The organism is Streptomyces sp. NPDC016562, from assembly GCF_043076955.1.
In the GTDB taxonomy this organism is placed as follows: Bacteria; Actinomycetota; Actinomycetes; order Streptomycetales; family Streptomycetaceae; genus Streptomyces.
Genome location: NZ_JBIBRZ010000006.1, coordinates 248,729 through 303,516, shown reverse-complemented (window position 1 = coordinate 303,516; position 54,788 = coordinate 248,729). Strand labels below are relative to the sequence as shown.

Sequence of the window (54,788 nt, the reverse complement as noted above, 5' to 3'; positions counted from 1 at the left end):
AGGCGTTCAGGTTGGTGTTGGGGCCCAGCAGGCGCAGGCCCGAGCGTGCAACGGCGGCGGAGAGCCGGGCCTGGGCGGCGGCGCCCGCGTCGCCGGTCTCGGCGAAGCCGGAGGCGAAGGCGACGGCGAACCTGACCTTGGTCTCGGCCAGTTCCTCGATGACGGGCAGCGGGTCGGCGACGAGGAGGACGGCGAGGTCCACCTGCTCGGGCAGGGCCGCGACCGTGGGCGCGCAGGGCAGCCCGAAGACGCTCTCGCGGGTGGGGTGCACGGGGTGGATCCGGGCGCCCACCCGCTCGGCCCAGGCGATGAGCTGGCGGGTGATGCCGGTGTTGGGCCTGCCCTCGGTGTCGGAGGCGCCGACGACGGCCACGGACTCGGGCCGGAAGAACCGGTCCAGGTCGGGCACGTCGGCGTGCAGCGGCCGTCCGCTGACGTCCAGGGCGACCGCGTCGTCGGCGGAGGGGGCCGCCGACGAGTGGACGGCGGTCCTGGGCGTCTCCCCGCAGGCCTCGACCCGTGCGCGGAAGTCGGTGGTGAGGGTGCCGTGAGTAGATCCAAGCATCGTTCCGCCCGCTCCTGCTCGATGAACCTCGATGGAACTCGATAACTGACGTGCTGTCAGATTACTGAACTGACGTGCCGTCAGGAACAGGGCTGCGCGGGAAAGCTGGCGGAGGCGCTGTGTGGATGTGGTGTGGGGGCGCGCTCGGGTGCGGGCGCGCGGAGGCTCCCTCAAGGAACGGTGCCAGAGCCGGCCGGGCGCGGCCAGGTGTCTTTCAGGCCTCCGGCAGCCGGGCCGCGATCGCCTTGGCGATCTTCTCCGCGTCCAGGGCCATCTCCCGGAACATCCCGCTGATGGGGTTGGTGAAGCCGGTGAAGTACAGGCCGGGGGCCTGCTCGGGGGTACGGGCGCCGTGCGTGCGTGGCCGGCCCCGCTCGTCGAGTACGCCCAGGTGTCCGACCAGGTCCTCCAGCGCGCGGCGGTAGCCGGTGGCCGCGATCACCGCGTCCGGGCTGATCCGCGAGCCGTCCGCGAGCACCACCTCGGCGCCGTCGAAGGCCTCGACGGCCGCCACCGGCTCGACCTTGCCGCTGCGGACGGCGTCGATCAGACCGACGTCCTGAACCGGGATCGCGCCCTCGGTGACCCTGCTGTACAGGCCGGTGGCGGGGCGCGGGAGCCCGTACGCCGACAGGTCCGGGACGGAGACCCGGGCGACGGCGACGCTCAGCCGGTCCACGAGCTTCACGGGCAGCCGGCGTACGAGGATCCCCGTGCGCTGGGCCGGCCAGCCGGCGGTGGAGCGGCGCACGAGGTGCGGGGCGGTGCGCACGGCGAGCCGCACCCGCGCGGCCCCGCCCTCGACGAGGTCGACGGCTATCTCGGCGCCGGTGTTGCCGACGCCGACGACGAGGACGTCCTGGCCGGCGTACGGCTGCGGGGCGCGGTAGTCGCGGGCGTGCAGCAGTGGCCGGGTGTAGGTCTCGCGGCCCGGCCAGTCGGGGAGGGCCGGGGTGTGGTTGTACCCGGTGGCGACGACGACGGCCGTGGCGTTCAGGACCCGCCCGCCGGTGGCGTGCAGGGTCCAGCCGCCCTCGGGCGCGGGCTCGACCCGGGTCACCTCGACGCCGGTGACCAGCTCCAGCTCGTGGTGCTCGGCGTACTTCTCCAGGTAGCGCACGACGTCGTCGCGGGAGACCCAGCGCCCGAAGCGGCGCGGCATGGCCAGGCCCGGGAGGGCGGAGAGGCGGCGGGTGGTGTGCAGGCGGAGCCGGTCGTAGTGGCGCCGCCAGGACGCGCCGACCGCGTCGGACTTTTCGACGACGACCGCGCGGACCCCGCGGGCGCGCAGCGCGGCGGCCGCGGCGAGGCCGCCGGGGCCGGCCCCGATGACGTACACGGGGCGGGGCTGGGTGGTCATGTCGGGGGGTGTGGGGACTCCGGGCATGAGGTGTGAGCGTATCGCCACGCTGGGTTGATGGGTCTCGGACGAGGAGGGAATCGATTGCGGATCGGTCACGACGGGGTTGGGAGGGGGTCGGGCGGGGGTCGTACCGGGCTCGGCGGGTGGGGGCCGGGGGCTTGCGCGATCGGCCGCCGTCCGCTGAACTGACGTTCCGTCAGATAAAGGTCGGAGCGATCGCGAGAGGGGTGGGGGCTGCCGATGCAGACCATCTGGCTCACCGGTGCCGAGTGGCTCGCCGTACTGCGCATAGGCCTCGGCCTGTGGTGGCTGGAGAGCTGGCGCCACAAGGACAAGAAGGGCTGGTTCGAACGCGGCACCGGCATCGCCTGGGCCGGCGCCGTCGCCGCCAAGCACCGCTGGACCTTCGTGCAGGGCGGCTTCGAGCTGGTCGTGAAACCCCGGCCCAAGCTGATCGCGTACGTCGTCGTCTACGCGGAACTCGCGCTCGGGCTGGGTCTCGTCCTGGGCTTCCTGACCCCGATCGCGCTGGTGGGCGGGCTGCTGCTGAACCTGCTCTACCTCGTGCTGATGATCCACGACTGGGCCGAGCAGGGCCAGAACGCGATGATGGCCCTCATCTCGCTCGTCGCGCTCTTCGCCATGGCCTGGCAGACCTGGTCCCTCGACGCGGCGACGGGACTGTTCCTGTGAGCGGCGTACGGTACGACCTCCCGGAGGCGGACGAGTTCACCCGCCCCTACTGGGACGCGGCGGCGCAGGGCCGCCTCCTGCTGAGGCGCTGCGCGGACTGCGGGCGGGCGCACCACTACCCGCGGGAGTTCTGCCCGGTGTGCTGGGCGGGGGAGGACCGGGTGGCGTGGGAGACGGCGAGCGGCCGGGCGACCCTCTACACCTGGTCGGTCATCCACCGCAACGACCTCCCGCCGTTCGGCGCGCGCGTCCCTTACACGGCGGCGGTCGTCGACCTGGCGGAGGGACCGCGGATGATGACCGAGGTGGTCGACTGCCCGGCGGCGGACCTGCGCATCGGCATGGCGCTCGCGGTCACCTTCCGCGAGACGGCGGGCGGGGTGTGGGTGGCGGTGTTCCGCCCGGCGACCCACTGACCCCGGCGGCCGATCCGGGCGCTCACTCCACCCCGAGGTCCTGGCGCATGGCGGCCCTCATGGCGCGCAGCTTGTCCCACAGCTCCTGCTGGGCGCGGACCGCGGACTCCATCGTCTCGCCCGGTCCCGGCTCGCCGCGCTCCAGGCGCTTGACCTGGCCGTACACCTCGCTCAGGGCCCGGTTGACGGTGCTCACCGGCCGCAGTACCTCCTCGGGGGCGGTCATCTGCGCCTCGGAGTACCGGTCGAGGTGGGCGCGGCGGACCTCTTCGAGGGTGAGGCGGTCCGCGTCCGTCACGCCGCGCTCGCGGATGACGTGCAGGTGGCGGCTCAGGGCCGTGGTGAACTGGCGGGCCTCCCGGTTCAGTTCCACGTAGCAGGTGCGGCGCAGCGAGAACTCCTCGCGGACCGCCTCGTGGCCGCGCACGAGCTCGATCTCCCGGCGCTTGACGCGCTCCGAGCCGCGCTGGGTGAGGATCGCACCCCCCAGCGTCCCCGCCACGCCCGCCACCGCGATGATCACCGAACTGAGCTCCACCGGCGCACTCTAAGGCCAGAGCAGCTCGCGGGTCCATGAGCCGTCGGCGGTGCGGCGGTAGCGCAGCCGGACGTGGCGGCGGGCCGGGTCGCCCTGGAAGAACTCCACCTCGGCGGGGTCCAGTACGTACCGGGTCCACGTCGGCGCCGGCGCGTCCGGCTCGGCGCCGGCCCGCTCCCAGGCGGCCGCCGAGGCCCGCGCCAGCTCCTCCGTGGAGCCGAGCACCTCGCTCTGGCGGCCCGTGAGCGCGGCCGCGAGCGCTCCCCGCGAGCGGACCGCCAGGTCCGCGCGGCTCTCCTGCGGGCCGCAGGCGCCCACCCGGCCCCGGATCCGCACCTGCCGGGCCACGGCCGGCCAGTAGAAGCCGAGCGCCGCCTGCGGCTGCGCGGCCAGCTGTACGCCCTTGGCGCTGGTGGCGTGCGAGGCGAAGTGCCAGCCCCGCGCGTCGGCGTCGTGCAGCATCAGCGTCCGTACGTCGGGCCGCCCCTCGGCGTCCACCGTGGCGAGGCTCATCGTGTGCGGCTCCGGCTGCCCCGCCCGTGCGGCGTGGACGAACCACTCCCGGAACAGCGCCAAGGGCTCGGCGGGAGCGTTCTCGGCGTCGAAGTCGGGGAGCGGGCCGTCCCACACGCGCAGGGAGTGCAAGGTGGCGTGGAACGCGTCGCTGGGGCTGCTGTCGGCGCTGGTCATGCCCCCATCGAACACCACCGGCCGTCGTGTGCGCCCCTCCCACCGCCCGCGCGTACGCTCACGCCCCCGGGCCCGCCCACAGGCCGTCCGCCGTGAGCCCCAGCAGGTCGATCGCGTTGCCGCGCACGATGCGCTCCACGACGTCCGGCGCCAGGTGGCCCATCTGGGCCTCGCCGACCTCGCGGGACTTGGGCCAGGTGGAGTCCGAGTGGGGGTAGTCCGTTTCGTAGAGGACGTTGGCGACGCCGATGGAGTCCAGGTTCTTCAGGCCGAAGGCGTCGTCGAAGAAGCAGCCGAAGACGTGCTCCGCGAAGAGCTCCGACGGCGGGCGCAGCACCTTGTCCGCGACGCCGCCCCAGCCGCGGTTCTCCTCCCAGACCACGTCCGCGCGCTCCAGGATGTACGGGATCCAGCCGATCTGGCCCTCCGCGTACATGATCTTCAGGCGGGGGAAGCGTTCGAACTTGCCGCTCATCAGCCAGTCGACCATCGAGAAGCAGCAGTTCGCGAAGGTGATGGTGGAGCCGACCGCCGGCGGGGCGTCCGCCGAGGTGGACGGCATGCGGGACGAGGAGCCGATGTGCATGGCGATGACCGTGCCGGTCTCGTCGCACGCCTCCAGGAAGGGGTCCCACTCGTCGGTGTGGACGGAGGGCAGGCCCAGGTGCGGGGGTATCTCGGAGAAGGCCACCGCGCGCACGCCGCGCGCCGCGTTGCGGCGGACCTCCGCCGCCGCCAGGCGGGCGTCCCAGAGCGGGATCAGGGTGAGGGGGATCAGCCGGCCGCCGGCGTCCGGGCCGCACCACTCCTCCACCATCCAGTCGTTGTAGGCCCGTACGCCGAGCAGGCCCAGCTCGCGGTCCTTGGCCTCGGTGAAGGTCTGGCCGCAGAAGCGGGGGAAGGTGGGGAAGCAGAGCGCCGACTGGACGTGGTTGACGTCCATGTCCGCGAGCCGGTCGGGAACCGAGAAGGACCCCGGGCGCATCTGCTCGTAGGTGATGACTTCCAGTTTGATCTCGTCGCGGTCGTATCCCACGGCCGTGTCGAGCCGGGTGAGGGGCCGGTGCAGGTCCTCGTACACCCACCAGTCGCCGATCGGGCCGTCGTCGCCCTTGGCCCCCATGACGGGGGCGAACTTGCCGCCGAGGAAGGTCATTTCCTTCAAGGGGGCGCGGACGACGCGGGGGCCGGTGTCGCGGTACTTGGACGGGAGGCGGTCCCGCCAGACGTGGGGGGGCTCCACCGTGTGGTCGTCCACCGAGATGATCTTCGGGAAGGTCTCCATGGCCCCTACGGTAGCGCTGAACTGACGAACCGTCAGCTAGTTGGACCGCGATCGGCCCGGGACGGGCTGACGTGTACGCGCAACACAGGGCAGACTGACCCTTACGACGACGGAAGGCAGGGTGACGACAGATGGACGGCGTACCGGCCATCCCGCAGCCGCCGATCGCGGCTACAGCCGCACCCGAAGCAGGTCCTGGGGCCGGTTGCGACGGGGCCGGCCGCATGCCGGGGCGCTCCCCGCAGGGCGCCGACCCCACCCCCGCCGCACCCTCCGCCCCCGCGCCCGGCACGCCTCACGGACCCACCCCCGCCGGTTGCGACGGGGTCGGGCGTGTGCCGGGGCGCTCCCCGCAGGGCGCCGAACGCACCACCGCCGCACCCCCCGACCCCTCGCCACGTTCGGCGCCCGAGGAGACGCCCCGGCGCGCGCCCGGCCCCGTCGCGACCCCGCCCGCACCCGGCGGAACCGCGCCCGCGCCTGGGGTCACGGCTGAGCACACCGCCGAGGTGCCCGCGTCGACGGAGTCGCGTTTCGCCGTGCTCGGGCCCGTGCGGGCTTGGCGGGGGGAGGAGTTGCTGGCCTCCGGTACGCCTCAGCAGCGGGCGCTGCTCGCGGTGCTGCTGCTGCGCGAGGGGCGGACCGCCACCGCGCCCGAGCTCATCGACGCCATCTGGGGCGAGGACCCGCCGCAGCAGGCGCTCGCCACCATCCGTACGTACGCCTCCCGCCTGCGCAAGGTCGTCGCCCCCGGGCTGCTCGTCACCGAGTCCGGCGGCTACGCCATCCGCCTGCGCTGCGCCGCCACCCTTGACCTCGGCGTCGCCCGCAGCCTCGCCGCCGACGCCGAAACGGCCCGCGCGGCCGGGGACCGCTCCCTCGCCCGTACGCTCCTGGCCCGCGCCCTCGACCTCTGGGACGGCGAGCCGCTCGCCGGCGTACCCGGCCCGCACGCCGAGACCGAGCGCACCCGGCTCGCCGAATGGCGCCTCCAGCTGCTGGAGACCCGCCTCGACCTCGACCTGGAGGTCGGCCACCACGCCGAGGCCGTCTCCGAGCTCACCGCCCTCACCGCCGCCCACCCGCTGCGCGAACGCCTGCGCGAGCTCCTCATGCTCGCCCTCTACCGCAGCGGCCGGCAGGCCGAGGCCCTCGCCGTCTACGCCGACACCCGCCGGCTCCTCGCCGACGAGCTCGGCGTCGACCCCCGCCCCGAGCTCGCCGCCCTCCAGCAGCGCATCCTGAACGCCGACGCGGACCTCGCCCGCGCGGAGGACCCGGCCCCCGCCGCAGCGGCCGTTCACGTGAGGCCCGCCCAATTGCCCGCCACCGTACCCGACTTCACGGGCCGCTCCAGCTTCGTCGACGAGCTCGGCACCATCCTGTCCGCGGGGGCCGCGGGCCAGGTCATGGCCGTCTCCGCGCTCGCCGGGATCGGCGGCGTCGGCAAGACCACCCTGGCCGTGCACGTCGCCCACGCCGCCCGCCCGCACTTCCCCGACGGCCAGCTCTACGTCGACCTCCAGGGCACCGAGGCCCGCCCCGCCGAACCGGAGGCCGTCCTCGGCTCCTTCCTGCGCGCGCTCGGCACCCCCGACACCGCCATCCCCGACTCCCCGGCCGACCGCGCCGCGCTCTACCGATCCACCCTCGACGGCCGCCGCGTCCTGGTCCTCCTCGACAACGCCCGTGACGCGGCCCAGGTCCGCCCGCTGCTGCCCGGCACCGCCGGCTGCGCCGCCCTCGTCACCAGCCGGGTGCGCATGGCGGGCCTCGCGGGAGCCCACCTCGTCGACCTCGACGTGATGAGCCCCGAGGAGGCCCTCCAGCTCTTCAGCCGCATCGTCGGCGAAGAGCGGGTGCGCGCCGAACGCCAGGCCGCCCTCGACGTCGTCGGCGCCTGCGGTTTCCTACCGCTCGCCATCCGCATCGCCGCGTCCCGCCTCGCCGCCCGCCGCACCTGGACGGTCTCCGTCCTCGCCGCGAAGCTCGCCGACGAGCGCCGCCGCCTCGACGAGCTCCAGGCCGGCGACCTCGCCGTCAAAGCCACCTTCGAGCTGGGCTACGGCCAGCTGGAGCCCGCCCAGCAGCGCGCGTTCCGCCTCCTCGGCCTCGCCGACGGCCCCGACATCTCGCTGTCCGCGGCAGCGGCCGTACTGGACCTGCCCGAGTACGACACCGAGGACCTCCTGGAGGCCCTGGTCGACTGCTCGCTCCTCGAATCCGCCGCGCCCGGCCGCTACCGCTTCCACGACCTCGTACGCCTCTACGCGCGTGCCTGCGCCGAGCGCGACGAGCAGCCGCCGAGCGGGCGCGAGGCGGCCCTGGACCGGCTCCTGGACTTCTACCTGGCCACCGCCTCCGGGGTCTACGCCCTGGAGCGCCCCGGCGACCGGCTGCCCGCGCACCTGTCCGACACCCACTACCCCGGGCTGGTCTTCGCCGACCCGCGCGCCGCGCTGGACTGGCTGTACGCCGAGGCCGACCCGCTGCTGGCGTGCGTACGGCAGGCCTCCGCGCGGCCGTGCGCCACGGCCGGTGACACGCCCGTGCTGCGCCGGGCCGTGGACCTGCTGTGGGCGGCCAAGGACCTGGCCGAGTCGGGGGCCAACTCCAAGCAGTACGAGTCGGCCGCCGTCGCCCTGCGCGACGCCGCCCAGGCCGCGCGGGACCCGTACGCCGAGGGCCGGGCCCGTACCACCCTCACCAACGTCCACCTGGTCGCGGGCCGGTTCGCCGAGGCCGACGACGAGGCCCGCCAGGCCACCGCGCTCGCCCGCGCCGCCGGAGACCCGCTGCCCAGCTGCTGGGCGCCCAACGACCGGGGGATCATCGCCCTGTACCAGGGCCGGCACGCGGACGGCGAGCGGTACCTGCTGGAGGCCATCAAGAACTTCCGCGCCGACGGCAACAACGTCGGCGAGGCCAGCGCCCTGTGCAACCTCTCGCGCATCCACGTGGAACTGGGCCGCCTCGCCAGCGCCATAGACCTCGCCCAGCAGGGCATCGCCATCTACGACCGGATGGGCCTGACCCTGCGCCTGGCCAACGGCCGCTACGCGCTGGGCATCGCGCTCACCCAGGCGGGCCGCTACGGCGAGGCCCTGACGCAGCTCACCGAGGCGCTCGCGCTGTTCCACGACAACCGTCAGCCGCTGTGGGAGGGCGTCACCCACTTCCGGCTCGCCGAGACCCACCTGGCGGCGCGCCGGCCCACCCTGGCCGCCTCGCACGCCGAGCAGGCCATCGCGCTGCGCGGCATCGGCGGGGAGTGGCGCCGGGCCACCGTGCTGACCGTGCTGGGCAAGGCGCTGCGGCGGCTGGGGCAGCGCGACCGGGCGCGGGCCTGCTGGCGGGACGCGGAGAGCGTGTTCGCGCAGCTGGGGTCGAGCGAACTGGCCGAGGTGCGCAACCTGCTGGCGTCGGAGCTCGCGGCCTGAGCCTGGCTGTGACCTGCGGTGACGGCCGATGAACGAGGCGTTCATCGTTCGTTTATCGCCCCCCGGCACGATAGGTACATCGACCCGGAGATCCGGGGGGAACCGGGTCGGTTGGAGGACTACCCGTTCGGCGATCCTCGGGGGAATCGCCGAACGGGGCCCACCCATCCATCAGGAGAACCGATGACGACGAACGAGAACACCTTGCCGACCGACGGTGACATCAAGCCGCTCGACAATCACGCCTCGGGCGTCGAAATCGAGACCCTGGACAACCACGCCTCGGGCATCGAGATCAAGCCGGTCGACCAGCCCGTCCCGGTCGACTCGCCGCTGCCGGGCGAGGAGATCCAGACGCTGGACAACCACGCGTCCTCTCCGCGCCCGTAAGACGCACCACCCCGTACGCACGGGGGATCCACGGGGGATCGGCGTACGGGGGAGCAACGGGGGAACGGCGGTCGCGGTGGCCCGGAGGGGGAGCCACCGCGACCGCCGTACGCGTGCGTCCGGGCGGGGGAGCGGCCGCGGCATAGGCTGGAGCCGTGTTCTCCTCCCACGGACCGAGCGTCCGCGAACTCCTCGTGCAGGGCCTGTCCTCGATCGAGCGGGGCTACGACCTGCTCGCGCCGAAGTTCGACCACACGCCCTTCCGCACCCCGGACCGCATGCTCGACGCCGTCGAGGAGGCCCTCGCCCAGCACGAGGGCGCCTTCGGCGCCGGGCTGGACGTCTGCTGCGGCACGGGGGCCGCGATCGGCATGCTGCGGCGGCTGTGCCGGGACCGCGTGACCGGGGTGGACCTCAGCGCGGGCATGCTCGCCGAGGCGGAGCGGGCGTACGGGCCCGGCTCCCCGCCCGTGGACTTCGTACGGGCCGACGCGCGGGCCCTGCCGCCCGCGCTCGCCGACACCTACGACCTGGCGGTCAGCTTCGGCGCCTTCGGCCACTTCCTGCCCTCCGAGCGCCCCGCGCTCTTCTCCGGGATCCACCGGTCCCTGCGCGCGGGCGGGGTCTTCGCCTTCCCGATCGGCGCCCCGATCCCCCCGAGCTCACCGGTGTGGTGGGTGGCGGCGGGCTTCGACGCGGTGATGCGGGTGCGCAACGCGGTGTGGCGGCCGCCCTTCGTCATGTACTACCGGACCTTCCCGTTCGGCGGGGTGCGCGAGGACCTCCGGGCGGCCGGGTTCACCGTGGAGACCGTGCCGCTGGAGCAGTTCGGGCGGCTGCCCGGCGGAGCTCCCCGGTGGCGGCTGGTCCTCGCCCGCCGTACCCGCTAACGCGTGCGCAGCTCGCGCTTGAGGACCTTGCCGCTCGCGTTGCGCGGCAGCTCGGTGACGAACTCGACCGTGCGCGGCACCTTGTAGTTGGCCATCTCCCGCCGCGACCAGGCGATCAGGTCGTCGGCGGTCAGCGTGGAGCCCGGGCGGCGGACCGCGTACGCCTTGCCGACCTCGCCCAGGCGCGGGTCCGGGACGCCGACGACGGCGACGTCGGCGACGTCGGGGTGCAGGCCGAGGAGTTGCTCGATCTCGGCGGGGTAGGCGTTGAAGCCGCCGACGATGAACATGTCCTTGATCCGGTCGGTGATGCGCAGATTGCCGCGCTCGTCCTTGAAGCCCACGTCCCCGGTGTGCAGCCAGCCGTCGGGGGTGATCGCCCTGGCGGTCTCCTCGGGGTCCTCGAAGTACCCCTGCATGACGTTGTAGCCGCGCACGACGATCTCGCCCGCCTGCCCGGCCGGCTGCGGCTGCCCGTGCGCGTCGACGATCAGCACCTCCGTGTCCGGGATCGCCCGTCCCGAGCTCTCCGAGACGGTCTCCGCCGGGTCGCCCCGCCGGCACATGGTGACGATGCCGCTGGACTCGGAGAGCCCGTACGCGGTCAGGACGGTGGCGATGCGCAGCTCTCCGCGCAGCCGTTCGACGAGCCGCAGCGGGACCACGGCCGCGCCGGTGACGACCAGGCGCAGGGCGGAGAGGTCGTGGTGGTCGCGCTGCGGGTGGTCGAGCAGGGACTGGTGCAGGGTGGGCGGCCCGGGGAGCACCGAGATCCGCTCCGCGGCGACGTTGGCGAGGACGGTGTCCACGTTGAAGACGGGCTGCGGCACCATCGTGGCCCCGCGCATGAGGCAGGCGATGATCCCGGCCTTGTAGCCGAAGGTGTGGAAGAAGGGGTTCACGATCAGGTAGCGGTCGCCCTCGCGCAGACCGGCGAGCTCGCACCACACGTCGTAGCAGCGAAGGGACTGGGCGTGGGTGATGACGGCGCCCTTGGGGCTGCCGGTGGTGCCGGAGGTGAAGATGATGTCGGAGGGGGCGTCCGAGGGGATGGACCGGGCGCGTTCGCGCACGGCCGCGGCCGGGACGCGGTCGCCGTCCGTCAGGAAGTCCTTCCAGGTGCGGAAGGACTCGGGGGCGTCGTCCGCGAGGACCACGACCTGCTCCAGGTGCGGCAGGCCGGGCAGCGGCCCCGCGCCGGGGCCGTCGCCCGCGGCGCGGCGCAGCGAGGCGACGTAGGAGGTGCCGAGGAAGGTGCCGGTGACGAAGAGCAGCCGGGCCCGGCTGCGTTCCAGGACGTACGCCGCCTCCGCGCCCTTGAAACGGGTGTTGAGGGGGACGAGGACGGCGCCCGCCGAGACGGCCCCGAGCGCGGAGACGATCCACTCCAGCGTGTTGGGGGCCCAGACGGCGACCCGGTCGCCGGGCTCGGTCCCGGCGGCGATGCAGGCGGCCGCGGCGCGCTCGACGCGCGCGCCGAGCTGCGCGTAGCTGATCCGTACGCGGCCGTCGACGACGGCCTCGCGGTCGGCGTACCGGGCGGCCGCCGCCTGGACGAGCCCGGCGATGGAGCCCCAGCGCAGGTCCGCGCGCAGGTCCTCGCCGAGGTCTTCGCGCACGGCCTCCCCGAGGTCTTCGCCAACGCCCACGCCGAGGCCCCCGCGCACGTCCCCGTCCACGTGCCGGCGCACGCCACGCACGCCGTCCCGCCCGTGTTCGCCCATGCGTGTCACCCTCCTGCTCACCCGGTAGCTGACTATCCGTCAGATTAGCTGTAGCCTTCGCGGCTGTCAGCACTGGCGCACCCCGGAGGTCGCGATGGCGGCAACACTCAAGGACGCTACGGCGATAGTCGGCATAGGACAGACGCCCTTCGCCAAACACCTGCCGCAGTCCGAGAAGGAACTGGCCTGCCGCGCCATCCTCGCGGCGCTCGCCGACGCGGGCATCGAGCCCTCCGAGGTCGACGCCTTCTCCTCCTACACGATGGAGGAGACCGACGAGGTCGAGGTCGCCAAGGCCATCGGCGCCGGGGACGTCACCTTCTTCTCCAAGATCGGCTACGGCGGCGGCGGTTCCTGCGCCACCGTCGGCCACCTCGCCGCCGCCATCGCCACCGGCCAGGCCACCGTCGGCGTCGCCTGGCGCTCCCGCAAGCGCGGCTCCGGCCCGCGCCCCTGGAAGAACACGGCCGTCCAGCTGCCCACCCCCGGCCAGTGGACCCGCCCGTTCGGCCTGCTGCGCCCCGCCGACGAGATCGGCATGCTGGCCCGGCGCTACATGCACGAGTACGGCGCCACCCGCGACCACCTCTTCAACGTGGCGATGGCCTGCCGCAACCGCGCCAACGCCAACCCGGCCGCGATGATGTACGAGCGCCCGCTCACCCGCGAGATGTACATGACCTCCCGCATGATCAGCGAGCCGCTCTGCCTCTTCGACAACTGCCTGGAGACCGACGGGGCGCTGGCCTGCGTGATCGTCTCCGCCGAGCGGGCCAGGGACTGCCGCCAGAAGCCCGTCTACGTGCACTCCGCCGCCCAGGGCCTGCCCGCCCAGCACCACGGCATGGTCAACTACTGGAACGACGACCCGCTGTCCGGCCCCGCCTGGACCGCCGCCCGCCACCTGTGGAAGCAGGCCGACTTCGGGCCGCAGGACGTGGACGTCGCCCAGATCTACGACGCGTTCACCCCGCTGATCCCGCTGTCGCTGGAGGGCTACGGCTTCTGCGGCCGCGGCGAGGGCGCCGCCTTCACCGAGGGCGGGGCCCTGGAGATGGGCGGCCGGCTCCCCATCAACACCGGGGGCGGCGGCCTGTCCGAGGCGTACGTGCACGGCTTCAACCTGATCAACGAGGGCGTCAAGCAGCTGCGGGGCATCTCCACCGCGCAGGTCCCGGACGCCGCCACCTGCCTGGTGACGGCGGGCGAGGGAGTCCCGACGTCCGCGATCCTGCTTCGAGCGTGAGGGGCCGACCATGACCGCACCTGCCACCGACGAACTGCTCCTGCCGGTCCCCGACGAGGACGGCGCCCCCTTCTGGGAGTACGCCGCCCGGGGCGAGCTGCGCATCCAGGCCTGCGCGGCGCCCGACTGCGGCCGTCTGCGCTTCCCGCCGCGCCCCTGCTGCCCGCACTGCCGGTCCTTCGACAGCACATGGCGCCGGATGAGCGGCCGGGGCCGCATCTGGTCCTACGTCAGACCGCACCCGCCGCTCCTGCCCGCCTACGCCGCGCAGGCCCCGTACAACGTGATCCTCGTGGAGCTCGCCGACGCCCCGCACATCCGGCTGGCCGGGAACCTGGTCACCCGCGCCGACGCCCCGCTCGACTCGGTGGACCCGGCCCGGCTGCGCATCGGCGCGCGCGTCCAGGTCGCCTTCACCTCGATCGGCGGTATGGCCGTGCCGCGCTGGATCCTGGAGAAGCCGTGACGCTGCGGGTGGAGCGGGACGAGGAGTCCGGGGTCGCGGTCGTCACCCTGGACCGGGAGGCCCGGCACAACGCCATCGACCTGGAGACGGCCGCCGAACTGGGCGTGGTGTGGCGGGAGTTCCGCTTCGACGAGGCGGTCCGGGCGGTCGTGCTCACCGGCTCCGGCGCGGCCGCGTTCTGCACGGGGATCGACCGGGGCGTGGAGGTGCCGCAGCCCGCGTCGCCGTACTCCGCCGACGATCCGCTGATCGCCATCGGCCCCAAGGCGGCCGACCTGTGGAAGCCGGTCGTCGCCGCCGTCAACGGCATGGCCTGCGGCGGGGCCTTCTACCTGCTCGGTGAGGCGGAGTTCCTCATCGCGTCCACCACGGCGACCTTCTTCGACCCGCACACCAGCTACGGCATGGTCAGCGCCTACGAGGCCGTCTACATGGCGCAGCGCATGCCCTTCGGCGAGGCCGCCCGGATGTCCCTGATGGGCACGGCCGAACGCCTCTCCGCGCGGCGGGCGTACGAGATCGGGCTCGTCTCGGAACTCACCGCCCCCGAGGAGCTGCTCCCGGCGGCCCTGCGCGCGGCCCGGACCCTGGCGGGCTTCCCCACGCAGGCCGTACAGGGAACCGTACGGGCCCTGTGGTCGGCCAAACAGGCCGCCCTCCAGCAGGCACTGGCCCAGGCTCCGGCCCTGATCGCCCTGGGAAACCTCCCCCCGGAGCGCCAGGCGGACCTCTTCACGAACAGGAGCCGCACCCAGCGGCCCCGGCTGCGCTGACCGTCAGTCGACCGTGCCGACCAGGCAGGTCTTCACCTCGGAGGCCTTGGCGGGCTTCGTCAGCGGCACGGTGACCGTCCGGGTCTCGCGCGCCTTGAGGGTGACCCGGACGGACCCGGTGTCGAGGCCGACGCCCTGGGCGTCCTGGAAGGTCACCGGGATCCGCACGGAGCGCTGCGTGTCCAGGTTGGAGCTGACCTGGAGGGTGGCCTCCGTCTTCCCCGCGCCGGCGCAGCCGATGACGATGACGTGCGCGGGCGGGGGCGTCCGGCTGGCGGAGGGCGTGGGGCTGTTGTTGCCGCTGCCATTGTGGCTCTTCTTCTTGTTCTTGCTCTTGGAGCTGGAGCACCCGCCCCCGCTGCTCTTGCTCTTGCCGCTGCTCCCGCTGCCGCTGCTGCTGCCGCCGGTCGACGAGAACCCGGTCAGTGCGAAGACGACGGTCACCAGCACCGCGGTCAGTCTGATGTGACGTGCAGCCACCATGGCCGAAGCTCCTCCCGTGGACACCGGCGGGCACGCTACCAGCCACCGCCACCGGTCGTACCCGTCCGGCGGCCTCCGGCATGCGGCCCGCGGGGCCCGGACGTAGCGTCGGGACCGCGACCGCTACCTCGGAGGACCGGACATGATCCGCAACGTCATCGGCTCGGTATTGGGTCTCATCGGAGCGGCGGCCGCCGTCTGGAGTCCCTTCCGCGACTGGTACGACGGCCGTCACGGACGCGACTACCGCGTCTACGAGCTCTTCACCGGCACCGGCATCACCGCGCACAAGTCCGCCCTGCTGGCCTCGCTCCTGCTGCCCTTCCTCGTCGCCGCCCTGCTCGCGCTGATCGCGATCGTGCTGCGCTCGCGGCTGCTCATGGCCGTGGCCGGGGTCGTCGTGCTCGCCTTCAGCGTGCTGTGGACGATCCGCCAGGGCCAGGCCGCCGAGGGCCTCGCCGTGGGCGTCGACGGCATGGGCCTCGGCGACGGAGTCGCCAACGCCTTCGGCGCGGGCGCCCTGCTCGTGCTGGCGGCGGCCGTCATGCGCGGCCGCCCCACCCGCCGCGTCCGGCCGCTGCCGCCGCACACCACCACGACGCCCCCGGAGGCCTACCCGCCGGCGGAGCGCCCCTGACCCGGCCGGGTCAGGGCCAGGGTCAAGGCCAGGGGCAGCGGCAGGGTCAGTACTGGCCGTCCAGGTCGGAGGCCGAGCCCGCGCGGAAGCAGGCGGAGACGACCTTGAACAGGAGCATCGACTGCCCGGTCTCCGTCTTCCTGCGACCCGTCACGTGCACGTCGAACTGCTCGGCCTTGTTCTCGGCGTAGATCTCCGGGTCCTGGGCCTGGCTGTTGGCCTTCCCGTCCTTGGTGATCTTCCAGCCGTTCTCGCCGAGGGCCTTGCGCAGGTTCTGCATGCCCTCCTCGACCTGCGCGTCGGAGATCTCGTACACCGACCAGGGGTGCTCGGTGGCGAAGAGGTCGTCCCCGTACTCGCTGCAGCGCGACACGCTCGGGCCGGGCTCGGTCACCTTGCCCTTGACGCCGGTCATCTCCAGCAGGCGGCTGGAGACCTGCTTCGTCTTCGTGCGCGCCGGCCCGGGATCCATCCTGACGGGCTCGTAGTTCAGTTCTTTCACGTTCGAACACCCCATAGACAGCACGGAAAGCGATCCGGCAAGGACGACGGCGAGAGCCTTGACCCGCAGAGATCCGGAGACCCGGCGGCCGGCGGCCCGGCCGCGGGTCTTCACGTCAGCCACGGGTGACCCTGTCGTAATGACCGGCGACGACGTTCGCCTGATTTTCAAGACTCTTCGAGTCCTTCCTCCAGTAGTCCCCGTGATCATTGGCGTCGTTTTCCATGATATGGGCCCCGAAATCCTCGTCGGAGGGCACGTTCGACCCCCACGCGTAACCGAAGGGCAGGAGCTCCTCGTACCAGTGGGCACCGCCGCCGAGCCCGGCCGCCTTGCCGCCGGCCGGCACCTGGTCCTTGGTGAAGCCGGCCGCCTCGGACCACACGTGGTCCGCGCCGACGTCCAGGTCCTTGGCGTGGCCCACCAGCATGCCGGGGCTGCCCACGGCGATGATGTCGTCGGTGCGCAGGTCGCCGGCGTTCGACGACGCACCCACGACCGTGCTGCCGTAGCTGTGGCCGATGAGGGTGGTGTGGCTCTTCTCGTCGCCGCCCTGGACCTGCTCCAGACCGGCCATGAAGTGGTTCAGGTCGGGGGCCGCCGTGTGGGCGTACTTCTCCTTCATGGCCTCGGGGACGATGCTCTGCGGGGCGTCGTAGCCGATCCAGGTGATGGTGGACACGTTCTCGCCGGGGACCTGGGCGTGGGTCTCCTTCCACAGCTTGGACATGTGGCCGATGTAGGTCTCGGACTTCGTGATGTCGGTGTACGTGCCGGGGACGAACACCGCCGTGTGGGCCGCCGTGTCCGGGTTGCCGTTGGCGACGATGGCGCGGCCGCCGCCCTTGGTGTCGAAGCCCAGCAGGTACGCCTCGGGCAGGCCGTCCGTGCCCGTGGCGTCGAACCGGGCCTGGATGGCGTTCATGCCCTTGAGGTTCTTGTCGAGGAAGGCCTTGTCATCGGCGTACTTGTCGTCCCACTGCGACCAGGCGGGGTTCAGGACGACCGCGGGGTAGTCCCTGCCCGAGGGGATGTACTTCTGCGGCTGCGGGGGGATCCCGTCCAGCCTGATCTGGAACTGCGCCTTGGTCTCCGCCAGTACGGTGCGGTTGGCCTCGTCGCGGACCACCGAGGGCAGCCCGTCCATCGCACCCACCTGCGCCCCGTTCAGGGACAGGTACGCGGACTGCTCGTCCGCGCTCAGGCCCTTCCACCAGTCGGCGTTCGCCTTCGGGTCGCCGTCCTTGGGCGGGGGCTTGATGTGGTCCAGGTAGTCCTTCGCGCCGCTGCGGACCTCGGACGTGTCGCTCTGCACGTCCGCCCAGTCCTTGTCGGAGACGACCAGGTCGTCGTCCGCCTTGAGCTTGCGCAGTTTGGGCGCCCACAGGGCGTCGGCCTCGGTCGCCTCGGCGACGGCCTGCGCGATGCGGTTGGCGATCTCCACCGCCTTGCCGAAGTTCGGATTGGGGTGGATGTTCGCCGCCTGCCGCTCCAGCGCGGCCGACAGGTCGTTGGCGTCCTTCGTGGGGTCGATGACGTTCCCCGAGGGCTTGCCCTTGGCGCTGCCGGTGACCGTGCCGCCCTCGGGCAGCTTCCCGTCCTTCTCCGTACCGCCGGGCGGGTAGGTCACCGAGCCGTCGGGCCCCACCCTGAACTTCTGGTGCTCCGCGTCCTCAAGGGCGTCCGCGAGCTTCTTCTTCGCCTCGGTCATCGCGGCCGCGAACGCCTTCAGCGAGGTCGCCGCCAGCCCGCATTCGACCTGCGTGTAGTGGAAGTTCTTCGCCAGTTCCCGGAGCGATCCCAGCGCCGCCTCCAGGGCGACGCCGTCGAGACCGGCCCGCAGGCGCGCCGATATCTGGCCCTCGGTGTCACCGTACGCGTGGTCCGCCATGTCGCTGACGGCCTTGAACCCGTCGGCGGCCTCGGTGAACTCGGACGGTTTCAGGGCCACGAGTGCTGCGTAGTCCATGGTTCAGGCTCACCGTCCCCCGCCGCTGCCGCCGGTGGCGGGCGTGTCCTTGTACTGGCCGTTGATCTGCGCGAAGCCGCCCTTGATGGCCTCGTCGTTGTCGTACTGGCCCTTGCCGGCCTTCTCCAGCGGCCCCTGGAGGGAGGTGCACTTGCCCGACAGGCTCTCCAGGTACGTCTTCCAGGACTGGTACAGCTCCTGGTGCGCGGTGGCGCTCTGGACGCCTTCGACCGCGGCGCCCTTCTGGCCGGTCTCCAGTGCGCCCAAGGCGCCCTTGATGCTCGTCGACAGGCCGCCGAGGTCCTGGCTCGCCCGGTTCCAGACGGCCCGGTCGGACGTCAGGTCGCCGTTGCCGCCGCCTCCGTCGGGCGCCGCCGCGGCGCTCGCGAGACGCATCTCCACGCCGCTCGCCGCCTGTTGTTTGAGCCCTGCCCACTCCGTGTCGAAGGTCGTCACGCCGCATCGCCCCCGTATTCGCGATTGCTCTGATCGAGGGTCATCCTACGAACACATCCGGACACGGCGGCGGCCCCGGCCCCCGGGAAGGGGGCGGGGCCGACCGGCCGTACTGGCGGGGGTGCGATCAGGCGGCGTCGACGACGCCCGAGGCCGCGATCTCGACCTTGCCCTTGGGGGCGCCGGACTGCGAGCCCAGGGCCTCGATCTGGTCGACGAGCTCCTGGCCCGAGACGACCTCGCCGAAGACGACGTGCTTGCCGTCGAGCCACGGGGTCAGGACGGTGGTGATGAAGAACTGCGAGCCGTTGGTGTTGCGGCCGGCGTTCGCCATCGACAGCAGGTACTTGCGGTCGTGCTTCAGCTGGAAGTTCTCGTCCTCGAAGTTCTCGCCGTAGATGCTCTTGCCGCCGGTGCCGTTGTGGTTGGTGAAGTCACCGCCCTGCAGCATGAACTGCGGGATGATGCGGTGGAAGCCGGAGCCCGCGTAGCCGTAGCCGTTCTGGCCGGTGCACAGCTCGCGGAAGTTGCGCGCGGTCTTCGGGACGACGTCGTCGAAGAGCTTGAACTCGATGCGGCCCGCGGGGGCACCGTTGATGGTGATGTCGAAGTAAACGTTGCTCATGGGGTCCATCCTGTCACTCCCGGTGCGGTTCCCCGCGCGGCGGGGCCGAAGCCCCGCCCGTATGCAGGTCAAGCGCTCGTACGGGTGCCCGTGCCCTTCGCCGCGTCCAGGGCGTACACGCAGCGGTCCTTGCTGCACGCGTACACCACGCCCGCCTCCGCCACCGGGGCGCCCGTGATCTCGCCGCCCGTGGCCAGCTTCCAGCGCAGTTGGCCGCCCGCCGCGTCCAGGGTGTAGAGGCAGTGGTCGGCCGAGCCGAAGTGCACCCGGCCGTCCGCGACCGCCGGCAGGCCGGTGATCTCGCCGCCCGCCGCGAAACGCCACTTCGGGGTGCCGGTGACCGCGTCCAGCGTGTAGAGCGCGCTGCCCGCGCCCAGGTGCACGTTGCCGCCCACGACCAGGACCGGGTCCGAGGACTGCCGGGCCTCCGTCGCGATCCGCCAGCGGTCGTGTCCGGTCGCCGCGTCCAGGGCGTAGACGGTGCCCAGGTAGTCCACGAGGTAGACCCCGCCGCCCGTGATGGCCGCGCCCGGTGCGAAGGCCGGCGGCGCGAGGAAGACCGCGGGGGCCTCGAAGTGCCAGCGGACCCGGCCCGAGGCCCGGTCGACCGACAGGACGCGGGTGCCGGCCGCGACGTAGACGTTGCCGTCCGGGGCCGGGGTGACCCGGACCGGGACGCCGCCGCAGGAGGCCGCGTCGCCGACCGGGTACGACCAGGACTCGCGGCCGCTGCGGGCGTCCAGGGCGCGCAGCCGCGCGTCCTGCCACACGTACACCGTGCCGTCGTGGAGGACCGGAGCGGCCTCCGGGGTCTCGAAGTCGCTCTGCGCGCCGGTCAGCTCCCACAGCTTCTGGCCGTTGGAGGCCTCCCAGCCCTGTACGCCGCCCCCGCGCGTGGCGGTGATCACCGTGCCGCGCTCGGCGCGCAGCGCGTACACCCAGGCGTCGGTGGACAGCCGCCACCGCTCGGAGCCGTCGCCCGCGTCGAGCGCGTACAGCGAGGGGCCGTCGGAGGCGTGGATCCGGCCGTCGGCGACCGCCATGGACCAGGCGACGTCGCGGGTCTTGAACTGGCGCCGGCCGCTCGCCACGTCCAAGGCGTGCACCTCGAAGGAGGTGACGTAGAGCAGGTTGCCGGCGACGGTCGGGGTGCCCCAGACCTCGTTCGACATGCGGAAGCGCCACGGGCGCCAGCGGCCGCTGTCGGGGGCCGGGGCGGGGCCCGGCACGGACCCGGGCGAGGACGCCGGAGCCGGTACGGACGCGGAGGACGCCGAGCCGCCCGGCGGGCGGACCCAGCCGGTCGCCGAGTCCGCGACGGAGGCGTGCGCCGCCGGAGCGGCGGCGCCCGCGCGCGGCCCGGGACCGATCGGCACCGGCGAGCCGCCGAGGCGGACGGGCTCGCCCGAGGGCACCGGGCTCATCGGCGGGTGGTGGGGGCGCTGCGGGACGGCCTGGCCGGTACGGGGATCCACCCACGGGTCGGCGCCGCCGCGCGGGCGGCGGTGCGTGACGGCAGCGGAGGCCCCGCCCGCCGAGCGCGGGCCCGGCTGCGGCGCGGGCGCGATCGCGGCGGCGGGCGTACGGTTGCCCGCGCGCCGGGCCTCGATCATCGCGACGGCCCGGCCCGGGAGCCACGCCGAGGCGGTACCGCTGTCGTCGCCGCCGTCGAACAGGTGCGGTGCGAGCTGCGCCTGGAGGTCGGCCGGGGTCGGACGCTGCGTGGCGTCCATCTGCATGCAGGAGTCGATCAGGGGACGGAGCTCGTCGGGCAGCCCCTCCAGGTTGGGGCCCTCGCGCAGCAGCATGAAGACCGTCTCCACCGGGTTCGCCCCGTGGTACGGCGGGTGCCCGGTGGCGGCGAAGACGAGCGTGGAGCCGAGCGAGAAGACGTCGCTCGCGCCCTTCACGCTGCGCGAGTCCTTCGCCTGCTCGGGCGACATGTAGGCGGGGGTGCCGACGGCGACGTTCGTCATGGTCAGCCGGGTGTTGGAGACCCCGCTCGCGATGCCGAAGTCGATCACGCGCGGCCCGTCCTCGACGACGAGGACGTTGGACGGCTTCAGGTCGCGGTGGACCAGGCCCGCCCCGTGGATGGACTGCAGGGCCTCGGCGATACCGGCCGCGAGCCACCGCACGGCCTGGGCGGGCATCGGCCCGCACTCGTTGACGATCTCCTCCAGGGAGGGCGCCGGGACGTACGCGGTCGCCAGCCACGGCACGGCCGCGCGCGGGTCGGCGTCGACCACGGCCGCGGTGTAGAAACCGGACACGGCGCGGGCCGCCTCCACCTCGCGGGTGAAGCGGACCCGGAACAGCTGGTCCTCGGCGAGCTCGGTGCGCACCGTCTTGATCGCGACCCGCCGTCCGGACGCGGACCGCGCGAGATAGACCAGCCCCATGCCGCCGGCGCCGAGCCGTCCCAGCACCTCGAAGGGGCCGATCCGTCTCGGGTCGTGCTGCGTCAGCTGCTCCACCACTCGCCTCCACACTCCCCGTACGGACCCACGCTCCGGGCCCGCTTCCACCGGTGCGGGGCCTGGCCCCGCGCAGCGTCTCACTCCGGGCGCCGCCCGGGTCGCGCACCCCGATTCTGTCAGGCCCGCGCCGGGTCCGGCCCCGGCGCGGCGAGCAGCGCCGTGTGATCTCTCCGGCACGGGGCCCGGGGGGCCGCCCGGGCAGCGGGGGCGCGTGCGGGCCCCGGCTAGGCGCCGGGCTTGGTCCGGGGCTCCGAGAGCAGCCCGAAGACCGCCCCCTGATTGTCGGCGACGACCGCGATCCGGCCGTAGGGGGTGTCGAAGGGATCGGCGGTGACCCGCCCGCCGAGGCGCTGCGCCATCGCGACGGACTGGTCGCAGTCCGGGACGGCGAAGTACACGAGGAAGTGCGCCGGCATGATCTCCGGGAAGGCGTCGGTGATCAGGCTGCGGCCCAGGACGGCCGTGTCCGTACCGGGCGCGGTGCCGGGCGGGGACCACAGGCGGTACTCCACGCCGGCGTCGTCCTGGTCCTGCGGGACGTAGCCGAAGACCTTGGCGTAGAAGACGTCGACGGCGTCGCGGGCCCGCGTGTAGACCTCGCTCCAGCAGTACGTGTACGGCTCCTGCTGGGCCTCGAAGCCGTGGTGGGTGCCGGGCTGCCAGAGGCCGAAGACGGCTCCGCCGGGGTCGGCGGCCATCGCGGCGGTCCCGTACGGGCCGACGGACATCGGGTCCATCACCATCTGGCCGCCGGCGGCGCGGATGCGCTGGGCGCAGGCGTAGGCGTCGGTGGTGTAGAGGTAGACGCCCCATACGGTGGGCATCCGGCCGTCGGGCTTGGGGGCGAGGGCGGCGACGTTGCGCCCGCGGCTGTAGGCCTGCGTGTAGTGGCCGTACTCGGCGCCCGCACTGTCGGCGAAGGTCCACCCGAAGAGCGCGCCGTAGAAACGCTTGCCCGCCTCGACGTCCGGGAGCGAGGCGTCCACCCAGCAGGGTGCGCCTTCCGCGAATGCGGCCATGGCCCGGTTCCTTCCGTTGTGCGGGGGTGTGTACCCTCCCACCTCTCCCAGCCATGATCTGCCCGAAAACTTGTCCACAGCCTGTTGATAAGACTATTCGGGGGATACCTCGCGGAACCGGGCGACACGCCCGAGCCGGGCACGGGGGCGCGGGTCGGTCCGGCGGCGGGCGGGCGGTGGGCGGGTCGCGTCCGAAATCGGCCCCCCGGGCCGCCCGCGACCGCCTTCCGCCCAGGCCAGGGGCCCCGTCACCCCATTTGCAGGCGGCCGAATAGCGCGCCGATCACCCCTCGGTAAGCTGACGGCATGACAGGACAAGTACGCACCGTCGACGGGCGTGTCGCCGGCCGGCGCGGCCAGGCGACGCGGCAGAAGCTGCTCGACTGCCTCAGCGAGATGCTCAGCTCCTCGCCGTACCGCGACGTCAAAGTGATCGACGTCGCCCGCAAGGCCGGTACCTCCCCCGCGACCTTCTACCAGTACTTCCCGGACGTCGAGGGCGCCGTCCTGGAGATCGCCGAGCACATGGCGTCGGAAGGGGCGCAGCTGACCTCGCTCGTCGAGGGCCGGACCTGGGTCGGCAAGTCCGGTTGGGCGGCCGCCGAGGAACTCGTCGAGGGCTTCCTGGAGTTCTGGCGGCGCAACGACGCGATCCTGCGGGTCGTCGACCTCGGCGCGGCCGAGGGCGACAAGCGCTTCTACAAGATCCGCATGAAGATCCTGAACTCGGTCACCAACTCCCTCACGGAATCGATGAAGGAGCTCCAGGCCAAGGGCAAGGTCGACAAGGACCTGAGCCCGGCGGCGATGGCCGGTTCGCTGGTCGCGATGCTGGCAGCGGTCGCCTCGCACCAGAAGGGCTTCCAGGCCTGGGGCGTCAAGCAGGCCGAGCTCAAGCCGAACCTGGCGCTGCTCGTCCACCTCGGCATCACGGGCAAGAAGCCGACCAAGTGACGGCGGGCCCTGTCCAGGGTCCGCCGTCCGGAACTCCTTCTCCGTACGCCTTGTCGGCGTCCGCTTCTTCCGCGTCCGCTTCCTCCGCGTCCGCCTCTTCCGTACTCCTGTGATCAGCGACGCTCCAGGCGGAAGAGCCGGATCTCGCGCTCGATGCGCGCCTGGTACGTCGCGTACGGCGGCCAGAACCCCAGCACCGCCTGCCACGCCGCCGCGCGTTCCTCGCCCGCCAGCAGCCGGGCCCGCACGGCGATGTCCCGGCCCTGCCAACTCACGTGCGCGTCCGGGTGCTTGAGCAGGTTGCCCGTCCACGCCGGGTGGCCGGGCCGGCCGAAGTTCGAGCCGATCAGCACCCAGCTCGACCCGCCGTCCTCCGGCATGCAGGCGAGCGGGGTGGTGCGCGGTTCGCCCGTCCTGGCGCCCTTGGCCGTGAGGATCACGCCGGGCAGCATGCGGGCGCTGAGCAGGACCTTGCCGCGGGTGAGCCGGTGCACCGCCTTGTCCAGGGCGGGGATGACGTGCGGTGCGACCTTCGCGAACAGCATGGTCGAGGACACCTTCTGGATCAGCTTGACGCCGGGAGCCATCAGACGGCCGCCCTCTCTCGTGCGACGGACGGGACGGACGGGGCGGACGGGATGCCGGGGGGAGGGGGAGCGAACAGGCCCGCTCGGGCCGCGGCGTGCGCCCGCAGCCGGTGGACCGGGCCGAACAGCAGCTCGTCGGCCGCCGCCCGCTTGAAGTAGAGGTGCGCGTCGTGCTCCCACGTGAAGCCGATGCCGCCGTGCAGCTGGATCGCCTCGCCCGCGGTCATCCGCAGGGCCTCCAGGGCCTGGGCGAGGGCGAGCCCGCCCTGGTCCGGGTCCCAGGCGGCGTAGTAGGCCGCCGAGCGGGCCGCCTGCACCTGTACGTAGAGGTCGGCGAGCCGGTGCTTGACCGCCTGGAACGAGCCGATCGCCCGCCCGAACTGCTCGCGCTGGCGTACGTACTCCACGGTGCGGGCCAGCGCCTGCCCGGCCGCGCCGACGGCCTCGGCGGCGAGCACAGCGGCGGCGGTGCGCCCGGTGGCGGCGAGGGCGCGGAGCGCGTCGCTGCCGCCGTCGGCTGGGCCGCCGCTTTGGCCGTCGCCTCGGCCGAGCAACTCCGCGGGTACGTCGCGTAGTTCGAGCGTGGCCTGCGGGCGGGTCTCGTCGAGGACGGCCTGGCGGGTGCGCGTGAGCCCGGGCGCGCCCTCCCGTACGAGGAACAGCAGCGTACGGCTGCGCGCGAAGCCGCCCGTGTGCGCGGCGACCAGGAGCACCGAGGCGCTGTGCCCGTCCAGTACCTGCGCGGCCTCCCCGTACAGCCGCCAGCCGCCGCCCGCCGCGTCGGCGCGGGCCTGGACCCCGCCCGCGCGGCCGCCGCCGGACCACTGTCCGTCGGCGTCGTCGCCGGTCAGGGCGAGCGCGGTGGCCAGCGCCGGGCCGGGGACCGCGAGGGCGGCGGTCAGCGCGCCGGCCGCGAGGGGTGGGAGCAGGGCTGCGCGCTGAGCGGCGGTGCCGAGCGCGGTGATCAGGGGTGCGCAGAGCACGGCGCTGGCCAGCAGCGGCGACGGCAGCAGCGCCCGCCCGGTCTCCTCGCAGGCCAGGGCCAGGTCGGCGGGGGCGCAGCCGACGCCGCCGTACTCCTCGGCGATGGCGAGGCCCGGCAGCCCCAGCTGCCGGGCGAGCTGTTGCCACAGCTCGCGGTCGTGTCCGGCGGCGGTGCGGACGGCGGCCTTGACCTCGTCGGGGCCGCAGCGTTTGCCCAGGATCTCGCGCAGGGTGCGGCGTATCTCTTCCTGCTCCGCGGTGAAGGCGGCATACATCGTCGGGCTCCTCCCCGTATCTGACGGGCCGTCATGTTAGGCCCGGCGGCGGCAGATGCCCAGGGGGCGGGCGGGCCGGTTCCCCCGCCCGCCCCGGGGCTCCGCCCCTGGCGTCCGCCCCTCCGTCCCCGTCCGTCGACCGTCCGCCGGGATCTGGTATCTGACGCACCATCAGATGTACCGTCGGGTCCATGTCGTCTTCCCCTACGGTCCCCCGCCCCCGCCGGAAGGTCGCCGTGGTCGGTGTCGCCCTCTCGGACTGCGGCCGCGTGGACGGCCCCACCCCCTACGCCCTGCACGCCCAAGCCGCCCGGCGCGCCCTGGCCGACTCCGGCCTGGACCGCTCCGTCATCGACGGCTTCGCCTCGGCCGGCCTCGGCACGCTCGCCCCGGTCGAGGTGGCCGAGTACCTCGGCCTGCGCCCCACCTGGGTCGACTCCACCTCGGTGGGCGGCTCGACCTGGGAGGTCATGGCCGCCCACGCGGCGGACGCGATCGCCGCGGGCCACGCCAACGCGGTCCTGCTGGTCTACGGATCCACCGCCCGGGCGGACATCAAGGCCCGCCGCAGGACGGCGAACCTCTCCTTCGGGGCGCGCGGACCGCTCCAGTTCGAGGTGCCCTACGGCCACACCCTGGTCTCCAAGTACGCGATGGCCGCCCGCCGCCACATGCACGAGTACGGCACGACGCTGGAGCAGCTCGCCGCGGTGGCCGTCCAGGCGCGGGCGAACGCGGCCACGAACCCGGACGCCATGTACCGCGCCCCGATCACCGTGGACGAGGTCCTGTCGGGCGAGATGATCGCGGACCCCTTCACGAAGCTGCACTGCTGCATCCGCTCGGACGGCGGCTGCGCGGTGCTCCTCGCGGCCGAGGACCTCGTCCCCGACACGGCCAAGGCCCCCGTGTGGATCCTGGGCTCCGGTACCGCCGTCTCCCACACGTCCATGGCGCAGTGGGACGACTTCACGGTCTCCCCGGCGGCGGTCTCCGGCCGGCTGGCGTTCGAGAGGGCGGGGCTCACCCCGGCGGACGTGGACCTCGCGGAGATCTACGACGCCTTCACCTACATGACCCTGGTGACCCTGGAGGACCTCGGCTTCTGCGCGAAGGGCGAGGGCGGGGCCTTCGTGGAGAAGGGCCGCCTGCTGCGGGACGGGGAGCTGCCGGTCAACACCGACGGAGGCGGCCTGTCGGCCTGCCATCCCGGCATGCGGGGCCTGTTCCTCCTGGTCGAGGCGGTCCACCAGCTCCGCGGCGAGGCGGGCCCCGGCCGCCAGGTCACCAAACGCGGCGGCCGCCTCCCGGAGGTCGCGGTGGCCTCGGGCACGGGCGGCTGGTTCTGCTCGTCGGGGACGGTGGTGCTGGGGCGCGGGTGAGCCGGGGCCCGTCGCCCCCCAACCCCGCACCCCCGTACCCCTCCCCTTGCAACCGCCCCCGCTCGCGGGGCATGCTTCGCCGGGGCGCAGCGGAGGGATCATCATGCCGGTGGACAAGCGGACCGTCGTGACGACGGTGCTGTGTGCTGTGGCGGCGTTGGGGGCCTCCGCCGCGGTGGCCGAGTTGGTGCCGCCGCCGGAAGGGGCGCCGGCCGCGCACTCCGCCAAGGCCGCGCCGACGGGATCGCCGACCGCTTCCTCGCGCTCCCAGGCGGCCAAGCCGCAGCTCTCCGCCCCGCCCGCGACGACGCTGCCGCCGGCCGTCACCCCACCGCCCGGTGGGCCCGCGGCCTTCACCGGGGCCCTGTTCACGAACGGCCTGGACAGCGATCACTTCTGCACCGCCACCGTCGTCCACAGCCCCGGCAAGAACATGATCATCACGGCCGGGCACTGTCTCCTCGACGGGCAGCAGGACGGCGGGAGCGCCGTGTTCGCCCCCGCGTACGCGAACGGCTTCGCCCCCTACGGCACCTGGAAGATCGAGGAGGTCTTCGAGGACGACCGGTGGTCCGAGGGCACGGACGACGACTACGACCTCGCCTTCGCCCGCCTCGCCCCCGACGACAAGGGCCGCACCATCGAGGACGTGACCGGCGCGGCGGTGCTCGACACCAGCGGCCGCGCGGGCGAGGAGGTCACCGTCACCGGCTACCCCGCCGACCGCAAGGTGCCCCGGACGTGCACCGCGGTCGCCGTGCGCGAGAGCGAGACCCAACAGCGCTTCGACTGCGCCGACTTCCCCGGCGGCACCAGCGGCAGTGCGTGGATCGCCCGCGACGGGAGGATCATCGGCATCCTCACGGGCGGGGACACGGACGACGTGTCGACCAGCACCGTGCTCGGGGAGTACGCCGCCTCGCTGTACGCCAAGGCCACCCGCAAGGGCTGACGGGCGGCGCCCCGGCGCACGGGCTCAGGCCAGCAGCCCCAAGTGGACGGGCTCCGCCGGGCCGTTCGTCAGGAGGTCCGGGAGGCGCGGCGGCCAGAGCGGTTCGCCGAGGGTGGCCAGGCGCTCCGGCGAGAGCCACTGCCAGTGGATGCCGGGGTACTCCAGGACCGGTTCGCGACGGGGTCCGCGGGTGAGGTAGATGTGCTCGTGCTGGCGGACCGGGATCCCCTGGTGCGTGAAGTCGTGCTCCCACGTGCAGAGCAGCCGCCCCGGCTCCAGGTCGGTCCACCCGGTCTCCTCGCGCAGCTCGCGCCGCACGCAGTCCTCGGGGCTCTCGCCGGGGTCGATCCCGCCGCCGGGCGGCAGCCAGTGGATGCCGACCTCCACGTTGTCCTCGCGGAAGAGGAACACCGATCCGGCCGGGGAGACGATGACAACGCGCGCCGCGTGACGTGGAGTTCGCATCCTTCAGCGTACGCCCGTGATCGGCCGGGCGGTACGGGATTGCCGCCTGCCCGGTCGACCACCCGGTCGGCCGCCCCGTCGGCCGGTGCGCAGCGGCCGTACACCGCATACCGGACACTTGAGCCCGCGCGGTGCGCAAGGGGTCGTACGCCGCAGACCGGACACACCGCCCGCGCGGTGGCGACCCGCCGGGCCATGCGGTGCGTCACACACCGCGCGCCCGGCCGAACCGCCTCGTCGCCGCCCTCGCTGCCCTCGCCGCCCGGCGGCGGGCCGGGCCCGGCGTCGGCGGGCCCGGGGTCCGGTGACCGGTTCGCCCGACGTGCCGAGGCTCCGGGGGAGCCGTACCGCAGACGCGCCGAGCGGCGCCACACCGCAGGTGGGGGCGGGCGGTTGGGGCCCGGCCCCGGGGTGGCGGTCGGGGCGGCGGTCGGGCCGCGGGCGCGCGTACGGTCGCGGGCGCGCGCGGGGCGGCACGGGCGGCCGGGCCCGACCCGGAGCGGGAGGGCGGCCGGTGCTCCGCGTCCGCTGTCCACCACCGGACCGGCCGGGCACGCCCGCGCAGTGCACGGGCTGCGAAGGTCGGCTGCTGTACGGTCGGTTCAATGAGCAAGCACCGCCGCGCGCGCTCGCGCAAGCCCCGCACGCCCCGCACGGGCGGCTCGACCCGTCCGTCGCGCCGTGTGGCGCTCGCCGCTACCTTCGGCCTGCTGACCTTCGGGGCGGGCTGGGTGTACACGGCCCAGCACTCGCAAGAGGCGGGCGCCACCCCGCAGGCCCGCGCGGACTCCCGCCCGCCGGCCGAGGACCGCGCCGCGCGTGACGCCCGGCGGCTCGCCCTCCAGGGGCTGAGCGGCATCAGCGAGCAGACCCGGCAGCGGATCCCGGCCGAGTCGCGCCAGCTCATCCTGGTCACCGGCAAGGGCAAGGACTCCTCGGAGTCCACCGCCACCCTCTACACGCGGCCCGCGGCCGGCGCCGACTGGGTGCGCGGCGAGAGCTGGCCGGCGCGCAACGGGGCCAAGGGCTGGTCCACGGAGCGCACGTACGGGGACCTGACCTCCCCGCAGGGCGTCTTCGCCCTCACCGACGCGGGCGGCCTGCTGCCGAAGCCGCCCGGGACGCGGCTCCCGTACGACAAGGACAGCGCGTTCGTGGCGACGGGCCGCGGCGTGAACGGCGAGTCCCTGGCGGGCTCCTTCGACTACGTCGTCGCGATCGACTTCAACCGCAAGCCGGGCACGTCCCCGCTGGACGCCACCAAGCCGGACGGCGAGCGCAAGGGCGGCAACATCTGGCTGCACGTGGACCACGACGGCCCCTCCCAGGGCTGCGTCGGTATCCCGAAGGCGGCCATGAAGAAGGTCCTGGAGACCCTGGACCCGGCGGCGAAGCCGGTCATCGTGATGGGTCCGGAAGGCTTCTGACGGCTCCGCCGTCAGATCCCGGCGACTCGCACCCGCTTCCCGCACAGTGCGGACAGGTCCTCGGGATCCGAGGTGAGCAACGTGACGGGTCCGGGCTGATCGAGGGCGGTCGCAGCCACGATGGCGTCCAGTGCGTACTTGTGTCCGTGCAGCCCGGCGGCGGCCAGCAGCTTGCTCGCGTGCCGTGCGATGGCCTCGCTCGGCGCGATGATGTTCACGCGGGAGACGGCGTAGTCGTACCGGGCCTGGTTCACCCGGGGGTCGCGCGCCTCGACGAGGGTGACTGAGCTGACCAGCACTCGAACGTCCTCGGCCTCGGCGGCCGTCAGCCACTCCAGCAGGCCGCGGTCCTGACGCACGAGCCGGGAGAGCCCCTCGCAGTCGAGGACCAGAGCACCGCTCACGCGGCGTCCGACGAGGCTGCGGTCTCGCCGCGCAGAATCGCTCGCCTGGCTTCGACGGCAGCCTGGTCGGCCGGCCCGTTCACGGACTCGGAGTCCTCGATCAGCTCGCGGAGCCGGTCGCGCTCCAGCTGCCGCTGAACAAGCGACTCGATGTATGCGGACATGCCGCGCTTGCCCGTGCGTGCTTTGAGCGCGGCGATCGTCCCCTCGTGCAGCGAGACGGACACCGGCCGGGTCGGGCCCTCGCCGGGGGCGGGCTGTTCGGTCATGGAGCCATCGTAACAAAACTCATGTTATTCGGCTCCGGGGTTGCGGCCGCCTCAGGGTCCGTGCACCCTCTGCGCCCCGACCCCTTGCCTGACGGACCGTCAGCTAAGACGATGGCCCGGCACACGCACCGATACGACGAATCGGCAGACGAAGGCGAGGCGGGCCCGCCATGGCGCGCGTATTTCCCGAAGGTCGGCTGGTCTGCGGGATGCAGCTCCCGATCCAGTCCCAGAGCACCCTCTACGCCGAGCCCTGGGAGGCCGCGGCCACCGCCACCGACCTCGCCGAGGTGGCCCGCGCCGCCGACCGGGCCGGCTTCGGCTACGTGGCGACCTGCGACCACGTCGCCATCCCGCGGCGGCTCGCGGGCCCGATGAGCACCGTCTGGTACGACCCGGTCGCCACCCTGTCCTTCCTCGCGGGCGTCACCGAGCGCGTGCGGCTCCTGAGCCACGTCGCGATCCTCGGCCTGCGCCACCCGCTGATCAGCGCCAAGCAGTACGCCACGCTCGACCACCTCTCCGGCGGCCGGCTGATCCTCGGCGTCGGCGCCGGGCACGTCCAGGAGGAGTTCGAGATCCTCGGCGTGGACTTCGCCCGCCGCGGAGCCGTCCTCGACGAGACCCTCGACGCGCTGCGCGCCGCCCTCGGCCCCGAGGAGTACCCGGAGCACGAGGGCGAGCGGTTCTCCTTCAAGGACCTCGGCCAGCTGCCCCGGCCCGCGCAGGAGCGGATCCCCGTCTGGGTGGGCGGCTCCTCGCCCGCCGCCGTGCGTCGGGCCGCCGTGCGCGGGGACGGCTGGCTCCCGCAGGGCGACCCGCGTTCCGCGCTGCCCGCGCAGATCGCCCGTATCAAGGCGCTCCGCGAGGAGGCCGGGGTCAGCGGCCCCATCGAGTTCGGTGCGATCACCGAGGCGCTGTACGTCGGCGAGCCCGGCTGGGACACCGGCCGCCGCACCCTCACCGGCAAGGCGCAGGCGCTGGCCGAGTCGCTGAGGGAGTACAAGGCGCTCGGCGTGGACCAGATCCAGGTGCGCTTCCGCAGCCGCGACCGCGCCGAACTCGTCGACCAGATCACCGCCTTCGGGGCCGAGGTGGCCCCCCACCTCAACGACTAGGAGTCCCCATGGGCAAGCTGGACGGGCGCGTCGTGATCATCACCGGCGCGGCGCGCGGCCAGGGCGAGCAGGAGGCCCGCCTCTTCGCCGCCGAGGGGGCCAAGGTGCTCCTCGGTGACGTACTGGACGAGCAGGGCGCGGCCGTGGCCAAGGACATCGGTGAGGACCGGGCCCGGTACGTACGGATGGACGTGAGCCGAGAGGAGGACTGGGCGGCCGCGATCGCCGTCGCGAAGGAGGCCTTCGGCCCGGTCGACGGCCTGGTGAACAACGCGGGCATCCTGCGCTTCAACGAGCTCACCGCGACGCCCCTGGAGGAGTTCCAGCAGGTGGTGCAGGTCAACCAGGTGGGCGCCTTCCTCGGGATCAAGTCGGTGGCGCCCGAGATCGAGGCGGCCGGCGGGGGCACGATCGTGAACACCTCCTCGTACACGGGCCTGACGGGCATGGCGTACGTCGGGACGTACGCCGCGACGAAGGCGGCCATCCTCGGCCTGACGCGGGTGGCGGCGCTGGAGCTGGCGGGCAAGGGGATCCGCGTCAACGCGATGTGCCCGGGCGCCGTGGACACCCCGATGGCCAACCCCGGGCTGCTCGACCCGGCGAACATGACCGACGAGGCCAGGGACGCGATGGCGGAGCTCTACAAGCGGGTGGTCCCGATGGGGCGCGTGGGGCGGCCGGAGGAGATCGCCAGGTTGGCGCTCTTCCTGACCGGCGAGGACTCCTCGTACATCACCGGCCAGCCCTTCGTCATCGACGGCGGCTGGATGGCGGGCGTCAGCATCCTCTGAGGGGCGCCGGGTGTGTCCATCTGATGGAGCGTCAGCTATTGACGCTCCGCCCCTCGCGATGGAACAGTCGAGTCATCGAATCTGACGCAACGTCAGAAATCAAAGGACGGTGAACCCCCTTGGAATTCGGGCTCTTTGTGCAGGGATACGTGCCTGAGGCGCGATCCAAGGTCGACCCCGAGGCAGAGCACAAGGCGCTGATCGAGGAGACCGAGTACGTCATCCAGGCGGACAAGTCGGGCTTCAAGTACGCCTGGGCCTCCGAGCACCACTTCCTGGAGGAGTACTCGCACCTGTCGGCGAACGAGGTGTTCCTCGGGTACCTCGCCCACGCCACCGAACGCATCCACCTCGGCTCGGGCATCTTCAACCCGCTGGCGCCGGTGAACCACCCGGTCAAGGTGGCCGAGAAGGTCACCATGCTCGACCACCTCTCCAAGGGCCGCTTCGAATTCGGCACCGGCCGCGGTGCGGGCAGCCACGAGATCCTCGGCTTCCTGCCGGGCATCGAGGACATGAACGGCACGAAGGAGATCTGGGAGGAGACGATCGCGGAGTTCCCCAAGATGTTCCTCCAGGAGGAATACGAGGGGTTCCAGGGCAAGCACTGGTCCCTGCCACCGCGGAAGATCTTCCCCAAGCCGTACGGGAAGGGGCACCCGGCCATGTGGTACGCCGCCGGGTCCCCGTCCTCGTACGCGATGGCGGCCAAGAAGGGGCTCGGCGTGCTGGGCTTCAGCGTGCAGAAGGTCTCGGACATGAGCTGGGTCCTGGACCAGTACAAGACGGCCATCCAGGAGGCGAAGGCGATCGGTGCCTTCGTCAACGACAACGTCATGGTCACGTCGACGGCGATCTGCGCGGAGACGCACGAGAAGGCGGTGGAGATCGCGGTCAACGCGAACATGAACCGCTTCCAGTCGCTGGTCTTTCGCTACCACGACACCTTCCCGCGGCCGGAGGCGATTCCGCAGTGGCCGGAGACGCTCCCCGAGTACAACGCGGAGATCATCGAACTGCTCATCGCGGAGGAGCTGCTGATCTGCGGTGACCCGTCGGAGGTCCGCGCGCAGTGCAAGCGCTGGGAGCAGGCGGGCGCCGACCAGCTGTCCTTCGGCCTGCCGACCGGGATGTCCTACGAGGACACGATGACCACGATCAAACTGATCGGCGAACACGTGATCCCGTCCATCGACACGGACCCGATCCACCGCACGACCCGCTTCCGCCAGTCCGTTTAGCACTGGCACCGGCAGCCCTCCCGCAGCCCGCTCCGGGCCCCGACCCGAACCCAGCGCCCGGGAGCGCACCCCGGACCCCGGCCCGGGGCGCACCCCGGACCCCGGCCCGGGGCGCACCCCGGACCCCGGCCCGGGGCGCACCCCGGACCCCGGCCCGGGGCGCGGCCCCGGACCCCGGGCCCTGGGGTCGGTCTTGGGCCTCGGCCGTTCGGAGCCTTCGGCTCTGGATCGGCCAGGGCGCGGCTCGGCGGGTGCCGCAACTCCGTCTCGGCGGCGGGCCGGACCTGGACGTGGTCCCGGTCCGTGGGCCGGGTCGGGCTGGGGCCCCGTAGGGCCCCGTACGCGGGGGTGGTGTCTTCCCGGACCGCCGCCCCCGCAGGGGAGGGGCCGGAACGCGGCCGGCAGCGGCCTGCCGGACGCGCTCCGGCCCGCCCCGCGTCCCCGCCGGGGACCGGCCGCGCTCGACGCAGTCGCAACGCCCGGCCCGGCAGGGCCAGCCGGTGCCGCCGCGACCCGCCCGGGGGGATCGGTACAGCTCGACGTCAGTCGTACGGACAGGAATCGCCCGCCCGCCCGGTCAGGGCGCGGGCGCCGCATCAGGAGGGGAACCGCATGCTCGACCACCTCATTCGCGGAGCGACCGTCGTGGACGGCACCGGCGCCCCCGCCCGCGTCGCAGACCTCGGTATCCGCGACGGGCGGATCGCCGTCATCGCCGCTCCCGGGACCGTCACCGAAGAGGCCCGCACCAGCGAGGACGCCACCGGGCTGGTCCTCACCCCCGGCTTCATCGACCCGCACACGCACTACGACGCCCAGCTCTTCTGGGACCCCTACGCCACGCCCTCCATGAACCACGGCGTGACCACCGTCGCCGGCGGGAACTGCGGCTTCACCCTCGCGCCGCTCAACCCCGCCCGCCCCGAGGACGCCGACTACACGCGCCGCATGATGAGCAAGGTCGAGGGCATGGCCCTCAAGGCCCTGGAGGAGGGCGTCGACTGGACCTGGTCCACCTTCGGCGAGTACCTCGACGCGCTCGACGGCCGGATCGCCGTCAACGCCGGCTTCATGGTCGGCCACTGCGCCCTGCGCCGCCACGTCATGGGCGAGGACGCCGTCGGCGGACAGCCCACCCCCGAGCAGATGCAGCAGATGCTCGACCTCCTCCACGACGCCATGAACGCCGGCGCCTGGGGCCTGTCCACCACCCAGTCCTCCACCCACTCCGACGGCTCCGGCGCCCCCGTCGCCTCCCGGCACGCCAAGCCCGAAGAGCTGATCGCACTCTCCCGAGCCGTCGCCGAACACGAGGGCACGCAGCTCGAAGCGATCGTCGCCGGCTGCCTCGACCAGTTCGCGGACGAGGAGATCGACCTCTTCGTCGAGATGAGCGCCGCCGCCGGGCGCCCCCTGAACTGGAACGTGCTCACCATCGACGCCTCCGTCCCCGAGCGCGTCCCGCGCCAGCTGGTCCCCAGCGAGCGCGCCCGCAAGGCCGGCGGCCGGATCGTCGCGCTGACCATGCCGATCCTCACCCCCATGAACATGTCCCTCGGCACCTTCTGCGCGCTCAACCTCATCCCCGGCTGGGGCGAGATCCTCGGCCTGCCCGTCCCCGAGCGGATCGAGAAGCTCCGCGACGCCGACGTACGGGCCGAGATGCTGCGCCGCGCCGACAGCAAGGAGGCCGGCGTCTTCCGGCGCCTCGCCAACTTCGGGCGGTACGTCATCGGTGACACCTACAGCAAGGAGAACGAGGGCCTCTCCGGCCGCGTCGTCAACGACATCGCCGCCGAGCGCGGCCAGGACGCCTTCCAGTGCCTCGTCGAGATCTGCGCCAACGACGACCTGCGGACGATCCTGTGGCCGATGCCCACCGACAACGACCCGGCGAGCTGGGCCCTGCGCGCCGAGACCTGGCAGCACGAGGACGTCATGCTCGGCGGCTCCGACGCCGGCGCGCACCTGGACCGGATGTGCGGGGCCCCGTACACGACCCGGTTCCTCGGCGACTGCCTGCGCGGGCGCAAGCTCGTGCCGCTGGAGCAGGCCGTACGGATGCTCACGGACGATCCGGCCCAGCTGTTCGGGCTGCGCGAGCGCGGCCGCCTCGCCGAGGGCTACCACGCGGACCTCGTCCTCTTCGACCCGGAACGCATCGAGGCCGGTCCGGCGACGCTGGTCCACGACCTGCCGGGGGACAGCCCGCGGCTGGACGCGCGCGCCGTCGGCATCGTCTCGGTCCGCGTCAACGGCGTGGAGACCATCCGCGACGACCAGGTGACGGGGGCCGTGCCGGGCATCGTCCTCAGGTCGGGCCGGGACACGCGGACGGTGAGCACCCGGTGAGCGAAGCAGGGGCAGGGGCAGGGGCGCCCACGGGCGCGCAGAGGCTTTACATCGGCGGCGAGTGGGTCGAGCCCGACGGCGGTCACTACGAGGTGGTCAACCCGGCGGACGAGTCGGTGGTCGGGCTCGCCCCCGAGGCCTCCCGGGCGCAGGTCGCGCAGGCGGCGCGCGCCGCGGCCGAGGCCTTCGGGGCCTGGTCCCGTACGACGCCGGAGGCGCGGGCCGCGATCCTCGACCGGGCCGCGGACATCATGCAGCGGGAGTTCGAGCCGTGGTCGGCGCTGGCCCGGGCGGAGACGGGCGCCCCGAGCGGGATCGCCCGCGCCATGCAGGTCGGCGTCGGGGTGGCCCGTTTCCGCAGGTATGCGCGCGGGGCGCTGGAACCCGTCGAGAGGGGCCTCCCGCCGCAGGTCACGGAGGCGGGCCCGATGGGCAGGGCGAGCATCCTGGGCGCGCTGGAGGTGCGCCAGCCGGTCGGCGTGGTCACCTGCATCACCTCGTACAACAACCCGTGGGCGAACCCGGCGGGCAAGGTGGCCCCGGCCCTGGCCATGGGCAACACGGTGGTGGTCAAACCGGCCCCGCAGGACCCGCTGTCGGTGTTCAAGATGGCGGAGGCGCTCGCGGAGGCCGGGGTCCCGGCGGGCGTGGTCAACGTGGTGAACGGGCAGTCCGTGGAGGTCGGCGAGGCCGCGGTGGACTCCCCGTACGTGGACATGGTGTCCTTCACCGGTTCCACCGGCGTCGGCCAGCGCATCGCGGAGGTCTGCGGCCGCACGATGAAGCGGCAGCTGATGGAGCTGGGCGGCAAGGGCGCGGCGATCGTCTTCGAGGACGCCGACCTGGACGCGGCGGTGCTGGGCATCGGCACCACCTTCTCCTTCTACTCCGGGCAGATCTGTACGGCCCCGACCCGGGTGATCGCGCACCGGGCGGTCCACGACCGGCTCATCGAGAAGCTCACCGGCTACCTGGCCTTCATGAAGGTCGGGGACCCGGCCGATCGGGGCACGGTGGTGGGGCCGGTGATCTCGGCGGCGCACCGCGACCGCGTGGAGTCGTACGTCGAGCTGGGGAAGAAGGAGGGCGCGCGCATCGCGTACGGCGGCGAGCGCCCGGTGGTGGGGGACGGCCGCGGCTTCTACGTCGCCCCCACCCTCCTGGTGGACTGCACCAACGACATGCGGGTGGTCCGTGAGGAGATCTTCGGACCGGTCGTGGTGGTCGTCCCCTTCGACACGGAGGAGGAGGCCGTCGCCCTGGCCAACGACTCCGACTTCGGGCTGATCAGCTACGTGTGGTCGGGTGACTCCTCGCGCGCGTTCCGGGTGGCACGCCGGCTCCGTTCGGGTGGGGTCGGCGTGAACACCATCGGGCGGAACATGGAGGCGCCGTTCGGCGGCTTCAAGCGGTCCGGGGTCGGCCGGGACGTGGGCTCGTACGCGCTGCACGCCTACAGCGAGGTCCAGTCGATCGTCTGGGCCGGCTGAACCCGGCCCCGGTCCCTCGTCCCGCCCTCAGTCCCTCAGTCCGTCAGTCCTTGTAGTAGTCGGTCAGGACACAGCCCTTCACCAGGGCGGGTTCCTTCCGGAAGCCGCTCGGCGGGTTGAAGTCGGGGTGGCAGTTCAGCATCAGCAGCCCGGCCTGCGGCTTCAGCAGCGCGCTCATGGCCTCCGAGCTCTCGGATCCCATGGCGAAGTCCTGACCGACGACGATGCCGCTGTTGGGGTTCCCGCTGCCCTTCTTCGCGTCGACCTCGGCCTTGAAGGCCGTCTGGAAGACCTTGGGGTCCTTGATCATGTAGATGGTGGTGACGTTGCGCCTGCCGCAGTAGCCGACCTCGGTGACGGAGTAGGGCTTGCCGTACTCGATCTTTGGGCCCTCGCTCGGTCCGTCGCTCCCGGGATCGGTGCTGATCGGGTCGCACCGCGTGAATCCGTTGACGAAGCGGGCGGCCGCGGCCATCGTCCCCGCCCTCGGCAGCTGCTGGAAGGCGGTGCCGTTCTTCGGCGCGTTCCCGTTGACCCCGCCGTTCTTCGTGGGGTTGTCCAGGGTGCCCTCGTTCGGTCCGCCGTCGCCGGTGCCGTTGGCGTGGCCGCCGGCTCCGGCCACGGAATCCCCGCCGGAGCCACCGGCGCCGCCGACGACACCGACGCCGGCCCCGCCGGCCGCGGTGTCGCCGCCGCCTCCGCAGGCGGTGAGGGTGAGCAGGGCCGTGACCGCGGTGACCGAGGCCAGGAGTGGTGAAGTACGCATGCGCGCTGTGTCTCCCCGTAAATGATCTAGAACGGCCGCGACTCTAGAGCGTGATCATGTGCACGGCAAAACTGGTCTCGCCCCGCCGTTACCGGTGGTCACCACAAAGTGATGAGGGAAAGTTTAGAAACGGGCAAAACGGACATGGCTGCGGTTTCCGTATGGTGAAAGCCTGTGGCCGCGGCCTGTTGAACCATGGACGTTTTCCGGCGTCGACCTTCCATTGCTCGCCCACGAGCGTCTCGATGTCAGCATTCGAAGGCATTCGAGGCTCTCCAATTCCGGAGTTGAATCCTCCAGATGTGGAATGCGCACCATCTAACGTCCTGACCCATGACTCAGCTGGACGTTCGGCCTCAGGCCGGAGACACGGTAAACGGCGTCGCCGAGGGCGACGTGCGCGGCAAGGGCCTCGGCAAGGGTTCGGTCGGACTGGTGGGAAGCGCCGTCATCGGCATCTCCACCGTCGCCCCCGTCTACTGCCTCACCTCGACCCTCGGCTCCACGGCCGGAGAGGTCGGCATGCAGATGCCGGCGATCTTCCTCGCCGGCTTCCTCCCGATGCTGCTCGTCGCCTTCGCCTACCGCGAGCTCAACAAGGCCATGCCGGACTGCGGCACCTCCTTCACCTGGACCGTCAAGGCCTTCGGCCCCCGGATCGGCTGGATGTGCGGCTGGGGCCTGGTGATCGCCACGATCATCGTGCTCTCCAACCTCGCGGGCGTCGCCACCTCCTACTTCTGGCTGCTGGCCGGCGAGATTACTAACAATCCGTCGATCGCGGCCCTGGACGACAACAAGCTCGTCCACATCACCACCTGCCTGACCCTGATCGCCATCGCGACCGCCATCAGCTACCGCGGCATGACCGCCACCAAGGGCGTCCAGTACGCGCTCGTCGGCCTCCAGCTCGCCGTGCTCGCCATCTTCGTCGCGATGGCCTTCCAGAAGGCCTCCGCCGGCACCTTCGACACCGGCCTGGACTTCTCCTGGTCCTGGATGAACCCCTTCGCGGTCGAGTCCATGGCGGCCTTCACCGCCGGACTCTCGCTCTCGATCTTCATGTACTGGGGCTGGGACGCCTGCCTGGCCACCAACGAGGAGACCACCGGCTCCACGAAGACCCCCGGCCGCGCCTCGCTCATCGCGATGGTCGTCCTGGTCGGCTCGTACCTCGCCACCGGCATCGCCGCCCAGATGGCCGTCGGCTCCGGCGGCGAAGGCCTCGGCCTGGCCAACGAGGAGACCTCCGACAACGTCTTCGCGGCCCTCGCCGGCCCGGTCATGGGCCCGATGCTCGGCGTCCTGCTCTTCGTCGCCGTCCTGGCCTCCGCCGCCGCGTCCCTGCAGACCACCTTCATCCCGGTGGCCCGTACGGTCCTCGCCATGTCGACGTACGAGGCGCTGCCGCCCGCGTACGCCGAGGTCCACCCGAAGTTCAAGACCCCGGGCCGCGCCACCGTCATGGCGGGCGTCGCCACCGGCGTCTTCTACACGGTGATGACCCTGGTCAGTGAGAACGTCCTGACCGACACGATCTTCGCGCTCGGCCTGATGATCTGCTTCTACTACTCGCTGACGGCCTTCGCCTGCGTCTGGTACTTCCGCGGCGAACTGCGCCGCTCCGGACGCGACCTGCTCTTCAAGGGCGTCTTCCCGGCGCTGGGCGGTGTGCTGCTGGCCGCGGTGTTCTTCAAGACCCTCTTCGACATGTGGGACCCGGCCTACGGCTCCGGCTCCACCGTCCTCGGCGTCGGCAGCGTCTTCATCATCGGCGTCGGCCTGCTGGCCCTCGGCCTGGTGATCATGTTCGTCACCGAACGCCGCAGCCCGGCCTTCTTCCGCGGCGAGGTCCTCACGAAGTCCACCCCGGCCCTGGTGGTCGAGGACTGACCCACCACCGCCGTCCCGCTCTGTCATCCCCGCTGCCCCGGATCGATCCACGATCCGGGGCAGCGGGCGTATATGGGGGCGGGGGGTGACCCGGCTGCTGCGGGGTCGTTGGGACGGGCATGAACGCCATGAAGCGCACCCTCGCCGCCCTGGTCGTCTCCGGTGGCGCCGCCCTCGTCCTCACTCCCGTCGCCGCGCACGCCGACGGACCGGCCAAGAACGGGGCTCCCGCGGTCGCCGGCCGTGTCCTCGACATCGTCGACCACCCCGCTCAGACCGTGCAGGACACCAAGACCGCGGTGGGCGTGACCGCCGCGGCCGCCGGGTCCGCCACGAAGGCCACCGACTCCTCCCTCAAGGGCACCGGCACGGCCCTGGCCGGACTCCCGAAGACCCCGAAGGTCGACTGACCTCAGCGTGCGGCGGCGGGGGCGTCCTGCGCGGCGGTGACCAGGACCAGCGGGATCTCGCGGGCCGTCGCCTCGCGGTAGGCCGCGTACGAGGGCATCGCGGCCACCACCACCGGCCACAGACGCTCCGCCTCGGCCCGGGTGGCGCGGCGGGCGGTCGCCGGGAAGGTCTCGGCGCCGACCTGGAGGGTGACGGCCGGGTCGGCGGTCAGGTTCAGGTACCAGGCCGGATGGCGGTCGGCTCCCGCGTTGGACGCCGTCAGCACGTATGCGCCCCCGTCGCGTACGTACGCCAGCGCCGTCCGCCGCAGCTGCCCCGACCTGCGGCCCCGCGTGGTCAGCAGCAGGTCCGAGATCCCGGGCCGCGGCCGCCCGGCCGTCTCCTCGAAGCGCCGGATGTGCTCGGCGACCCAGGGGTTCGGGCTGTCGGCCACCGCGCCCGCCGCCGTCTCCGCGCCGGTCATGCGGGACCCACCCCCGCGTGCGCCGCGTGCACGGTCGGGGCCGCCACCTGGTCGACGACGGCCCGCGCGAAGTCCGCGTGGGTGATCCGGCTCGCCGCGTCCGCCGCCACCGCGGCGGTGTAGCCCCCCGCAGCCGCCCCGCCCTCGGCGAAGTCCCCGGCCGGGCTCAGCGCCGCCCAGTCCAGCTCCGCCGGAGCCTGCGCCCGCAGTGCGGCGGTCCCGGCCGCGTGGCCGACGTAGAACTCCCGCCACTCCTGCGGGTAGCCCGGCGTGTCCATCAGCAGCGCGCCCGACGCGGTGGGCAGTACGGAGGCCAGCGCGACCACGACCAGCCGTCGCACCCCGGCCCGCGGGAGCCCGGCCGCCAGCGCCCCGGCGGCGGCCGGGAAGAAGACCCCGGGGGCCGCCTGCGGGTCGTACACCGCGGCCACCGCCGCGTCGTGCCCGGCCGCCAGCCGCTCCACGTCCGCCGCGGAGGTCACGTCCCCGTCGGCGCGGCCCGCCTCCGTCACCTCGTACCCGCGCGCCCGCGCTTCGGCCACGACGGCCCGGCCGACGCGGCCACGGGCCCCGAACACGATGAGCTTCAAGTTCGTCATGCCGGCGAGCCTAGGAAAGGGTGTGGTTACCGATCGGATACCGGCCTACCGTGTGGATCATGAGCGAACCGACGCCGCCGCAGCCCCTGGACCCGGAGATGTTCGACCCCGTCTGCCCCTCGCCGCTGGTCCCGTTCCGGATCGGCGACAAGTGGGCCACGCTGGTCCTGCGCTGCCTGGAGGGCGGCCCCCGCCGCTTCTCCGAGCTCAAGGTCCCGCTGCGCGGCATCACCGCCAAGTCCCTGACGCAGTCCCTGCGCGGGCTGGAACGCGACGGCTTCGTCGTACGGGAGGAACACGGCGCCCCCGAGCGCCGCGTCACCTACGCCCTCACCCCGCTGGGCCGTGGCCTCCTGGGCCCGCTGGACGCGGCGTGCGAGTGGACCCGCGAACACTGGGACGAGCTGATCGACGCCCAGGAGGCGGGCCTGTCGCAGGGCTAGACGCGGGTCCGAGGGAGCCGGAATAGGCAGCGGGGCACGGCAGTTGCACGCGAGGCACGCCACGACGACCGACATCCGGAGAGACCACATGACGACCGAACCAGCCGGCGATACGGACCGCTCGTTCCTCTTCGTCCTGGGCAGCGCCCGCCCCGACGGCAACACCGAGATCCTCGCCCGCGCCGCCGCCGAACAGCTGCCGCCCGGCATTCCCCAGCGCTGGGTGGACCTGACCCGGCTGGCGCTGCCCGACTTCCAGGACGGCCGTCACGAGAGCGGCTCCTGGCCGGTCGGTGAGGCCGAGGAGGAGCTGCGCCGGGCGACGCTGGAGGCCACCGACATCGTCATCGTCTCGCCGCTGTACTGGTACAGCGTCTCCGCGCACACCAAGCGCTACCTCGACTACTGGTCGGGCTGGCTCGGCGTGCCCGGCATGGACTTCAAGGAGCGGATGGCGGGCCGGACCCTGTGGGGGGTCACGGTCATGGCCCACGAGGAGGAGGTCGTCGCCGACGGTCTGGTGACCACCCTCTCCAACACGGCGGCCTACCTGCGCATGCGCTTCGGCGGCGTCCTGTTCGGCAACGGCTCGCGCCCCGGCCAGGTACGCGCCGACGAGCGGGCGATGGTCCGCGCCAAGACCTTCTTCGAGCGCGAGACCCCGCTCGCCCGTTTCCCGTACGAGCAGGACTAGCTCAGCTGGCGACGACTCCGCCGAGGAAGGCGCCCCAGGCGCCGGGGGTGACGGCCAGCTCGGGCCCGGCCGTCACCTTGGAGTCCCGGATGTGGACGGCTTCCGTACAGGCTGCGACCTCGACGCAGTTGTCCCCGTCGCTGCTGCTGTACGTGGACTTGTGCCAGGAGAGGGCGACCTCGACGCAGTCGTCGCCCTGGCTGCCGCTGTAGCTGCTCTTGAACCACCGGAGCCGGGAGCTGTTCACAGGGATCCTCGCAATCGCATCAACAGGCCCGCGCTGTCCGCAGGATTGAGGGCCTGGATGCGAAGTTTGGCATACCGCTGGTGGAGGTCGCTGACGTCTTTCGGGTCAGAGATGACCTGGCCCGTCTTCTGCCCCTCGCTGTAGCCCACCCACTCGTGCTCCTGGGTTTCGAGAAGGCAGAAGGGGCCGCCGGGACCCGCATGTTTCGTGCTGATCAACGGCATGATTTGGAGGTCCACATTGGGCAGCCTCCCCATCTCCAGCAGGTGGTCGATCAGCTCACGCGTCACCTCCGGCCCGCCCGTCTGCCGCTCGATCACCGACTGCTCGATGATGAAGCTGAAGGCGACGTACGGGGTCTTGCGGAGCAGCGCTTGCCGGGCCATCCGGAACGCGACACGCGCCTCGGCTTCCTCCCGTGTCGCCAGCGGCGGCACGTCCCGGATCTGGGCATGGGCGTAGGCCTCCGTCTGTAACAGTCCCGGTATCGACCTGCACTCGTACGTGTTGAGGGCGATCGCGTCCTCTTCCAGCTCCGCCCATCGCCGGAACCACTTCGCCAGCCCTCGCCGCCGCGCCAGCCGTTTCGCGGCGATGCGGATGACGCCGAAGGCGTCCAGTACCTCCTCCGACTTCTCCACGAACCGCGTGGACGGGTGGCGGCGGCCCTGCTCGACCGCGGCCACGTACTGGACCGAGTACCCGACCAGCGGTCGGAACTGCTCCTGGGTCAGACCGGCCCGTTTGCGGAACGCCTTGATGGTCTCGCCGAAGCTCCGTAGGTCGTCGTCCGGTTCGACCTCGGCGTCGCCGCTCTCGTCGATGCTCGTCACAGCGGTCACCTCCCCGAGACAGGCTCACGCACCGTGACTGTCACTGTCCAGAGAGTGGACTACTACAGTTGAAAAGTAGTAGTCCTCGTGCTGGGAACGTGCCTGGCCGCACGGGACATTTTTTGCATGACCGCACCCTCCGGCCCCGCTCAGGCCCTCGTACGCACGTTCACTCAGCGTTTCAGCTCCACCCGCCGCGGGGCCCGCCTCGCCCGGCGGCTCGCCCTCCTCCAGCTGCACGAGTGGGGCGTCCCCGAGTCCACCGCGCTCTGCGCCGACGCGGAGCTCCTCGTGGCCGAGCTCGCCGCGAACGCCGTCGCCCACGGGCGGATCGCGGGGCGGGACTTCGAGGTGCGGATGGTGCTGCTGGAGGGGGTGCTGCGGGTGGAGGTGTCCGATGCGCGCGGCGACCGGCGGCCGGCGGTGCGGCCACACCTCTACCAGGCGGAGTCCGGCTACGGCCTGCGCATCGTCGACGCCCTCGCCACGGACTGGGGCGTCACGGACCGCGTGGTCGGCAAGACGGTCTGGGCCGAGCTGGCCCGCCGGGCGGATGCGGAACCGTCCGGCGGGGCGGCGGCACAGATCAGCGGTCCCGGTACACCTCGCCTCGGTGGCCCGCTGCCAGTACCCAGATGATGAGTCGGCCGTCCTCGACGGTGTGGACCACGCGGTAGTCACCGATGCGCAGGCGCCAGCGCGACGCGTGCCCCTGGAGGGCCTTGATGTCGAAGGCTGCCGTGTCGCCCGCAGTCAGCGCCCTCTGAAGCTCGGCGAGTCGGTGCAGGATCCGCAGGACGTCGGGGCGGGGGACCTTGAGGAGATCTCGTTGGGCGTGGGGTGTGAACCGGGTGACGTATCCCATGCCTCAGACCTGCTGATCGCGAAGGATGGCGGCCAACTCTTCAAGCGACACGGACCCTTCGACGCCTTCGCCCTCGGCTTCGTCCGCAAGGCTGTTCAGCCATGCGTCCTCGGCGTCGTCGGCGAGGTTGCGAAGCCGCTGGTACTCGTCGATGTCGATCACGACGGCTTCCTGCTTGCCGCGGCGCGTGATGATCGTGGGGATGCCTTCGCGGCGTGCGCGGTCTATGGCGTCCGCGAGGTGGCTGCGCACTTCTGCCATGGACTCGATCACAGGCTCGCTCATGCAACCAATGTGCCAGATGTACACGAACCGGGTGACCTGCGGAGGCTCAGAGGTACTGCGCGAAGTCGTCCAGGGTGCGCAGGATCTCCGGCTCCGGGGCCGAGGGGAGTTGGAGGACGACATCCTCGATGCCGAGGTCGGCGTAGTGGCCGAGCTTGCCGGGGTTGGGCTGGACGGCGTACGGGACCACCTGGAGGGACTTCGGGTCGCGGCCGGCGGTTTCCCAGACCTGGCGGAGCACCGGGATGGACTCGGTGAGGCCGCGACCGCCGATCGGGAGCCAGCCGTCGGCGTGGTCCGCGATGGCGGCGAAGAGCTTCGGGCCGGCCGCACCGCCGATCATGGTGCGGGGGCCGTACAGGGGGACTCCGGGGGCGAGTTCGCGCGGGGCCTGCACGGGCTTGGGGTAGGCGGAGCTCGCCTGGACCGAGGAGAACTCGCCGACGTAGGCGGCGGGTTCGGGGGCCCACAGGGTGCGCATGAGCGCCATGCGGTCGCGGACCAGCTCGCGGCGGGTGCGCCATTCGACGCCGTGGTCCGCGGCTTCCTCCACGTTCCAGCCGTAGCCGATGCCGAGGGTGAAGCGGCCCCCGCTCAGGTGGTCGAGGGTGGCGATCTGCTTCGCGAGGACGATCGGGTCGTGCTGGGCGACGAGGGTGATGCCGGTGCCGAGGTGGAGCCGTTCCGTCACGGCGGCGGCCTGGCCGAGGGCCACGAAGGGGTCGAGGGTGCGCCCGTACATCTCGGGGAGGTCGCCGCCCATGGGGGCGCCGGTTTCGCGGGCGACCGGGATGTGGGTGTGCTCCGGGAGGTAGAGGCCGGAGAACCCGCGCTCTTCGAGGCTGCGGGCGAGGCGTACGGGGGAGACGGTGCGGTCGGTGAGGAAGATGGTCGTGGCGATCCGCATGGGCGCTGGCACCTCCGAGACGTGGGACTGGCCACGGTACGGGCTGAGCGGGGGAAAGGTGAGGGGGTGTCAAGCCGTCGTGCTTCTGCGCCTCGGGGCTCAGGCGCGGGGGTAGCGGGCCAGCCAGCCCGGGGTGGAGAGCGTCGGGCCGTGGAGGGCGGGGCCCTGGGTCAGCTCCAGGGCGAAGTCGTCGGCCAGTTCCAGGAGGGTGGCGCGGGCGCGGCCTTCGAGTTCGGCGAGCCAGGCGGCCGGAAGGGCGGTCTCGCCGTGGAGGGCGCCGAGCAGCGCGCCGCACAGGGCGCCGGCGGCGGCGGAGTCTCCGCCGTGGTCGACGGCGAGGCGCAGGCCGTGCGGGACGTCTTCGGCGACGAGGGCGCAGTAGACGGCGACGGCGAGGGCGCCGGCGGCGTCATGGCGGGCCGGGCCGTCGTCGCCGTTGTCGCCCTTGTTTTCGGGTGCGAGGGCGAGGGCTTGGACGACGGCGGGGCCGGGCGCGCCCTGGGTGACGGCGGCCAGGGCGCGCTGGAGGGCGTCTGTGACGGGCTGGTGGCCGGGGCGGCCGCCCAGCAGGCCGAGCGCGCGCTGGACGGCGGAGTCGAGGGAGTCGCCGCGGGTCAGGCCGTGGACGATGACGGCGAGGCCGCCCGCGGAGAGGCAGGCGGTGGGGTGGCCGTGGCTCTGCGCGGCGCATTCGACGGCGAGTTGGAGGACCAGGGCCGGTTCCCAGCCGACGAGCAGCCCGAAGGGGGCCGAGCGGGTCGCGGCGGCGGCATCGCGGGCGGTGGGGTTCTTGGGCTGGTCGAGGGTGCCGAGGACGTCGTCGGCGAAGCCGGTCAGGCAGGCGCGGTCCGGGCCGCGGCGGGCGTAGAGCCATTCCTCCTGCGCGAGCCAGCCATTGTCCTCGCGGCGCTCGTCGGGGCCCCAGTCGTGCTGGGTGGCGGCCCAGCGCCGGTAGGCGCGGTGCAGGTCGGTGGGCGGGTGCCAGGCGCCGGTGTCGCGGCGTACGTGGGCCCGTATCAGCCCGTCCACCGTGAACAGGGTGAGCTGGGTGGCGGCGGTCACCGTGCCGCGGCGGGCGGGGGCCGGGGCGGGGCCGGCCGCGGGTCCGGGCGGGCCCGCCGGGCCGTGGGCCGCGCCCAGGGCGTCGCCGAGGGCCGCGCCGAGGAGCGTGCCGCGGACACGGCTGCGGAAGTCCTGCTGCTCGACGCGGCCCCAGAGCAGGACGCCCGCGCCGGTGCCGGTGGCCGCGCCCTGCCGAGCGGTACGGGGGCCGGGGGCCGCGGCGGCGCGGGCGGCCGCCGGGTGCGGGCCCGCCGCGGCGAGGCCGAGGGGCGCGCCCGCGTCCGCGCCGGGACCGTCGGTGTCGTCCACCGCGCCGTTCGTACCGATCATTTCGTCCACCCCCGGCAACGTGCCCCGCTGACCACCGCATCGGCGCCCGTACCGGCCGCGCACGCGAACCCGCACTGTAGTGGACAGCTTCGATCGCATCCGGAAGCGGTTCGCCAAGTGGTCGCGAACCGGGTGCGGATCGGCCAGAATGCGAACACTTCCGGCCTCGACCTGACGTGCCGCGTACGGGCTCAGTCCAGTACGGGCAGCAGCTCCGGTAGGTGCCCGTCCGAGGCGAGGGCCGCCCGCTGCCGTTCCGCGGGGACCTCCCCGTACAGCGTCGTACGCGGCTTCGCGGGCCGGCCCGCCGCCCCGGCGACCGCGATCAGGTCCTGGACCGACTTGTACGAGCCGTAGCCGGAGCCCGCCATCCGGGAAATGGTCTCCTCCATCAGGGTCCCGCCCAGGTCGTTCGCCCCCGACCGCAGCATCTCGGCCGCGCCCTCCGCCCCCAGCTTCACCCAGCTCGTCTGGATGTTGGTGATGTGCGGGTGGAGCAGGAGCCGGGCCATCGCCGTCACCGCGCGGTTGTCGCGGACCGTGGGACCGGGCCGGGCGATGCCCGCGAGGTAGACCGGCGCGTTGGTGTGGATGAAGGGGAGCGTGACGAACTCCGTGAAGCCGGCCACGCCCTTGGAGAGCGCGGTCTGCTGGATCCGCGCCAGCGTGCGGAAGTGGCCGAGCCAGTGCCGCGGCTGGTCCACGTGCCCGTACATCATCGTGGAGGAGGAGCGGATGCCGAGCTCGTGCGCCGTGGTGACGACGTCGATCCAGTCCGCCGTCGGCAGCTTGCCCTTGGTGAGCACCCAGCGGACCTCGTCGTCCAGAATCTCCGCCGCCGTCCCCGGGATGGAGTCCAGCCCGGCCTCCTTGGCCGCCGTCAGCCAGTCCCGTACGGACATGCCCGTGCGCGTGGCGCCGTTGACGACCTCCATCGGGGAGAAGGCGTGCACGTGCATGCCGGGCACCCGCTCCTTCACCGCCCGCGCGATGTCGAAGTACGCCGTACCCGGCAGGTCCGGGTGGATGCCGCCCTGCATGCACACCTCGACCGCGCCGACGTCCCACGCCTGGGCGGCCCGGTCGGCGACCTGGCCGAGGGAGAGCGTGTAGGCGTCGGCGTCCGTGCGGCGCTGCGCGAAGGCGCAGAAGCGGCAGCCGGTGTAGCAGACGTTCGTGAAGTTGATGTTCCGCGTGACGATGTAGGTGACCTCCTCGCCCACGACCGACTTGCGCAGGTCGTCGGCGATCCGGCACAGCGCGTCGAGCGCCGGCCCGTCCGCGTGCAGCAGCGCGAGCGCCTGCTCGTCGGTGAGGCGGGTGGGATCGTCGGCGGCCTGCGCCAGGGCGGCGCGCACGTCCGTGTCGATGCGCTCGGGCACCATCCCGGGCGCCGCGGCCTCCCGCAGCGCCTCCCAGTCGCCGTACACCGCGTCGAAGTCCTCGCGCCGGTCGCCCGTGCGGCCCTCGGTGTCGATGGTGGCGTGCAGGTCGGTGCGCCCGTACGCGGTGAAGCCCTCGTCCGGCTCCTGCCACGGCCGGCCCTCGACCGTCGCGGCCTCGTCCGCCAGCCCCGTCCCCGCGTCGGCCAGGGCGCGCACGTGCGGCAGCAGCCGGGGGTCCAGCCAGGGCTCGCCGCGCTGGAGGAACTCCGGGTAGATCGTCAGGCGTTCGCGCAGCTCGAAGCCGGCGGCTGCGGTGCGCTCGGCCAGCTCCTCGATGTGCGGCCAGGGGCGCTCGGGATTGACGTGGTCGGGGGTCAGCGGCGAGACCCCGCCCCAGTCGTCGATGCCCGCGCCGATGAGCAGGGCGTACTCGGCGTCCACCAGGTTCGGCGGGGCCTGGATCCGGGCGCCCGGACCGAGGATGTGGCGGGCGACGGCGATGGCGGCGGCAAGCTCCTCCAGCTCCGCGTCCGGCATGCCGCGCATGGCGGTGTCCGGCTTGGCGCGGAAGTTCTGGACGATGACCTCCTGGATGCCGTGGTAGGCGCGCTGGATCCGCCGGAGCTCGAAGAACGCCTCGGCCCGCTCCTCGTAGGACTCGCTGATCCCGATCAGCACCCCGGTGGTGAAGGGGACGTTGGAGCGGCCCGCGTCCTCCAACACCCGCAGCCGGACGGCCGGGTCCTTGTCGGGGGAACCGTGGTGGGGGCCGCCGGGCTCGGACCACAGGCGGGTGGCGGTGGTCTCCAGCATCATGCCCATGCTCGGCGCGACGGGCTTGAGCCGCTGCAGATCGGACCACGACAGCACGCCGGGGTTCAGGTGCGGCAGCAGGCCGGTCTCCTCCAGCACCCGGATCGCCATGGCCCGTACGTAGGCGAGGGTGTCGTCGTAGCCGTGCGCGTCGAGCCACTCCCGTGCCTCGGGCCAGCGGTCCTCGGGGCGGTCACCGAGGGTGAAGAGCGCTTCCTTGCAGCCCATCGCCGCGCCCCGGCGGGCGATGTCGAGGACCTCGTCGGGGGAGAGGTACATCCCGTGGCCGCTCCGCCGGAGCTTGCCCGGCACGGTCACGAAGGTGCAGTAGTGACACTTGTCGCGGCACAGCCGGGTCAGCGGGATGAAGACCTTGCGCGAGTACGTGATGACGCCGGGCCGGCCGGCGGCGGCGAGCCCGGCGTCCCGTACGCGGGCCGCGGACGCGGCGAGGTCCCGCAGGGACTCGCCGCGCGCCCGCAGGAGCACGGCCGCCTCGGTCGCGTCGAGCGCGACGCCGTCTCGGGCCCGCCGGAGCGCACGGCGCATCGCGTTTTCGGTCGGAGCGTCACTCGGAGTGGTCATACGGGGAGCATACGATCCGACGTTCCGCCGGTGGTGCGGGTCATCGCATCAGCTCACCGGCGTTGACCAGCAGGGACTGGCCGGTTATCGCCCGCGCCCGGTCGGAGGCGAGGAACACGGCGGCGTCGGCGACGTCCCCGTCGGTGGCGAGGTCGGGCAGCGCCATCCGGTCGGTCAGCCGGGCGTGGACCTCGGCCTCGGGGACCCCCTCCGTGTGCGCGGTGAAGGTGACGAAGGCCTGGACGGGCGGGCCCCACATCCAGCCGGGCAGCACGGTGTTGACCCGGATCCGGTGGGGACCGAGCTCGCGGGCCATGGAGTACATGGCGGAGGTCAGCGCACCCTTGGAGGCGGCGTAGGCGGCCTGCTGCACCTCGTTGGGCGCGGCGATCGCGGACTGCGTCCCGATGATGACCACGGACCCGCCGCGTTCCTTGAGCGCGGGCAGGCAGGCCCGGGTCATCCGCAGGGTGCCCAGCAGATTGACGTCGATGATCTGGGCCCAGGTCCCGAAGTCGGCGCCTTCCAGCCCGCCGAAGTACGCGTCCCAGGCGGCGACGTGCACGACGGCGTCGACCCCGCCGAAGCGCTCGGCGGCGAGGGCCGCCAGCGCCTCGCACTGTGACTCGTCGCGGATGTCGGTGGTCCGGTAGGCGGTGTGGATCCCGTCGGGGTCGATCTCCGCGGCGGACTTGGCGAGATGGGCCTCGGTCCGCGCCCCGAGCACGGCGTTCCCGCCGTCCCGCACGACGGCGGCGGCCACCTGATGCCCGAGGCCGGCGCCGACGCCGGAGACGATGACGGTCTTCCCTTGGAGCAGCATGACGGTCCTCCGGGGGTGGGCGCGGGCATCCGATCTGACGGGCCGTCATGCTAAGGGAGGCGGGGTGGGTTGGGAAGGCCCGGGTGCCGCCCCTTCACACCGCGCGGCGCAGCCGCCGCAGTCCCTCCGCGATCTCCTGCGGGGTGTGGGTGGTGAAGGAGAGCCGCAGCGTGCGCGGGTCGGCCGGGCCCGTGTAGAAGGGGGCCCCCGGGACGAAGGCCACGTCGTGGGCGAGGGCCGACTTCAGCAGCCGCGCCGCGTCGTGCTCCTGCGGGAGGCGGGCCCAGACGAACATGCCGCCCTCCGGACGGTTCCACTCGGAGCCCGCCGGGAGGGCCTCGCCCAGGCCGCCGAGCAGGGCGTCGCGGCGCTCGCGGTAGGCCGCGCGCACCGTGGCCAGGTGGGCGTCCAGGTCCGCCGCCGCGAGGTAGTGCGCCGCGGCCAGCTGATCCACCGTGGACGTGTGGAGGTCCGCCGCCTGCTTGGCGACCACCGCGGCCCGGCGCAGCCCCGCGGGCGCCCGCAGCCAGCCCAGCCGCAGGCCCGGCGCCATGACCTTCGAGAAGCTGCCGAGCAGGGCCGTGCGGTCCTGCGCCCCCGGATGGGCCGCGAGCCACGGGACGTCGGAGCCCTCGTAGCGGAGGTCCCCGTACGGGTCGTCCTCCACCAGCCACAACCCGAGGCGCCCCGCGATCTCCGCCACCGCCGCCCGGCGCGCGGCCGGCAGGGTGCGGCCCGTCGGGTTCTGGAAGGTCGGGACCGTGTACAGCAGCTTCGGGCGTTCCCGCACGACGATCTCGGCCAGCGCCTCGGGGACGATGCCCTGCCCGTCGCAGGGCACGGGCACCACCCGGGCCCCGGCGAGCCCGAAGCACTGGAGCGCCGCCAGGTAGGTGGGGTTCTCGACGAGGACCACGTCGCCCGGTTCGACGAGGGCGGTGGTGAGGAGCGTGAGGGCCTGCTGGGATCCCGAGGTGACGAGTACGTCGTCCGGGCCGGTCGCCAGACCGCGCGCCGTGGCCCGGGCGGCGACGGCCTCGCGCAGTTCCGGCACGCCCTCGGTGGTGGAGTACTGGAGGGCGCGCCGCGCGGAGAGCGCGAAGGCGGTGTCGTACGCCGCGCGCAGGCCCTCGGCGTCGAAGAGCTCGGGCGCGGGGAGGCCGCCGGCGAAGGAGATGACCCCGGGGCGTTCGGTGAGCGCGAGGATCTCGCGTACCGGCGAGCCCTGGACGGAGGCGGTACGGGCGGCGAACGCGGGGACGGGGGCGGTCGCGGGGACGGGCGCTGGCACGGGCACGGGGACTCCTGCTCCTCGGGAGGCGGGTGCGGTGCGCGCATCGTAGGCATGGAAAGTTGTAGACGGCATCTATGTATCAGTGGGCGGAACGGCGGCCGGTGGAACGGCCCGAGGGCTCCCCATCTGACGCCGCATCAGCTAGACCGTTCCCATGACGACAGGAGAACAGCACCCACGACGCCGGCCGGATACGCGGGTGGACGACTACGCCGCGCTCGCGGCCGTCGGCCCCTACGGCGTCCGCCCCGGCCACGCGCTGATCACCATGGTGGAACCGCACCCGGGCCACGAGTACGCGTACAACCGGTGGTACGAGGACGACCACTACTACGCCGGCGCCATGGCCATGCCCTGGATGTACGCGGGCCGCCGCTGGGTGGCGACCCGCGAGCTCCAGGAGCTGCGCTACCCCGAGAAGTCGGCCGTCGCCCAGCCGGTCACGGCGGGCTGCTACCTCTCGACCTACTGGATCACCGAAGGCCGCTACGACGAGCACATGAGGTGGACCGTCGGCATCAACAAGCGCCTCAACCGCGACGGCCGGGTCTACCAGGACCGGACGCACGTGTTCACGTCCTTCCAGGACCACCAGGCCACGGTCTACCGCGACGGCGCCGCCGGGCCCCGTGACGTCCACGCCCTCGACCACCCGTACGCCGGGCTCGTCCTCCAGGTCGTCGACGCCGACGGCCCCGAGCAGCGGGCCGCACTCCTGGAACGGCTGCGCTCCCGCGCCCTGCCCGGGCGCCTGCGCGGCTCCCCGGCCGCGATGGTGACCGTCTTCCGGCCCACGCCGCTGCCGGGTGACCGGATGACGTACGTCAAGCAGGTGGAGGGGGTCGACACCCGCCTCACGCTCCTGTGGTTCCTGGAACAGGATCCGCGGACCTGCTGGGACCGCTTCCTGGCGCTGGACGCGGAGGTCGCGGAGGCCGGGCTGGGGCGGGTGGAGCTGGTGGCGCCGTTCATCCCGACGGTGCCGGGGACCGACCGGTACGTCGACCAGCTGCGCTGAGGGCCGGGCGCCGGGCGGCTGCTGCGTTCTGTACGCGGACATGGCCGAGCCCCCTCGGCCAAGACGGCGGACCGGTCGAGAGGGCTTCAGCCAGTGGTGCAGATGCTGCGACTGGTGCAGGTGGTGCAGGTGCTGCGTGTGGATGTGGAGATGTGGAGACGGGGCGGTCGGGATCGGCCGTCACGTTCAGGCGAGACGTCCCAGTCGGCCCTCGGTGACGTCGGCCACGAACGAGGTCCACGAGCCGGGCGCGAAGGTCAGGGACGGACCGTCCTGCACCTTCGAGTCACGGACCGCGATGGCCTCCACGACGGGGGACTTGACCTCGACGCAGGCGCCGTTGGCGGAGTAGGAGGACTTGACCCAGTTGTCCGTGGCGCCCTGGCGAATAGCCATGTTTCTCTCCGGTGAGCAGTAGTTCCGGTGGCGTGTCGGCCATTCCTCCGGCCGACGTGATCGACGCTACCGGCTGCTCCTGATAGGTGAAGGAGGCGTTCACCCGACCGAGTGGCATATTCCATTCAGGCCTTCTGTGGCCGGGGAGTGACGGTGTACCGTACCGGCCCGCTCCTCACCCCCGCGTCCTCCACCCTGTACATCACGGGATCATTCGGCCTTGTCCGCGTATTCCGCCATGATTCCCGAAATGAACTGACGGGTCTGATCGACGTTGAGGGCCTGGGCGCGCAGGTGTTCGTACATCACGCTGTACTTCTGCACGTCGTTGGCCTTCTCCAGGTACAGGTCGCTCGTCACGCCCTCGATGTAGACGACGGTCGAGTCGGACGCGTCCGGGAATTCGAGGATGGCGTACTGCCCGTTGACGCCGGGGTGCGCGCCCAGCGAGAAGGGCATCACCTGCACGGTGACGTGCGGCTGCTCCGATTGCTCTATCAGGAATTCGAGCTGCCTGACCATCAACTGCGCGTCGCCGACCCGGCGGCGCAGGGCGGCCTCGTCGATCACGGCCCACAGGCGCAGCGGACCGAGCTCCGGATTGTTGTTCTCCGTCTCGGAGAGCCGTTTCTGCCGGTGCATCCGCACCTGGACCCGTTTCTCGACGTCGGCCGGAGCGGTCTCCGGCCACGCGCCGCGCACCAGCGACTGGGCGTACTCCGTGGTCTGGAGCAGCCCCGGGATGACCAGGGGCTCGTACGTGCGCAGACTGGCGGCATCGGTCTCCAGGCCGATGTAGACGCTGTACGGGATGTCCCCGAAGGCGTGCCACCAGCCCTGCTGGCGGGAGTCCTTCGCCATCTGCATGAGGGAGTCGATGAGCCGGCGGTCCTCGACCTCGTACACGTCGCACAGGTCGCGGACGTCGCGCTGGCTGATGGAACGGCGGCCGTTCTCCAGTCGGCTGATCTTCGACTGGGAGACCAGCAGGCGCTCGGCGACCTGCTCGGCCGTCATGCCCTTGTCCTCGCGGAGCTTGCGCAACTCCATGCCCAGTCGGCGGCGTCGGACGGTGGGATTGACATTGGACGCCACGTGAACGGCACCTCCGCCTTCTTCTGTCGTGCAGCAGCTGTCTCTCTGCGTGTCTGATGTCGAGCAGACTGCCACCGAAGCGGGCGGCGCCGCTGGGGAACGGACGGGAAACACAGACGCGGGGGGGGGGGGGGGGGGGGCCCCCGCCCCCCCCCCCCCCCCGCGGGGGGGACCCCCACCCGGGTTTGACGGGCCGCCGGGACGGCGCGGGGGGTGGGGGGGGGCGGGGGGTGCGCT

56 protein-coding genes (1 of these 56 cut by a window edge) are annotated in these 54,788 nt (G+C 72.8%); 24 read left to right on the top strand and 32 right to left on the bottom strand.

Translation table 11 applies throughout. The features are described from left to right. Both ACF059_RS24970 and ACF059_RS24965 read right to left on the bottom strand, forming a co-directional pair. Positions 1–565 carry the 5' end (the start) of an acetate--CoA ligase family protein gene (locus ACF059_RS24970; protein WP_392060955.1) on the bottom strand. The gene continues 1,670 nt to the left of window position 1, outside the view, so the window shows 565 of its 2,235 coding nt (coding positions 1–565); the start codon lies at positions 563–565; its stop codon lies beyond the left edge, outside the window. 214 nt (positions 566–779) lie between these two features. After that, positions 780–1,925 carry a flavin-containing monooxygenase gene (locus ACF059_RS24965; protein ID WP_392060952.1) on the bottom strand — a complete coding sequence of 382 codons (1,146 nt, stop codon included), beginning with the start codon at positions 1,923–1,925 and terminating at the stop codon, positions 780–782. Between the two features lie 243 nt (positions 1,926–2,168). Here ACF059_RS24965 and ACF059_RS24960 point away from each other — a divergent pair, with 243 nt between their 5' ends. Continuing rightward, on the top strand, positions 2,169–2,621 hold the full coding sequence (locus ACF059_RS24960; protein WP_392060949.1) for a DoxX family protein: 453 nt from the start codon (positions 2,169–2,171) through the stop codon (positions 2,619–2,621). Beyond that, a complete protein-coding gene (locus ACF059_RS24955) occupies positions 2,618–3,037 on the top strand; it encodes a Zn-ribbon domain-containing OB-fold protein (protein ID WP_392060946.1) in 420 nt (139 codons plus the stop codon). The genes ACF059_RS24960 and ACF059_RS24955 overlap by 4 nt, the downstream gene beginning before the upstream one ends. Before the next feature lie 22 nt (positions 3,038–3,059). On the opposite strand, the gene ACF059_RS24950 is transcribed toward ACF059_RS24955, so the two are convergent. Genes ACF059_RS24950 through ACF059_RS24940 form a run of 3 tightly spaced genes read right to left on the bottom strand, consistent with a single transcriptional unit; the run spans position 3,060 to position 5,550 of the window. Continuing rightward, entirely contained in the window at positions 3,060–3,575 is a 516-nt protein-coding gene (locus ACF059_RS24950) for a hypothetical protein (RefSeq protein ID WP_392060943.1), read from the bottom strand. Between the two features lie 9 nt (positions 3,576–3,584). After that, positions 3,585–4,265, bottom strand: a complete 681-nt coding sequence (locus ACF059_RS24945; protein WP_392060940.1) for a pyridoxal 5'-phosphate synthase — start codon at positions 4,263–4,265, stop codon at positions 3,585–3,587. Between the two features lie 58 nt (positions 4,266–4,323). After that, positions 4,324–5,550 (bottom strand): amidohydrolase family protein, encoded by a 1,227-nt coding sequence (locus tag ACF059_RS24940; RefSeq protein ID WP_361946848.1) that lies wholly within the window; start codon positions 5,548–5,550, stop codon positions 4,324–4,326. Positions 5,551–6,059: 509 nt separating this feature from the next. On the opposite strand from ACF059_RS24940, the gene ACF059_RS24935 reads away from it, so the two are divergent. The 3 genes from ACF059_RS24935 to ACF059_RS24925 all read left to right on the top strand — a co-directional run bounded on the left by ACF059_RS24935 (position 6,060) and on the right by ACF059_RS24925 (position 10,270). Then, on the top strand, positions 6,060–8,990 hold the full coding sequence (locus ACF059_RS24935; RefSeq protein WP_392060937.1) for a BTAD domain-containing putative transcriptional regulator: 2,931 nt from the start codon (positions 6,060–6,062) through the stop codon (positions 8,988–8,990). A 183-nt stretch (positions 8,991–9,173) separates the two neighbouring features. Next, on the top strand, positions 9,174–9,380 hold the full coding sequence (locus ACF059_RS24930; protein ID WP_392060934.1) for a hypothetical protein: 207 nt from the start codon (positions 9,174–9,176) through the stop codon (positions 9,378–9,380). Between the two features lie 155 nt (positions 9,381–9,535). Next, positions 9,536–10,270 carry a class I SAM-dependent methyltransferase gene (locus ACF059_RS24925; RefSeq protein WP_392060931.1) on the top strand — a complete coding sequence of 245 codons (735 nt, stop codon included), beginning with the start codon at positions 9,536–9,538 and terminating at the stop codon, positions 10,268–10,270. Here ACF059_RS24925 and ACF059_RS24920 read toward each other — a convergent pair. Continuing rightward, on the bottom strand, positions 10,267–11,865 hold the full coding sequence (locus tag ACF059_RS24920) for a FadD3 family acyl-CoA ligase (RefSeq protein WP_392061222.1): 1,599 nt from the start codon (positions 11,863–11,865) through the stop codon (positions 10,267–10,269). The genes ACF059_RS24925 and ACF059_RS24920 overlap by 4 nt on opposite strands. Before the next feature lie 223 nt (positions 11,866–12,088). On the opposite strand from ACF059_RS24920, the gene ACF059_RS24915 reads away from it, so the two are divergent. Genes ACF059_RS24915 through ACF059_RS24905 form a run of 3 tightly spaced genes read left to right on the top strand, consistent with a single transcriptional unit; the run spans position 12,089 to position 14,479 of the window. After that, on the top strand, positions 12,089–13,240 hold the full coding sequence (locus ACF059_RS24915) for a lipid-transfer protein (RefSeq protein WP_392060928.1): 1,152 nt from the start codon (positions 12,089–12,091) through the stop codon (positions 13,238–13,240). Positions 13,241–13,250: 10 nt separating this feature from the next. Beyond that, positions 13,251–13,706 carry a Zn-ribbon domain-containing OB-fold protein gene (locus ACF059_RS24910; protein WP_392060925.1) on the top strand — a complete coding sequence of 152 codons (456 nt, stop codon included), beginning with the start codon at positions 13,251–13,253 and terminating at the stop codon, positions 13,704–13,706. Beyond that, positions 13,703–14,479: an enoyl-CoA hydratase/isomerase family protein gene (locus ACF059_RS24905; RefSeq protein ID WP_392060922.1), complete on the top strand. Its 777-nt coding sequence runs from the start codon at positions 13,703–13,705 to the stop codon at positions 14,477–14,479. The genes ACF059_RS24910 and ACF059_RS24905 overlap by 4 nt, the downstream gene beginning before the upstream one ends. 3 nt (positions 14,480–14,482) lie before the next feature. Here ACF059_RS24905 and ACF059_RS24900 read toward each other — a convergent pair whose 3' ends face one another. Beyond that, entirely contained in the window at positions 14,483–14,962 is a 480-nt protein-coding gene (locus ACF059_RS24900; RefSeq protein ID WP_392060920.1) for a hypothetical protein, read from the bottom strand. A 142-nt stretch (positions 14,963–15,104) separates the two neighbouring features. Here ACF059_RS24900 and ACF059_RS24895 point away from each other — a divergent pair, with 142 nt between their 5' ends. After that, positions 15,105–15,599, top strand: coding sequence for a hypothetical protein (locus ACF059_RS24895; protein WP_392060917.1), 495 nt, complete (start codon positions 15,105–15,107; stop codon positions 15,597–15,599). A gap of 46 nt (positions 15,600–15,645) precedes the next feature. Here ACF059_RS24895 and ACF059_RS24890 read toward each other — a convergent pair whose 3' ends face one another. The 6 genes from ACF059_RS24890 to ACF059_RS24865 form a co-directional block, all read right to left on the bottom strand. After that, a complete protein-coding gene (locus tag ACF059_RS24890) occupies positions 15,646–16,101 on the bottom strand; it encodes a hypothetical protein (RefSeq protein ID WP_366865700.1) in 456 nt (151 codons plus the stop codon). A gap of 115 nt (positions 16,102–16,216) precedes the next feature. Beyond that, positions 16,217–18,070, bottom strand: a complete 1,854-nt coding sequence (locus ACF059_RS24885; RefSeq protein WP_392060914.1) for an alpha/beta hydrolase — start codon at positions 18,068–18,070, stop codon at positions 16,217–16,219. 9 nt (positions 18,071–18,079) lie between these two features. Beyond that, complete coding sequence (locus tag ACF059_RS24880; RefSeq protein ID WP_366865698.1) at positions 18,080–18,526, bottom strand: hypothetical protein; 447 nt, start codon at positions 18,524–18,526, stop codon at positions 18,080–18,082. Between the two features lie 127 nt (positions 18,527–18,653). Further along, positions 18,654–19,151 carry a peptidylprolyl isomerase gene (locus ACF059_RS24875; protein WP_392060911.1) on the bottom strand — a complete coding sequence of 166 codons (498 nt, stop codon included), beginning with the start codon at positions 19,149–19,151 and terminating at the stop codon, positions 18,654–18,656. 68 nt (positions 19,152–19,219) lie between these two features. Next, complete coding sequence (locus ACF059_RS24870; RefSeq protein WP_392060908.1) at positions 19,220–21,631, bottom strand: PQQ-binding-like beta-propeller repeat protein; 2,412 nt, start codon at positions 21,629–21,631, stop codon at positions 19,220–19,222. A 224-nt stretch (positions 21,632–21,855) separates the two neighbouring features. Continuing rightward, positions 21,856–22,650 (bottom strand): VOC family protein, encoded by a 795-nt coding sequence (locus ACF059_RS24865; RefSeq protein ID WP_392060905.1) that lies wholly within the window; start codon positions 22,648–22,650, stop codon positions 21,856–21,858. 306 nt (positions 22,651–22,956) lie between these two features. Here ACF059_RS24865 and ACF059_RS24860 point away from each other — a divergent pair, with 306 nt between their 5' ends. Beyond that, complete coding sequence (locus ACF059_RS24860) at positions 22,957–23,604, top strand: TetR family transcriptional regulator (protein WP_366865695.1); 648 nt, start codon at positions 22,957–22,959, stop codon at positions 23,602–23,604. Positions 23,605–23,717: 113 nt separating this feature from the next. Here the strand turns inward: ACF059_RS24860 and ACF059_RS24855 are convergent, their stop codons facing one another. Both ACF059_RS24855 and ACF059_RS24850 read right to left on the bottom strand, forming a co-directional pair. Then, positions 23,718–24,191: a nitroreductase family deazaflavin-dependent oxidoreductase gene (locus ACF059_RS24855; RefSeq protein ID WP_361946817.1), complete on the bottom strand. Its 474-nt coding sequence runs from the start codon at positions 24,189–24,191 to the stop codon at positions 23,718–23,720. Then, a complete protein-coding gene (locus ACF059_RS24850; RefSeq protein ID WP_392060901.1) occupies positions 24,191–25,450 on the bottom strand; it encodes an acyl-CoA dehydrogenase family protein in 1,260 nt (419 codons plus the stop codon). The genes ACF059_RS24855 and ACF059_RS24850 overlap by 1 nt, the downstream gene beginning before the upstream one ends. Positions 25,451–25,641: 191 nt before the next feature. On the opposite strand from ACF059_RS24850, the gene ACF059_RS24845 reads away from it, so the two are divergent. After that, entirely contained in the window at positions 25,642–26,832 is a 1,191-nt protein-coding gene (locus ACF059_RS24845) for an acetyl-CoA acetyltransferase (protein ID WP_392060898.1), read from the top strand. A 103-nt stretch (positions 26,833–26,935) separates the two neighbouring features. After that, positions 26,936–27,784 (top strand): trypsin-like serine peptidase, encoded by an 849-nt coding sequence (locus tag ACF059_RS24840; RefSeq protein ID WP_392060895.1) that lies wholly within the window; start codon positions 26,936–26,938, stop codon positions 27,782–27,784. A gap of 24 nt (positions 27,785–27,808) precedes the next feature. Here the strand turns inward: ACF059_RS24840 and ACF059_RS24835 are convergent, their stop codons facing one another. Further along, positions 27,809–28,249, bottom strand: a complete 441-nt coding sequence (locus ACF059_RS24835) for an NUDIX hydrolase (protein ID WP_392060893.1) — start codon at positions 28,247–28,249, stop codon at positions 27,809–27,811. Between the two features lie 605 nt (positions 28,250–28,854). Between ACF059_RS24835 and ACF059_RS24830 the strand changes: the two genes are divergently transcribed. Beyond that, positions 28,855–29,676 (top strand): hypothetical protein, encoded by an 822-nt coding sequence (locus ACF059_RS24830; RefSeq protein WP_392060890.1) that lies wholly within the window; start codon positions 28,855–28,857, stop codon positions 29,674–29,676. A gap of 11 nt (positions 29,677–29,687) precedes the next feature. Here ACF059_RS24830 and ACF059_RS24825 read toward each other — a convergent pair whose 3' ends face one another. Continuing rightward, positions 29,688–30,080 (bottom strand): type II toxin-antitoxin system VapC family toxin, encoded by a 393-nt coding sequence (locus ACF059_RS24825; RefSeq protein WP_392060887.1) that lies wholly within the window; start codon positions 30,078–30,080, stop codon positions 29,688–29,690. Then, positions 30,077–30,349: a hypothetical protein gene (locus tag ACF059_RS24820; protein WP_392060885.1), complete on the bottom strand. Its 273-nt coding sequence runs from the start codon at positions 30,347–30,349 to the stop codon at positions 30,077–30,079. The genes ACF059_RS24825 and ACF059_RS24820 overlap by 4 nt, the downstream gene beginning before the upstream one ends. Positions 30,350–30,519: 170 nt before the next feature. Here ACF059_RS24820 and ACF059_RS24815 point away from each other — a divergent pair, with 170 nt between their 5' ends. The 5 genes from ACF059_RS24815 to ACF059_RS24795 all read left to right on the top strand — a co-directional run bounded on the left by ACF059_RS24815 (position 30,520) and on the right by ACF059_RS24795 (position 37,344). Beyond that, entirely contained in the window at positions 30,520–31,467 is a 948-nt protein-coding gene (locus ACF059_RS24815) for an LLM class F420-dependent oxidoreductase (RefSeq protein ID WP_392060882.1), read from the top strand. Between the two features lie 8 nt (positions 31,468–31,475). Continuing rightward, entirely contained in the window at positions 31,476–32,261 is a 786-nt protein-coding gene (locus tag ACF059_RS24810; protein ID WP_392060879.1) for an SDR family NAD(P)-dependent oxidoreductase, read from the top strand. 119 nt (positions 32,262–32,380) lie between these two features. Continuing rightward, on the top strand, positions 32,381–33,502 hold the full coding sequence (locus tag ACF059_RS24805; protein WP_392060876.1) for an LLM class flavin-dependent oxidoreductase: 1,122 nt from the start codon (positions 32,381–32,383) through the stop codon (positions 33,500–33,502). A 612-nt stretch (positions 33,503–34,114) separates the two neighbouring features. Then, a complete protein-coding gene (locus ACF059_RS24800) occupies positions 34,115–35,854 on the top strand; it encodes an amidohydrolase family protein (protein ID WP_392060873.1) in 1,740 nt (579 codons plus the stop codon). Beyond that, on the top strand, positions 35,851–37,344 hold the full coding sequence (locus ACF059_RS24795; RefSeq protein WP_392060869.1) for an aldehyde dehydrogenase family protein: 1,494 nt from the start codon (positions 35,851–35,853) through the stop codon (positions 37,342–37,344). The genes ACF059_RS24800 and ACF059_RS24795 overlap by 4 nt, the downstream gene beginning before the upstream one ends. Before the next feature lie 43 nt (positions 37,345–37,387). On the opposite strand, the gene ACF059_RS24790 is transcribed toward ACF059_RS24795, so the two are convergent. Then, positions 37,388–38,110, bottom strand: a complete 723-nt coding sequence (locus ACF059_RS24790) for a hypothetical protein (protein WP_392060866.1) — start codon at positions 38,108–38,110, stop codon at positions 37,388–37,390. Between the two features lie 333 nt (positions 38,111–38,443). On the opposite strand from ACF059_RS24790, the gene ACF059_RS24785 reads away from it, so the two are divergent. Further along, positions 38,444–40,003, top strand: coding sequence for an APC family permease (locus ACF059_RS24785; protein ID WP_392060863.1), 1,560 nt, complete (start codon positions 38,444–38,446; stop codon positions 40,001–40,003). A 119-nt stretch (positions 40,004–40,122) separates the two neighbouring features. Then, on the top strand, positions 40,123–40,413 hold the full coding sequence (locus ACF059_RS24780) for a hypothetical protein (protein ID WP_392060860.1): 291 nt from the start codon (positions 40,123–40,125) through the stop codon (positions 40,411–40,413). 2 nt (positions 40,414–40,415) lie between these two features. Here the strand turns inward: ACF059_RS24780 and ACF059_RS24775 are convergent, their stop codons facing one another. Together ACF059_RS24775 and ACF059_RS24770 are read right to left on the bottom strand one after the other, a co-directional pair. Continuing rightward, a complete protein-coding gene (locus ACF059_RS24775) occupies positions 40,416–40,877 on the bottom strand; it encodes a nitroreductase family deazaflavin-dependent oxidoreductase (protein ID WP_392060857.1) in 462 nt (153 codons plus the stop codon). Beyond that, positions 40,874–41,476 (bottom strand): NAD(P)H-binding protein, encoded by a 603-nt coding sequence (locus tag ACF059_RS24770; protein ID WP_392060854.1) that lies wholly within the window; start codon positions 41,474–41,476, stop codon positions 40,874–40,876. Before ACF059_RS24770 ends, ACF059_RS24775 begins: the two co-directional genes overlap by 4 nt. Positions 41,477–41,535: 59 nt before the next feature. Here ACF059_RS24770 and ACF059_RS24765 point away from each other — a divergent pair, with 59 nt between their 5' ends. Then, the gene (locus tag ACF059_RS24765) at positions 41,536–41,919 is read left to right on the top strand and encodes a winged helix-turn-helix transcriptional regulator (protein ID WP_392060851.1); all 384 of its coding nucleotides are present in this window, start codon (positions 41,536–41,538) and stop codon (positions 41,917–41,919) included. Between the two features lie 88 nt (positions 41,920–42,007). Beyond that, entirely contained in the window at positions 42,008–42,613 is a 606-nt protein-coding gene (locus ACF059_RS24760) for a flavodoxin family protein (RefSeq protein WP_392060848.1), read from the top strand. Between the two features lies 1 nt (position 42,614). Here the strand turns inward: ACF059_RS24760 and ACF059_RS24755 are convergent, their stop codons facing one another. Together ACF059_RS24755 and ACF059_RS24750 are read right to left on the bottom strand one after the other, a co-directional pair. Beyond that, positions 42,615–42,860 carry a DUF397 domain-containing protein gene (locus ACF059_RS24755; RefSeq protein WP_392060845.1) on the bottom strand — a complete coding sequence of 82 codons (246 nt, stop codon included), beginning with the start codon at positions 42,858–42,860 and terminating at the stop codon, positions 42,615–42,617. After that, positions 42,857–43,693, bottom strand: coding sequence for a Scr1 family TA system antitoxin-like transcriptional regulator (locus ACF059_RS24750; protein WP_392060842.1), 837 nt, complete (start codon positions 43,691–43,693; stop codon positions 42,857–42,859). The genes ACF059_RS24755 and ACF059_RS24750 overlap by 4 nt, the downstream gene beginning before the upstream one ends. Positions 43,694–43,819: 126 nt before the next feature. Here ACF059_RS24750 and ACF059_RS24745 point away from each other — a divergent pair, with 126 nt between their 5' ends. After that, on the top strand, positions 43,820–44,332 hold the full coding sequence (locus ACF059_RS24745; RefSeq protein ID WP_392060839.1) for an ATP-binding protein: 513 nt from the start codon (positions 43,820–43,822) through the stop codon (positions 44,330–44,332). On the opposite strand, the gene ACF059_RS24740 is transcribed toward ACF059_RS24745, so the two are convergent. The 7 genes from ACF059_RS24740 to ACF059_RS24710 form a co-directional block, all read right to left on the bottom strand. After that, positions 44,280–44,558: a type II toxin-antitoxin system RelE/ParE family toxin gene (locus tag ACF059_RS24740; RefSeq protein ID WP_392060836.1), complete on the bottom strand. Its 279-nt coding sequence runs from the start codon at positions 44,556–44,558 to the stop codon at positions 44,280–44,282. The genes ACF059_RS24745 and ACF059_RS24740 overlap by 53 nt on opposite strands. Before the next feature lie 3 nt (positions 44,559–44,561). Then, positions 44,562–44,843: a type II toxin-antitoxin system Phd/YefM family antitoxin gene (locus tag ACF059_RS24735; protein ID WP_361939249.1), complete on the bottom strand. Its 282-nt coding sequence runs from the start codon at positions 44,841–44,843 to the stop codon at positions 44,562–44,564. Positions 44,844–44,889: 46 nt separating this feature from the next. Then, the gene (locus ACF059_RS24730) at positions 44,890–45,750 is read right to left on the bottom strand and encodes an LLM class F420-dependent oxidoreductase (protein WP_392060833.1); all 861 of its coding nucleotides are present in this window, start codon (positions 45,748–45,750) and stop codon (positions 44,890–44,892) included. 99 nt (positions 45,751–45,849) lie between these two features. Beyond that, positions 45,850–47,151 carry an ADP-ribosylglycohydrolase family protein gene (locus ACF059_RS24725; RefSeq protein WP_392060830.1) on the bottom strand — a complete coding sequence of 434 codons (1,302 nt, stop codon included), beginning with the start codon at positions 47,149–47,151 and terminating at the stop codon, positions 45,850–45,852. 182 nt (positions 47,152–47,333) lie between these two features. Beyond that, complete coding sequence (locus ACF059_RS24720; RefSeq protein ID WP_392060827.1) at positions 47,334–49,925, bottom strand: bifunctional FO biosynthesis protein CofGH; 2,592 nt, start codon at positions 49,923–49,925, stop codon at positions 47,334–47,336. A 40-nt stretch (positions 49,926–49,965) separates the two neighbouring features. Then, on the bottom strand, positions 49,966–50,748 hold the full coding sequence (locus ACF059_RS24715; RefSeq protein WP_392060824.1) for an SDR family oxidoreductase: 783 nt from the start codon (positions 50,746–50,748) through the stop codon (positions 49,966–49,968). A gap of 94 nt (positions 50,749–50,842) precedes the next feature. After that, a complete protein-coding gene (locus ACF059_RS24710) occupies positions 50,843–52,045 on the bottom strand; it encodes a PLP-dependent aminotransferase family protein (RefSeq protein ID WP_392060821.1) in 1,203 nt (400 codons plus the stop codon). A 151-nt stretch (positions 52,046–52,196) separates the two neighbouring features. On the opposite strand from ACF059_RS24710, the gene ACF059_RS24705 reads away from it, so the two are divergent. Beyond that, on the top strand, positions 52,197–53,060 hold the full coding sequence (locus ACF059_RS24705) for a hypothetical protein (RefSeq protein WP_392060818.1): 864 nt from the start codon (positions 52,197–52,199) through the stop codon (positions 53,058–53,060). 186 nt (positions 53,061–53,246) lie between these two features. Here the strand turns inward: ACF059_RS24705 and ACF059_RS24700 are convergent, their stop codons facing one another. Beyond that, positions 53,247–53,456, bottom strand: a complete 210-nt coding sequence (locus ACF059_RS24700) for a DUF397 domain-containing protein (protein WP_360899975.1) — start codon at positions 53,454–53,456, stop codon at positions 53,247–53,249. Positions 53,457–53,666: 210 nt separating this feature from the next. Further along, entirely contained in the window at positions 53,667–54,551 is an 885-nt protein-coding gene (locus ACF059_RS24695; protein ID WP_392060815.1) for a helix-turn-helix domain-containing protein, read from the bottom strand. Between the last annotated feature and the right edge of the window lie 237 nt (positions 54,552–54,788).

Coding starts and splice junctions, on each gene's coding strand:
- ACF059_RS24965 (WP_392060952.1), bottom strand. CDS start 1,925: ATGACCACCCAGCCCCGCCCCGTGTACGTCATCGGGGCCGGCCCCGGC.
- ACF059_RS24960 (WP_392060949.1), top strand. CDS start 2,169: ATGCAGACCATCTGGCTCACCGGTGCCGAGTGGCTCGCCGTACTGCGC.
- ACF059_RS24945 (WP_392060940.1), bottom strand. CDS start 4,265: ATGACCAGCGCCGACAGCAGCCCCAGCGACGCGTTCCACGCCACCTTG.
- ACF059_RS24940 (WP_361946848.1), bottom strand. CDS start 5,550: ATGGAGACCTTCCCGAAGATCATCTCGGTGGACGACCACACGGTGGAG.
- ACF059_RS24930 (WP_392060934.1), top strand. CDS start 9,174: ATGACGACGAACGAGAACACCTTGCCGACCGACGGTGACATCAAGCCG.
- ACF059_RS24915 (WP_392060928.1), top strand. CDS start 12,089: ATGGCGGCAACACTCAAGGACGCTACGGCGATAGTCGGCATAGGACAG.
- ACF059_RS24910 (WP_392060925.1), top strand. CDS start 13,251: ATGACCGCACCTGCCACCGACGAACTGCTCCTGCCGGTCCCCGACGAG.
- ACF059_RS24900 (WP_392060920.1), bottom strand. CDS start 14,962: ATGGTGGCTGCACGTCACATCAGACTGACCGCGGTGCTGGTGACCGTC.
- ACF059_RS24895 (WP_392060917.1), top strand. CDS start 15,105: ATGATCCGCAACGTCATCGGCTCGGTATTGGGTCTCATCGGAGCGGCG.
- ACF059_RS24885 (WP_392060914.1), bottom strand. CDS start 18,070: ATGGACTACGCAGCACTCGTGGCCCTGAAACCGTCCGAGTTCACCGAG.
- ACF059_RS24875 (WP_392060911.1), bottom strand. CDS start 19,151: ATGAGCAACGTTTACTTCGACATCACCATCAACGGTGCCCCCGCGGGC.
- ACF059_RS24865 (WP_392060905.1), bottom strand. CDS start 22,650: ATGGCCGCATTCGCGGAAGGCGCACCCTGCTGGGTGGACGCCTCGCTC.
- ACF059_RS24860 (WP_366865695.1), top strand. CDS start 22,957: ATGACAGGACAAGTACGCACCGTCGACGGGCGTGTCGCCGGCCGGCGC.
- ACF059_RS24855 (WP_361946817.1), bottom strand. CDS start 24,191: ATGGCTCCCGGCGTCAAGCTGATCCAGAAGGTGTCCTCGACCATGCTG.
- ACF059_RS24850 (WP_392060901.1), bottom strand. CDS start 25,450: ATGTATGCCGCCTTCACCGCGGAGCAGGAAGAGATACGCCGCACCCTG.
- ACF059_RS24845 (WP_392060898.1), top strand. CDS start 25,642: ATGTCGTCTTCCCCTACGGTCCCCCGCCCCCGCCGGAAGGTCGCCGTG.
- ACF059_RS24840 (WP_392060895.1), top strand. CDS start 26,936: ATGCCGGTGGACAAGCGGACCGTCGTGACGACGGTGCTGTGTGCTGTG.
- ACF059_RS24835 (WP_392060893.1), bottom strand. CDS start 28,249: ATGCGAACTCCACGTCACGCGGCGCGCGTTGTCATCGTCTCCCCGGCC.
- ACF059_RS24830 (WP_392060890.1), top strand. CDS start 28,855: ATGAGCAAGCACCGCCGCGCGCGCTCGCGCAAGCCCCGCACGCCCCGC.
- ACF059_RS24820 (WP_392060885.1), bottom strand. CDS start 30,349: ATGACCGAACAGCCCGCCCCCGGCGAGGGCCCGACCCGGCCGGTGTCC.
- ACF059_RS24815 (WP_392060882.1), top strand. CDS start 30,520: ATGGCGCGCGTATTTCCCGAAGGTCGGCTGGTCTGCGGGATGCAGCTC.
- ACF059_RS24810 (WP_392060879.1), top strand. CDS start 31,476: ATGGGCAAGCTGGACGGGCGCGTCGTGATCATCACCGGCGCGGCGCGC.
- ACF059_RS24800 (WP_392060873.1), top strand. CDS start 34,115: ATGCTCGACCACCTCATTCGCGGAGCGACCGTCGTGGACGGCACCGGC.
- ACF059_RS24790 (WP_392060866.1), bottom strand. CDS start 38,110: ATGCGTACTTCACCACTCCTGGCCTCGGTCACCGCGGTCACGGCCCTG.
- ACF059_RS24785 (WP_392060863.1), top strand. CDS start 38,444: ATGACTCAGCTGGACGTTCGGCCTCAGGCCGGAGACACGGTAAACGGC.
- ACF059_RS24780 (WP_392060860.1), top strand. CDS start 40,123: ATGAACGCCATGAAGCGCACCCTCGCCGCCCTGGTCGTCTCCGGTGGC.
- ACF059_RS24775 (WP_392060857.1), bottom strand. CDS start 40,877: ATGACCGGCGCGGAGACGGCGGCGGGCGCGGTGGCCGACAGCCCGAAC.
- ACF059_RS24770 (WP_392060854.1), bottom strand. CDS start 41,476: ATGACGAACTTGAAGCTCATCGTGTTCGGGGCCCGTGGCCGCGTCGGC.
- ACF059_RS24765 (WP_392060851.1), top strand. CDS start 41,536: ATGAGCGAACCGACGCCGCCGCAGCCCCTGGACCCGGAGATGTTCGAC.
- ACF059_RS24760 (WP_392060848.1), top strand. CDS start 42,008: ATGACGACCGAACCAGCCGGCGATACGGACCGCTCGTTCCTCTTCGTC.
- ACF059_RS24745 (WP_392060839.1), top strand. CDS start 43,820: ATGACCGCACCCTCCGGCCCCGCTCAGGCCCTCGTACGCACGTTCACT.
- ACF059_RS24740 (WP_392060836.1), bottom strand. CDS start 44,558: ATGGGATACGTCACCCGGTTCACACCCCACGCCCAACGAGATCTCCTC.
- ACF059_RS24735 (WP_361939249.1), bottom strand. CDS start 44,843: ATGAGCGAGCCTGTGATCGAGTCCATGGCAGAAGTGCGCAGCCACCTC.
- ACF059_RS24730 (WP_392060833.1), bottom strand. CDS start 45,750: ATGCGGATCGCCACGACCATCTTCCTCACCGACCGCACCGTCTCCCCC.
- ACF059_RS24720 (WP_392060827.1), bottom strand. CDS start 49,925: ATGACCACTCCGAGTGACGCTCCGACCGAAAACGCGATGCGCCGTGCG.
- ACF059_RS24715 (WP_392060824.1), bottom strand. CDS start 50,748: ATGCTGCTCCAAGGGAAGACCGTCATCGTCTCCGGCGTCGGCGCCGGC.
- ACF059_RS24705 (WP_392060818.1), top strand. CDS start 52,197: ATGACGACAGGAGAACAGCACCCACGACGCCGGCCGGATACGCGGGTG.
- ACF059_RS24700 (WP_360899975.1), bottom strand. CDS start 53,456: ATGGCTATTCGCCAGGGCGCCACGGACAACTGGGTCAAGTCCTCCTAC.